This is a genomic window from Collinsella sp. AF15-51 (assembly GCF_003462845.1).
Taxonomy (GTDB): domain Bacteria; phylum Actinomycetota; class Coriobacteriia; order Coriobacteriales; family Coriobacteriaceae; genus Collinsella.
The window spans coordinates 18184-75179 of the sequence record NZ_QRYG01000009.1 but is presented as its reverse complement, the minus strand read 5'-3'; the positions used below and the strand labels follow the sequence as shown (position 1 = coordinate 75179).

The following is a 56996-nucleotide window of genomic DNA, read 5'->3' as shown; positions in this document are numbered from 1 at the left end:
GCGACCAGGTCATTAGCTCTGCACGCGAGCTGGGACTCGAGGCCATCAGCCACGCCATGAAGCCCGCCCCGTTTGCCTTGAAGGCGGGTCTTAAGCGCCTCGGCGCCACGGCAGACGAGGCGGTGCTGATCGGCGATCAGCTGTACACGGACGTGTGGAGCGGTAACTTTGCCGGCGTTGACACCATTCTGGTCAAGCCGCAGGCAACCCAGGACCTGTGGTACACGCAGATCTTCCGTATCTTTGAGCGCCGGGCCCTGCGCGACCTTCCCTGCGAGGAATAGGTTTCGCCATGTCCCAGCACATCAAACACGGCTGCGACCATATCTTCTTTATCGGCTTTTTGGGCGCGGGCAAGTCGACGCTTGCGCGCAATGTGGGCACTATGTTCAAGCGTCGATTCATCGATACCGATCGCTTGGTTGTGCGTCGATGCGGCAAGTCGGTGACCGAGATATTTGAGACCGAGGGCGAGGATCGTTTTCGCGAGCTCGAGACCTCGGCACTCCGTTCGCTTCAAAGCGAGCGCAGCCTGCTGGTATCGTGCGGAGGCGGCATCGTCGAGACGCCGGTGAACATTGAGCTGATGCACGAGATGGGTACATGCGTGTACCTCGAAGGCGACTTTGAGGACTCGTTGCGCCAGATTCGTCGCTCCGATACCCGGCCCGATTTCCGCTCGCCCGAGCACGCTGCGCGCTTGTTTGAGCATCGCCGTCCGCTGTATCGCCAGGCGGCCGATATTACCCTTGATATTCGCAACAAGTCCTTCGAGGACGTTTCCTACCTTTGTGCCGAGATGCTTTTGGAGCGTGGACTGCTATGATTCGCCGTCAACTTATCAATTTCCAAAACCGCAGTGTCGATGTCCGCGTCGGATTGGGGGCGTTCGAGGAGCTGTCGCGCATGTTTGCCTCGGCTGTGGGCAAGCCTAAGCGTGCGATGGTGGTTTGGAACGACGCCACATCCGAGCGTTTTGGCGAGGTTGTCGAGCATGCACTGGTTGACGCCGGTTTTGCCGTGTCGCCGCTCGTCCTCGAGGTTTCGCCTGCCGGTGCTACGCTGGTCGATGCCGATACCGTCTTTGGCGCGCTGTCGGCTAACGGCATTACCTGCGATGATCTCGTTGTCGCTGTCGGCGACACGGCGACCTGCTCAGTCGTTTGCTGGTGTGCCAATCAGTGGTGCGGTCGCACCGAGTGCGCCTTGCTGCCGACGACGTTTGACGCCATGCTCACGGTCGCGACGACCATGAGGCCGCTCGTTGCCTCGTCGGCGAATGCGCTTCCCGCTATCGCGTTCCGTCCCGAGCCGGGGTTGGTCGTGTGTGACCTTGATCTTGTTCGCGAGGCGGACCCCGATGACCTCAAACTTGGCTATGTGGTACTTGTTGGCACCATGCTTTCGAGCAGCAAGTCCCGCTGGAATCAGTTTACCGAGACCGTCCCCGAGATTCTCGCGGGCGAGGAGGTCGCGCTCGTCAATGCCGTTCAGTGGTCTCAGACTGCCCGTAAGGACGTACTGATGGCTACGAATCCCAGCGCCCGCCACGCTCTAGACTTTGGCAAGACGGGGGAGCGTACTCTGCGCGTCTGCCTGGGCAAAGCCGCGGTGCAGGTTCCTGCCTACCAGCTGCTGTCCGAGGGGATGCGCTTTGAGGCGCGCCTAGCACATGATGCCTGCGACTTTGATATCGATTACGTCTTTGAGGTCGATGACTGCCTGGAGGACTTTGGTATCGAGGAGCTTGCCTTCGATCTGGAGCCTGCCGCATATATCGAGGAGTTCCGCAGGCAGCAGTTTGTTCGCTCGAACCGCAGCATGTTGCCGCTGCCCGCGGCGCTCGGCGCCATTCGTCTAACGAGCGTTGAGGACGAGGTTCTCGACCGCCATGCTCACGCATACTTGGCTTCTCGCAAAGAACTTCTCTAGGATTTATTGACATACATCGTCTTTCGTATCATGTTGAGGGGCGGGTTTCCAATCGGTTGCGAATCGCGCGCGATTCCATCTTTCGATCGAGGCCCGTCCCGCTTTTATGAGGACAATAAGAAAGGAATCTGCATGTCTGAGTTTGCTGCCGGTCCTGCCGGTCGTATCGAGCGTGTCCGTGCCCTGATGGCTGAGCGCGGCTACGACGCTATCGTCGTGCGCGACGAGGCCAACCTTCGTTGGCTCACGGGCGTGAAGGGCGTCTTCGACTACACCTTCGAGTTCCCGCACGCTGCATTTATTACGGCCGACCAGTGCCTGTTCCATACCGACTCACGCTATCTCAACAGCTTTGAGGAGAACACGTCCGCCGGCAGCCCCTGGGTCTACGACATGGACGAGGGCACCATCCCCGGTTGGGTCGCCGGCAAGATCGCGGCTAACAAGTGCCGTGTCTGCGCTGTCGAGGACGACATGCAGATCAACTTCTACCAGGGTATCCAGCGTGGCCTTGAGGATCGTTCCGTCGCCTGCATGCTGCCGCTGATGCATGACGACATTCGCAAGATGCGCGCCATCAAGGACGCCGAGGAGATCGAGCTCATGCGCCATGCGCAGTCGATTACCGACGCCGCCTTCCAGCACATGCTCGGCTATATTAAGCCCGGTATGACCGAGAAGCAGGTTCGCAACGAGCTCGAGAACTTTATGTTCGCCAACGGCGCCGACAGCCTGGCCTTCGGCTCCATCGTGGCGAGCGGCCCCAACACCGCCAACCCGCATGCCGTCCCGAGCGACCGCGTGATCGAGAAGGGCGACTTCGTTCTCATGGATTATGGCGCGGGCTATTGCGACTACCGCTCCGACATGACTCGTACCGTCGTGATGGGCGAGCCCACGCAGGAGCAGCTCGACTTGTACGCGCTCGTGCGCCGTGCGCACGAGGAGTGCGTCGCCGCCATCCATCCGGGCGTCGAGGGCAACGACATTTTCAAGCTTTCCAAGAAGATCATTGGCGATGCCGGCTATGGCGATTACTATAACCATGGTCTGGGCCACGGCGTGGGCATTGACATCCACGAGCTGCCCAACTTCAACCGCAGCAAGAATATCATCGAGGTCGGCTCGGTTATCACCATGGAGCCCGGCGTCTACCTGCCCGGCGTGGGCGGTGTGCGCCTGGAGGACTACGGCGTGGTCACCGAGAACGGCTACGAGCCCTTCACCAAGACGCCGCATGACCTTCACGTCATCGATTGCTAGTCTACTTCGGTAGATAGTTTGGGGCGGGGCCTCCGGAGCAATTCGGACGCCCCGCGTTCTCTTTTTATGCGCTCGCTGCAGGCGCCGTCTGCAAGTGTATAATTTCGCTCGTATGTAATTTGGACGCTTGTGCGTTCTGCCCATAACAAGAAAGGTCGCTATGCCTACCATTTCTACCGCCGACTTCAAGAACGGCCTCGGTCTCCGCATTAAGGACAAGGTCTACACCATCGTCGAGTTCCAGCATGTCAAGCCGGGCAAGGGCGGCGCGTTTGTGCGCTACAAGACCCGCGACATCAAGAGCGGCCGCGTCGTCGAGAACACCTGCAACGCCGGCACCAAGTTCGAGAGCGTCATGCTCACCACCCGTGAGTTCCAGTACCTCTACAACGATGGCACCGACTACATCTTCATGGACAACGAATCCTATGAGCAGGTTCCCGTTCCCGAGGACATGGTGGGCGAGAACTCCAAGTGGCTGCGCGAGAACGACATCTGCCAGCTGCTCTTCGCCGACGATGAGCTCATGGGCGTGACCCCGCCGATGTTCATCGAGACCACCATCGTCCAGACCGACCCGGGCTTTAAGGGCGACACCGTCCAGGGTTCTACCAAGCCGGCCACGATCGACACCGGCGCTGTCATCCAGGTCCCCATGTACCTCAACGAGGGCGAGGTCATCAAGGTTGACACCCGCGACGGCAAGTTCGTCTCCCGCGTCTAGCAACCAACTCTTCTAGGAGGACTCATGCCCCAGGAAATCAAGATTGACGGCATCGGCATTTCGCCCGATGTCCTGACCGCCATCGTCTCGCGCGCCGTGTCGGATGTCGAGGGCATCGCCTCCGTTGGCGTCAAGGACCTTGCCACCAACCTTGTCTCCATGATGCTCTCGTCCAAGGCCCCGGCCTCCGAGCCGGCGGTCGAGGCCGAGGTCGTCGGCGACAAGCTCGCGCTCACCGTGCGCGTCGTGGTGTTCTTTGGCTATCCGTTCAAGAAACTCGCCGAGGCCGTTCGCGCTGCCGTGGTCGCTGCCATCGATGCCCAGGTGGGCGTTGACGTCGAGCGCGTTGACGTTTGCATCGACGGCCTCGTTTTCCCCAAGGAGTAACCTTTGAGCCTTAAGGTTTATCGCGGGCGTACGCTTGCCCGCAGTCAAGCGCTGCAGCTGCTGTTTCAGGCCGAGGCCACGGACAGCCCGCTCGAGCGCGTCCTCGAGGGCGATTTCCTGATCTCGAAGGGCCCCCTCGACCCCTATGCGCTGGAGCTGTGCCGCGGTGCTTACGAGCATATCGACCGCATCGACTGCGCTCTGCGCGCCGTCGCCAAGAACTGGGATCTTATGCGCATGCCCGGCGCCGACCGCAATCTGTTGCGTATCGCCGTCTACGAGATGCGCTTCCTTACCGACGAAGAGGTCTCGGACGCTATCGTGATCAACGAGGCCGTCGAACTTGCCAAGGCCTATGGCACCGACCAGTCCGCGTCGTTCGTCAACGGCGTGCTGGGCAAGACCGCTCGCAGCGAGGAGCTGCCGGGTGAGGACTTGTACCAAGAGCTGCTCGCCGAGGATCGCGCTCGCGAGGAGGCCCAGGCTGCCGAGGCTGCCGCTAAAGTTGCGGTTGCCCAGGCTGAGGCTGGTGTTCTGGCCGAGGGCGCGGACGCCGCCGAGACTGATGTCGACTCCGTCGAGGAGTAGCCATGCCAGAGGGTTCTGTCCGCAACTTTGACGAGATTTCGGACCGTCTGGACCAGATCATCGCTACCGTTCGCTCCAAGGATACGTCCTTGGAGCGTTCACTCGATCTGTTTGACGAAGCGATTGAGCTGGGCTCCCGCGCGGTCGATATGGTCGACAAGTTTGAGCTGACGCCGCGTGAGGCCGATAAGCTCGAGCAGGAATACGATGAGGATGCGGCAAACGAATCCCAGGATAGCTAGGCCGCATCTCCGGATACGAATGGTTGATGGCATTCATGAAACGCGTGCGTCTTGATGACGAACTGATTTCACAGGGCATCTGCGCCGATCGCGCGGATGCCCTTCGCACTCTTATGGCCGGATTGGTCTCGAGTGGCGGCGAGCGCTTGACTTCGCCGGGCCTTAAGGTGATTCCGGGTCTGCCACTGCACGTGAAGGGGCGCATTCCCTATGTTGGCCGCGGCGGTCTTAAGCTCGAAGGCGCGCTTGATGCGTTTGGCATCAATCCGACGGGCCTTAGCTGTCTGGATGTGGGCTGCTCTACCGGCGGCTTTACCGATTGCCTGCTCAAGCGCGGAGCTGCGACCGTTGTCTCGGTGGACGTGGGTCGCGCCCAGTTTGATTGGTCGTTGCGTCAGGATGATCGCGTGACGCTGCATGAGCGCACAAACGTGACGCAGCTGCCTGAGTTTGGCTATGCCGGTGCCATCGACCTGGCTGTATGTGATGTCTCGTTTACCGGCATCGCGAATATCATCGACGCCGTGCTGGCGTGCCTGAAGCCTTCGGGTTCGTTCTGCACGCTCGTAAAGCCCCAGTTTGAGGCGCCGGCTGCGCTGGTGGGCGAGCGCGGTATCGTGACCGACCCCGCCGTCCGCCGCGATACGCTCGTGGCGGCGATTGAGCTTTTTGCCGCCAAGGGCCTGTTCCCGCTTGACGTGTGCGTGTCGCCCATCCATGGCGCTAAGGGCAACGTTGAGTTTTTCCTGTACGGCATAAGGTTTGCCCCTGGTGAACGCACCGACGATGAGCTGCAATCCCAGGTATCGGCTTTGAGCGAGAAAGCTGCAACGCTATGAAGGTCTTTCTGGTTCCCAATTACTACAAGCAAGAGGCGGTCGAGAGCGGCCTGATGCTCGAGCTTTGGCTTTCGCGCCAGGGCTACGAGGTCGCATGGGCTGCCGACCAGCGATCGAAGATTCAAAGCACGCCTGATATTGATGGCTCAGATCTGGTCATTACGCTCGGCGGCGACGGTACGTTGCTGCGCGCTGCCCGCATCCTCAACCATCGCGAGATTCCTATCCTCGGTCTTTCCTATGGTCACCTGGGCTTTTTAACTGCTGCGAGCCCCGAGGAGCGCGACATTCTGCAGGTTGTGAGCGATGCTCTGTCCGGCGAGCTCCACGTGAGCCGCCGCGCCACCATCGCCGCGGATATTGTGTCCGTGCGCGAAGACGGCGCGAAGGATGTCGTGCGCACGTTTGCCCTCAACGATATGGCACTTACGCGCGGCCCCCTGTCCGATATGGTCGAATTTGACATCACGGTGTCCGGCCATCATATCGACCGCCTTCGCGGCGACGGTGTCGTTGTTTCGACGGCGACCGGCTCCACCGGCTACGCGCTTTCCGCCGGCGGCCCCATTGTCAGCCCCGATTACACGGGTATGGTCTGTGTGCCCATCGCTCCGCATACCATTCAGGCTCGCGCTTTTTTGACCTCGCCGAGTGATGTCGTCGAGATCTTTATGTCCGATGACCGTCCGAGTGTTCCGGCGATCGCTATCGATGGACAGTTTATTACCTGCGATGGCACCGTTGAGAGCGTGGCCGTGCGCCGTGGTCCCGGCGACGTGCTGCTGCTCGATTACGGTCCCGAGAGCTTCTATAACTCGGTGAGCCGCGTGTTCTATGGAGTGCGCCATGATCGATGAGCTGCAGGTTTCCAACATCGCGCTCATTCGCGAGGCGACGTTGGTTCCGAGTGCGGGCCTAACGGTTTTGACCGGCGAGACCGGCGCCGGCAAGACCGCGCTGCTCTCGGCGCTCAAGCTCATTTTGGGCGAGCGTGCAGATTCGTCGACCGTGCGCGAGGGAGAGGCGCTGGCGAGCGTCGAGGCACGCTTGTTCGACGGCCCGCACGACACGGAGGGCTTTACCGTGCAGCGCAGCCTTTCTGCCGAGGGTCGCAGCCGCGTCAAGATTGACGGCCGCATCGCCAGCGTGCGCGAGCTTTCCGAGCGCGTCGGCGTGATGATGGATCTGTGCGGCCAGCATGAACATCAGCGTCTGCTCGATCCGGCGCATCATGTTGCCATGGTTGATGCCTGGGCTGGTCGCTCTGCGCTCGAGGCGCTCGACCGTTACCGTGCCTGCTTCAAGGCGTCGCGTGCGGCTGCCAAGGAGGTCCGTCGCGTAGAGGAGGCGTCGCGTGCGCAGGGGAGTCGCGTCGAGGAGGCGCGCTTCGCCCTGGAGCGTATCGCCGAGGTCGACCCCAAGCCGGGTGAGTATGAGGAACTCGAGGAACTGCTGCCGCGCTCCGAACATGCCGAGGTACTGGTTGCCACAGCTAACGATGCCCATGCATCGCTTGCCGCCGAAGGTGGAGCGCTCGATGCCGTGAACAGCGCCGTGGCAGAGCTTTCCCGTATGGCTACCGTCGATCGCAAACTGGGCGACATTGCCGATGCGCTTTCGGATGCCTGCATCTCCCTTGAGGATAGCGCGAACGAGCTTCGTGCCTATCGCGATGGCGTCGCCTTCGACCCGCGCGAGCTCGCTCGCATGCGTGAGCGGTATTCCGATCTCAAGGGCCTGTTGCGTCAGTGGGGTCCCACCATGGACGATGTTTTTGCCATGCGCGATCGCTCGCAAGAGCTGCTGTCCCTGGTCGATGATGGCGATGAACAGATCAAAAAGGCGCGTGAGGCACTCGGGAGCGCCGAGCGCGAGCTGTTCGCTGCCGCCAAGGCACTCAAGCGTGCGCGTAATACCGCTGCTCCGCGTTTTTGTCACGAGGTTGGCCGCCAAATGGCGCGCCTGGAGATGGGCGGCGCCGAGCTCGTTTGGGAGTCGCGTGATCTTCCGCGCGCCGAGTGGACGCCGGCGGGTCCTTCAAGCTACGAGCTTTTGTGTCGCAGCGGTGTCGGCTTGACGCCGCGTCCCCTGCGCCGCATTGCCTCGGGCGGCGAGCTCAGCCGCGTCATGCTGGCGAGCAAGGTGGTCTTGGGTAATGCTGACGGCGTCGACACACTGGTATTTGACGAGGTCGATGCCGGTGTCGGCGGCTCCACGGCTCGTGCTCTTGCTGGTGTGCTGGCCGATCTTGCCGCTACGCATCAAGTGATTGTCGTAACCCACTTGGCGCAAGTCGCCGTCATGGCCGACAAGCATTATGTTGTCAGCAAGGAGCCGGGCGATGTTCCCCAGACGCATTTGGACGAGGTAACCGGCGAAGCGCGTACCGCCGAGATTGCCCGCATGTTGAGCGGCGATCAGTCCGAGGCAAGCTTGGCCCACGCAAAGCAGATGCTCGAAGAAGTTCGAGACTAGGTCGTATCAGCGGTGTTGGTGGGACAAAATAGACTGAAATTTTTTGTCCCACTACGCGTTTTACTCAACGACCTTGTCCGGCTGGATGAGCTCCTCGTAGTAGCTGATATGTTCGCGAGCGTCTTCAATCTCGGGCAGCAGGAAGTTGTAGATAACTTCGATGATCATCGTGGCGCTGATCTTGGAGAACGCAAAGTCGCCCGTCGTCAGCAGCGCTTCGTGGTTGACGGTATTAAAAGTGTAGTCTGCCAGGCGCGCGAGCGGGGATTTGCTGTCGCTGCTGATGACGACTACGGTTGCGCCGCAGTCGCGAGCCGCTTTTGCCATGCGATTCAGTCGGCGCGACTTGCCGGAGTTTGAGATGAGCACGATGACGTCACCCGGGCGCAACGTGAGCGCAAAGCCGATTGATGTCTCGCTAATGGTGCTCGCCATGCAGCGCAGGCCCAGCTGCGAAAACTTAAACGTCGCATCGAGCGCGACCGCGTTCGTATTGCCCACAGCCGCAAACTCAATAACCCCTGCATGCTTAAGGGCATGCACAACAGCCGCCAACGTATCGTGGTCGATCCCGTCGATGGTCGCATTAAGCTCGCTCACCTTGGCAGCCAGGATGTTCTTAAGGCTCTGCTCCATATTGTCGAGCGAGACTTCGTCAGTCAGGCCCTCGTTGCGCTGGCTTTCCAAATCCCTCGCCAACGAAAACTGAAAGCTGCGGAAGCTGCCAAAGCCAAGCTTGCGGCAGAAGCGCGAAACGGTCGCCTCGGACGTGGCGGCGGCGCGCGAGAGCTGAGCCGCCGTGAGGCGTGGCGCCTCGGACTGGTGCTCCAATATATAGTCGACAATGCGCTGCTCGGACTCGCTGTATCCCTGATGGGTACTAATGAGGGAAAGTGCGCTCTTGCTACTATCGGTCATGGATGGCTCCTGGTTGGCATGAAAATCGGAATCGTTTTGTAATGTCATAGTATAGGGGGATTTTCAATAACAAGATACACCTTGCCGTTTCAAGTGTTGATGGTAAACTTTCACCTACCGTTTACGGTTATGAAAGAACCTTTCACCGGAGAATTGCGCCTTGTCTCTTCTCACGCGGACGGTAGGTTGGTATCTTTCAGTTGTGGAAAAGCGCGCAAGGACGCGCGTGTAGGGGAGCGCCTGCGGGCGCAAAACTTAAAAAGGAGGGACACATGGCTAAGTTTGACATCATCGCCGCCACCGGTTGCCCGACCGGCATCGCGCACACCTTCATGGCGAAGGAGGCGCTGGAGAAGGCAGCTGCCGAGCGAGGTCTGACCATTAAGGTCGAGACCCATGGCCAGGTCGGTGTCGAGAACGAGCTCACCAAGAGCGAGATCGCCGGTGCCAAGGCCGTCGTCGTCGCAGCCGATAAGGATGTCCAGGCTGAGCGTTTCGCCGGCAAGCCCATGGTTTCCGTCGGTGTTTCCAAGGCCCTGTCCGTTGAGGCCGCCGGTAAGCTGATTGACCGCGCGCTCGCCGCCAAGGGCGACAGCACGGTTGCAGTCGCTGCCGATGTCGAGGACGAGACCGAGGAGAAGGAGTCCATCGGCCACGTCATCTACAAGCACCTTATGAACGGTGTCAGCCATATGCTGGTCTTCGTCGTTGCCGGTGGTGTCCTGACCGCCGTCTCGTTCCTGTGGGGCATTACGTCCTTCGATTCGACGGCGTCTGACTACAACAGCTTTGCTGCGATGCTGAAGATCATCGGCGGCATCGCCATGAACCTCATGGTTCCGGTGCTTTCCGCCTACATCGCCGAATCCATCGGCAAGCGCCCGGCGCTCGTCCCCGGTTTTGTTGCCGGTATGATCGCCATCCAGGGCCTGCCTGTTAACGCCGAGACCGGCATGATCGACGCCGGTGGCGCCGGCGTGGGCTTCGGCTTCCTGGGCGGCATCGTCGGCGGCTTCCTCGCCGGCTATGTCATCCTGCTGCTCGAGAAGGTCTTTGCCGGTCTGCCCAAGAACCTAGACGGCCTCAAGGCCATCTTCCTGTACCCGCTGTTCTCGACGGCTATCGTCGGCCTGGTCATGCTCGGCATTTCGGGCCCCATGGCTGCCATCAACACCGCCATGATGGACTTCCTCAAGGGCCTGTCCGCCTCTGGCGCCGTTGTCCTGGGTCTTGCCATCGGCTGCATGTGCGCCTTTGACATGGGTGGCCCGGTCAACAAGGCTGCTTACGTCACCGGTACTGCTATGCTCACCGAGGCACTGGCTGCCGGCGTTGGCACCGATACCTACAACTTCGGCACCAACTTCATGGCTGCCGTCTCTGCCGCCTGCATCGTTCCGCCGCTGATCACTACCTTCGCTGTCGTTGTCGGCAAGAAGTACTTCAGCCAGGAGGATCACGACGCCGGTATCGTCAACCTCATTCTTGGTTGCACCCACATCACCGAGGGCGCCATTCCGTTCATGACCAAGAACATCTGGCCGGTCATGCCCATCATGATGCTCGGTTCCTCCATCGCCTCGATCCTGACCATTATGTTCAACGTCCACGATCCGGCGCCCCACGGTGGCTTCCTGGTCCTGCCCGTTGTCGAGAACGGTCCGCTGTGGGTCCTCGCGATCCTCATTGGCGCTGTTGTCGGTGGCATCCTGTTCGTGGCCTTCAAGAAGTACGACTTCGAGAAGAATCAGAAGGCCGCTCCTGTAGCCAAGCCGGTTGAGGCTTCCAAGGCCGCTGCCGTTGAGGCCCCTAAGGCCGAGGCTGTCGACTTCGTGAAGGTCGAGAATGTCTTTGTCGCCGAGGACTTCGCTTCTCGTGACGAGGCTCTGAGCTTCGTTTCCAACCAGGCTGTCAAGGCCGGTATCGCCAGCGACGCCGACGCCGTGATGAACGCCTTCCTGGCCCGCGAGGCCGAGGGCACCACGGGCATGATGGAGGGTTTCGCCATCCCGCATGCCAAGTCCGACGCCATTACCGAGGCTGCCGTCATCGTCGTTAAGGACGAGTCCGGCGTGACCGGTTGGGATACCATGGACGGCGCTCCCGTCAACGTGGCCATCGCTCTGCTCATCCCTGGTGCACAGGCTGGCACCACGCACCTCAAGATCCTGTCCAAGGTTGCCGAGGCGCTCATGGACGAGGACTTCCGTGGCACCGTCAAGGGTTCCACCGACGCCGCCGAGATCGCCAAGACGATCAATGCCCGCCTGGTCTAATCCCACAGTACGCGAATAACATCGCCCCCTGTAACAAAGGCGAGGACTCCACCAGGAGCCCCCGCCTTTTTCTATGCCCTCCCATAAGTTACGGTGAAATGGGGACTGTTTAAACGATTCAACCCCAAATTCAGTCCCTATTTCACCGCAACTTACAAAAGGGCATAGAGTGGGCTGCCTATCGAGTCTTTGTCGCGAACAAGTCATCAGCCAGAATTCCGTTCGCACGATATTACTTTGGACCGACCGAGTTTCCGCAGCTTGCTCGCCCCGGACCCCGCGCGCGGGGGCCATGAGATTTATCGCGAGTTCCGCACGAGCCGAAGAGCACTTAATGTGCTCTTCGTGCGAGCAGGACTGTAGAGCAGGAAATCTCATGGGTCCGCGCGCGGGGTACGGGGCGAGCAAGCGGACAGAACAGACAACTGTCCAACAATTCGTGCGAAACACAATGAAAAACCGTTTGATGTGAGTTAATATAAACAACGTCGTGAATCTGACTCCTGCCACATGCATGACAGGGGTTAAACACAAAAAAGGAGTCAACTATGGTTTCTGAGAAGGCTACCCTCGTTAATCCTCAGGGTCTGCACATGCGTCCGGCTGGTCTGTTCGCCTCCACCATGGGCAAGTACGCCTGTGACGTGACGGTCGTCACCCCCGAGAAGGAGGTCAACGGCAAGTCCCCGATGGCCCTCATGGCTGCTGGTATCCCCTGCGGCACCGAGGTCGAGGTCAAGTGCGACGGCACTGACGAGGCCGAGGCTCTGGCTGCTGCCATCGAGCTCATCAAGAGCGGTCTTGGCGAGTAGAACTCAAACGGGTCGCATGTTGAACAACTAAGTTCATATTTGGGGGCGCAGTGACCTGTTTTAAGGTAGCTGCGCTCTTTTGTCGTGGATATGGCAAAACGCTTTATCACATGACACGGAGAGAGGAATGGGAATGTATCAGGGAGTCAACGCTTCCGAGGGCATCGGTATCGGCACCGTCATGGTCGCCGTCGATCCCGACTTGACGTTTGAGCCGCACGAGGTTGCTGATTCGGCAGCAGAGAAGGAGCGCTATCAGACCGCTCTTTCGGTCTTTTGCGAGAAGACTCAGGCTCAGGCCGACCACATGAAGGAGACGGTGGGCGAGGCCGAGGCCGAGATCATGAGCGGACACATTGTCCTGGCTCAGGATCCCGGCATGACCGACGCCATCAACGCCGCCATTGACGGCGGCACCTGCGCCGAGCAGGCGCTCATGGACACCTCGACCATGTTCGAGAACATGTTCCTGTCCATGGACGACGAGATGTTCCGTCTGCGCGCGGCCGACATCGCCGACATCCGCACCGGCATTCTGGCCGAGCTGCTGGGCAAGGAGGTCGTCGACCTCTCCGTCCTGCCCGAGAACACCGTCGTTGTCGTGCACGACCTCACGCCGTCCATGACCGCCACGATCGATAAGGCCCACGTTGCCGGTATCGTCACCGAGACCGGTGGCCGCACGTCGCACTCCGCGATCATCGCGCGCGCCCTCGAGATCCCGGCTGTCCTTTCGGTTTCCAACAGCTGCACCGCGCTGCGCAACGGTATGACCGTTGTCGTTGACGGCGGCAAGGGTATCGTCGAGGCCGATCCCGATGAGGAGACGCTCGCCGCTTACACTGCCAAGGCCGAGGCTTTCGCTGCCGAGAAGGCGGCTCTCGAGGCCTTCCGCGGCAAGCCGTCCGTGACTGCCGACGGCATTAAGAAGATCATCGCCTGCAACATCGGCAACCCCGATGACGTGCCCAACGCGCTTGATCACGATGCCGAGGCTATCGGCCTGTTCCGTTCCGAGTTCCTGTTCATGGACTCTGCTGAGCTTCCTTCCGAGGAGGAGCAGTTCAACGCCTACCGTAAGGTCGCCAGCGCGCTCAAGGGCGCTCCGGTCATCATCCGCACGCTCGATGTGGGTGGCGACAAGGAGATTCCGTACCTGCACATGGTCAAGGAAGAGAACCCCTTCATGGGCTTCCGTGCCGTGCGTTACTGCCTGGCCAACCCCGATCAGTACAAGGTCCAGCTCCGCGCCCTGCTGCGCGCCAGCGCCTTTGGTGACGTCAAGATCATGATCCCACTCGTCACCTGCGTCGAGGAAGTCTTGGCTGTCAAGGAGCTCGTCGAGCAGTGCAAGGCCGAGCTGACCGAAGAGGGTCGCAAGTTCAACGAGAACATCGAGGTTGGCATCATGGTCGAGACGCCTGCCGCCTCGCTGCTCGCTGACCGCCTGGCCGAGGTCGCCGACTTCTTCTCCATCGGCACCAACGACCTGATCGGCTACACCATGTGCGCCGACCGTGGCAACGACACCATCTCCAACCTGTACCAGGTTTACTATCCCGCCGTGCTCCGCTCGCTCAAGAACATCATCGAGAGCGGCGTGAAGGCCGGCATCATGGTCGGTATGTGCGGCGAGGCCGCTGCCGATCCGTTGCTCGAGCCGCTGCTGATCAGCTGGGGCCTGGAGGAGTTCTCGATGAGCGCTCCGTCCATCCTGCGCGCCCGCAAGACCATCAGCCAGTGGACCAAGGCCGAGTGCGACGAGCTCGCCGAGAAGGCGCTCGCCTGCAACACCGCTGCCGAGGTCAAGGCACTGCTCGAGTCCGCAGCTCGCTAATTTGGTATCAGAGGTAACCGCGTGGTTGGAATGGGCCGGCCACGCGGCCCTCACATATACAGGGGGTACTGTAAATGTTCTACACGCTAACCGCTAACCCGGCTGTCGACATGACGGTTTCGAGCTCTCCGCTCGAGCCCGACGAGAACGTCCGCACCGGCTCGGCCAGCTACACGGCTAACGGCAAGGGCCTCGACGTGTCCTTCGCCTTTAAGAAGATGGGCGTCGACACCGTCGCGCTCGGTTTCTTCGCTGGCTTCACGGGCAAGTTCATCGTCGAGGAGGTCATGAACCTGGGTTGCCTCTGCCGCCCGGTCTGGACCGACGGTATCACGCGCATTAACACCTACGTCAACGATGGCCAGCACGAGTACGGCATCCTCAACCCCGGTGCTCCGATCACGCCGCAGCACCAGGAGGAGCTCTACAACATCCTGGACACCGCGGGCGACCTTGAGTGCCTGATCGTCTCCGGCTCCGTGCCTCCCAAAGCTACGCCCGACTTCCTGGCTCAGGTCATGGAGCACGCTCAGGCCCGTGGCGCCGACGTCGTCCTGGACCTGTCCTCCGACAAGCTCAAGGAGCTCGCTCACAAGAAGCCGCTGCTCATTAAGCCGAACCATCACGAGATGAAGGCTATCTTCGGCGTGCCGGTCGACACCGACGACGAGGTCCGCGTTGCCATGAAGCTGGCTCACGAGGCCGGCGTCCAGAACGTGCTGCTCACCCGTGGTAGCCGCGGTGACGCTTACTTCTCCAACGGCGAGGACATCTGGTATGCCAAGCGTGAGTTCAACATCAAGCTTGTCTCTTCCGTCTGCGCCGGCGACTGCACCCTCGCTGCGTTCCTGCACAAGTGGTACAGGGATCGCGACAACGTCGAGGAGGCCATGAAGCTCGCTATGGCCACCGGCGCCAACGTCGCTGAGTCCGTCGGCATCGGCGACTTCGGTCACGTCGACGAGTACAGCAAGCGCGTTGCTGTCCGCAAGCTGGATCGCAAGTAAGCGAAACGCGACATATTCTTGCGCATGCGGCGCTCCGGTTTCGGCCGGGGCGCCTTTTTTGTTCCGCCATGGTGGAGAGGTGTCCTGCCGTACTTCATCGCTTCCACACCGTTCACCGAGTTGTTGTAGCCTTTTACCGAAGCGTGGAATATACTTTCATTAACACGTTGCTTCGTGAAAGGATCATTCATGATTTACACGCTTACTGCAAATCCCGCCATTGACTACAACATCTCCTGCGACGGTCTTGCTGCCAACACCGTCACGCGTACCCGCAATGCCGTCTACACGCCCAACGGTAAGGGTCTCAACGTTTCGTTTACGCTCGACCACTACGGCGTCGACACCACGATCCTGGGCTTCTTCGCCGGCTTCTCGGGCGAGTTCATCGTTAAGGGCGCCGAGGCCCTGGGCGTTCCCGTCAAGCCCGTGTGGACCGACGGCATCACGCGTGTCAACGTGTTCCTCAATGCCGGTCCCGACACCGAGTACAACATGGTCAACGCCGGTGCCGCCATCAACGAGGCCAACGAGCAGGAGATGTTTGAGCTGATCGATTCGCTCGAGGACATGACCTGCCTGGTCATTAGCGGCTCGCTGCCCCCCAACACCTCTGAGGGCTTCCTGGCCGAGGTGCTTCGCCGCGTTAAGGCAAAGGGCGCCGAGTTCGTGCTCGATATTTCGAGCCATCAGTTGGCCGACCTCATTGCTATGGAGCCGCTCCTCATTAAGCCTAACGACGACGAGCTGCTCGACATCTTTGGCATTAAGGTGAGCGGCGGCGACGATGAGTCCGTCAAGGCTGCCATGGCCGAGCTGCATGCCAAGGGCGCCAAGAACGTGCTGTTGACCCTGGGTGGCGCCGGCGCGTACTTCTCCAACGGCGAGCACATCTGGTTTGCCAACCGTACCTTTGAGGTCAAGCTGCTGTCGACCGTTTGCGCCGGTGACTCTTCGCTGGCCGCCTTCCTGTCCGTGTGGCACGACGCTCCCGAGCGCGTCGAGGACGCCCTGCGCCTCTCGATGGCCACCGGCGCCAACGTGGTCGAGTGCCCGGGTCTGGGCGATTTTGCCAAGGTCGATGAGTATCAGAAGGGTATTGCAATTCGTCAGGTTTGCTAGTTCCGGCACCTTGCCTGAATAGTTCAATTATTTCGCATCCGTCTTAGACCAGGACGGATGCGTTTTTGTTTATCGGACTTGCGTGTGCAGTGGAGGCTGTTTCTTGCTAGACTTCTTGCAGACGCAATCGATAGCCAATTTGATAGTCGCAGGAGGCCATAGGCATGTGCAATGTTTCGCTCAACGGTACGCAGCCGACCGATGCCTCTATCCGTGTCCTGCGTGCGCTTGAGGCAGCAGGTCTTGAGGCTTGGTACGTGGGCGGTTGGGTACGTGATGCCCTGATGGGACGCCCCAGCCACGATGTTGACATGTGCTGCAGCGGCCTGTGGCAGGAGTCCAAAGAGGCGCTCGAAGCGGCTGATATTGCCGTGGTTGAGTCGGGCATAAAATTTGGCGGCATCACGGCTATTTGCGATGATGAGCGCATTGAGGTCACCACCTACCGCCTAGACGGCTTTTACACCGACGGCCGCCATCCCCAGAGTGTGGAGCGTGCGGCGTCGCTTGAGGACGATCTGGCGCGTCGTGACTTTACCGTTAACGCTATGGCCTGGCATCCCGAGCGTGGTCTTGTCGACCGCTACGATGGTCAGGGCGACCTAGACCGCAAGCTCATCCGCGCCGTTGGAGATCCCAAGCGTCGTTTTAACGAGGACGCGCTTCGCATGCTGCGCGCGGTGCGTTTTGCCTGCCGTCTGGATTTTATGATCGAGCCTAAGACTAAACAGGCGCTTGCCGAGTGCGCGCCGCTGCTCGATGCTGTGGCGCGCGAGCGCGTGGGCATTGAGCTCGAGGGTATCCTTTCGACCGGCCATGGGGGAGACGCGATGCTGCGCTACCCCGAGCTTGTTTGCGCCGCCGTGCCCGAGCTCGCGTCCGCTCGCGGGTTTGATCAACGCAGCGTCTATCATGCGTTTAACGTCTACGAGCATATCGCCCGCGTGCTGACGGTGGCAGGGGAGCTGGCGCTGTGCGACGGCGTCGCGCCCTCGTCGAGCCTTATGTGGGCTACGTTTTTGCACGACGTTTCCAAACCCGAGTGCTTTACGGTCGATCACGACGGCAGCGGCCACTTCTACGGTCATCCCGAGCTCGGCGCCAAGAAGGCGCGTGTCATCATGGATCGCCTGGCGCTCTCGCACGATTTGGTGCGCGATGTGTGCCTGCTGATCAAATACCATGACAAGCCGCTGCGCCCCGAGCGCTCCTGCCTGCTCAATATGATGCGCGCGCTTTCGGGCGAGGGTGTCGATACGCCGCGTCTGATGGACGAGCTCATGGACCTTAAGCGTGCCGACACGCTCGGCAAGGCGCCCTCGTGCTTCTATTACGTCGAGACGATCGAGGAGATGCGTACGCTCGCCCACGATCTGCTGCAGGCGGGGGAGCCCTATACACTCAAGATGCTTGCCATCAATGGTGGCGATCTGATCCGCGCCGGCGTCAAGCCGGGGCCGGAGCTGGGGCAGCTTCTCAACGCTGCCCTCGACGCCGTGATCGAGGACAACATCCCCAACAACCGCGAAGCCCTCCTGGCTCATCTCAACTTGAACTAGCTAACCAGTTGACCTGCGCGTTCCATAACCTGCCGACAATTTTTTCGGCAATTTGGAATTTCTTCTTGCGCTGATGTTTTTTGTCCCGTAATATATTTCCTCGCAGCACGGCAGTGCAGATGTCATGTGGCCCGTTCGTCTAGCGGTTTAGGACGCCGCCCTCTCAAGGCGGAGATCACCAGTTCGAATCTGGTACGGGCTACCACTTCTTTTCTGCTGAGGCTTATGGCCCGTTCGTCTAGCGGTTTAGGACGCCGCCCTCTCAAGGCGGAGATCACCAGTTCGAATCTGGTACGGGCTACCATGAATCTGAGACCCGGACTTCCCACGGAAGCCCGGGTTTTTTATTTCCGAGCAAACCATCTGCAATTCCCATTTGGCCCATAGCTTTACGTTCTGCTTGTGGCCCTTGCGGGTACAATATGCAAGATATTTGGACGGTCAGAAGGAGCCTCATGACGGAGTCCTTTCAGCATACATCTAAGCCCCGGGTCGAGGTTGAGGCCTCGGGCGGCGATGACAACAAGGGTGCACGCCGCGGTGCCATTTTTATCGGCGTCGTGCTGGTTGGCTATATCGTTTATCTGATTGTGACCGGTCAGATGGGACAGTTCTGGGCTGCCATGTCGAGCGTTCAGGCGCCGTGGCTCGTTGCTGCATGCTTTTGCATGTTCCTGTACCTGTTCTTTGGCATCGTCGCCTATGCGATCGCCGTCTGGCTCGATCCCAATTCGCCCGTCGGCATTCGCGACCTGATCTCGGTCGAGGCGAGCGGTATCTTCTTTGGCAACCTGACGCCCATGATGATGGGCTCTACGCCCGCCCAGATCTACCGCCTGACCAAGGCAGGCCAAAATGTCGGCGAGGCCGGTGCCACGCAGTTCACGCGCTTTATCGTGTATCAGTTTGGCCTCGTTGCCTGGGGCGCTATCCTATTGCTTGCTCGCATGCCGTTTTTTGCCGAGCGCTATGGCGACATGACGCTGCTGTGCGTCTTTAGTTTTGGCGGCCACTGCTGCATCTTGCTTGGTATCTTCGCCGTCGCGCTCATGCCTAAGACCGTCACGCGCGTCGCCCATTGCATCATCAATTGGCTCGAGCGCATAGGTGTCTCGGCCACTAAGATCGAGGGATGGCGCACGTTTGTCGACGGCGAGATCTACTCCTTCTCCGAGAAGTTCAAGCTTTCGGCCGGACATTTTTCTTCCATGCTGCTCACCGTGTTTATCACCATGCTGCAGCTCGCGTTTTTCTATCTGGTTCCATATTTCCTGATGCTTGCTTTTGGCCACCACGAGGTCGACTTTTTTTCGGTCATGGCCGCGAGCGCCTTTGTCCAGCTGCTGAGCTCTGCGGTTCCCTTGCCCGGTGGAACTGGTGGCGCTGAGGGCGGCTTTGCATTGTTCTTGGGTCATTTCTTTGGGTCGGCTTCGACCGCCGGCTATCTGCTGTGGCGCCTCATTACATTTATTGCGCCGATCATTTTGGCTGCGCCCCTGCTGGGCCTTAAGAGCGCCCACAACGAGAGCATCCATGCGCGCTGGGATCGCGTGATGCGCAAGCTCGGCCGCGAGCCTCAGACGCCCTCTGCGCCCACTAAGCCGCACCCCACGAATGCTGTTACCGTTGATCCCAGGAAGCACGCTCAGAAGGCTTCTGGGACCGCTAAGCCGGCTCATAAAGCCTATGTGCGCCAGACGGGCGACGGTATCCGCGTATCTCCGTCGGCGCTCAATAAGAAGAAGCACCCTAAGTCGCGGTAGGGCAGTCGTGCGTTCTTCATGATGCGGGGCATATTTGAGCTGTATGGGGGATAATCCTCTTACGTAGATTATCTCTCATCTGTTGATGAATGCTCGCATATCGAAGGGACACACCCATGGCCACCAGTAAACCGCGTATTGATCGCCGTATCGTTCGCAGCCGCAATGCCATCCTTTCCGCTTTTGAGCGCTTGCTCATGGAAAAGCCGCTGGCAGACATTACGGTGAGTGCCATCGCGCGCGAGGCCAATGTCGACCGTAAAACCTTCTACGTGCACTTTGGTACGGTTGATGGCTTGCTCGATGCCATTGCCGTCGATGTGGTGGAGATGATTGTCGACTCGGTCGAGAAAACGCTTGCTTCCATGGACGGTGACACCAACGAGCGCGCCCTGGGCGCGGCGGCGACCTTCTTTAAAACCGTTAACGAGGCGCTGTGCAACAACCTGGTGCTCAATCGTCAGCTGATCGAGAACATTCCGCTCGATGATTTTATGGCTCGTCTTCGTGCGCCGCTCGAGCACGAGATTGCCGAGCGCGATCTGCTGCCCCACGGTCTCAAGGACGAGATGTTCGACTACTATCTGGCGTTTTTGCTGTCGGGTATTATCGGAATCTATCGCACATGGGCGCTGTCTGACGACTCGGTTCCTATCGAGCGCGTCTCGGAGGTCGCCAACGACCTGACTCTCAATGGCCTGTCGAGTCTGGAATCTCGCTTGGATTAGGCGCAGGCTCGAGTTCGCGAGGCGCTTGTCGGGGTGCAGCCCGATCGATCAGGCGACGAGCATCCCGCCGAAGCAGTCGACGACCGGGCTCAGGTAGACCTTCTCGCCGCCCGGGAGCCTGAACTCGGTGATGTCGGTGAGCCACAGCAGGTTGGGCTCGTCGGCGTGGAAATTCCTGTTTACGAGGTTCTCCGGCGCCTTGTAGACCTCGCCGGCGTAGGAGCTGTAGCCTGAGGATCATTAAAAGAAAGTCCAGTTTATCCTTCCCACTCCAATTGGGAATCCTCCGATGCGCCTTCGCACGCTCACATGACCTCGATACCATGCGAGCGTGCGAACTCGACGAGCTCTGCGTTGCGGGCGTTTATGGTGCCGAAGGCGGCGGGGCACACAATAAGGCGCGCGCAGTGGACGAGGAGCTCTTTGGCGCGGGCTATGGTTTTATCCCCGATCGGCTCGAAGGCGCGCTCGGCCACGCATTCCGCTGCCAGGTCGCGCGCGAGCTCGCAGTCGATGTCCCCTTCGTGCAGAACGCCCGCGTAGAACGCCTTGCCCTGCCGGACGAGCTGGCGAAACACAGCCGACCCCGTACCTGCGCCGGCGATGACGAACGTGTGCGCATCGCCGTGCGGGCGCCCAATTTCCACGCTGCCGAAGCGCTCGTTGAAGGTGCCATGCTGAAGGCCGTAGAGCTCGCCAATCGTCTCGCGCGTGAATATGTCCTCGGGTGCGCCGGCGCGGAAGACCCGGCCGTCCTTCACGCAAATCACCTTGTCGGCGCTTTTCTGCGCGAGCTCGAGTTCGTGGATGGACATGATGACAGCCACATTCCGCGATTTCGCAAGGTGGCGAAGTATTCGCAGCAGGTCGATCTGGTAGCGGATATCGAGATACGACGTGGGCTCGTCGAGCACGAGCACACGCGGATCCTGCGCGATGGCGCGTGCGAGCATGACGCGCTGGCGTTGCCCGTCGCTTATCTGCATGAAGTCGCGCTCGGCGAGCTCTTCCACATGTGCGGTTTTCATGGCCTCGTCGACCCGACTATTGTCGTCGGGCGAGAGTGTGCCCATTCGCCCGGTGTAGGGATGCCTTCCCGCCTCTACGATATCGCGGCAGGTGAGGAGCTCGGTCCGGGGGCGATCTGTCAGCATAACGGCAAGGTTCCTTGCGAACTCCGCCGTCTTCCATCGGGAAATCTCCCGCCCGTCGAGCTCGACCGCGCCGGCAAGCGGTGCCAGATGGCGTGTGATGGTTTTCAAGATGGTCGACTTGCCCGAGCCGTTCGGCCCGATGAGCGCCACGACGTCGCCCGCGCGAACCTCCAGATCGACGCCTTCGACTACGACCTTCTTGTCGTAGCCCGCCGACAGGTCGCTTATGTGGAAAAGCGGCGCTCCGTCAGCCTGCGTTTCGACCGTAGTTTCGAGGTTCGGCTCCGCTCGGAGGAGGCGTTCCGCGCGCAGTTCCGCACGAGCCGAAAGTGCCTTCTGGCGCTTTCGTGCGAGCTCAGGACTGTCTAAGCATGGAATGTCCCCTCCGAGCGTTTTGGGCCGCGGCACGAATTCCCCCATCTACCTCACCCGCTTCTTCAACATGAGCGCGATAACCACCGGAGCGCCGAAGATGGCGGTGACGGCGCTGATGGAAAGCTCGACGGGAGAGAACAGCGTGCGCGCGATCAAATCGCAGCCCGCGCAGAAGATGGCGCCTCCCAAGAAGCACGCAGGAATCACGCGGATGGGCTTCGACGACTTTAGCGCCGACTTCACGAGATGCGGAACCGCGATGCCTACGAACGACACCGGACCAGCGAACGCGGTCACGCAGGCGGAGAGCATGCTCGCTAGAAGGACGAGCACCACGCGGAAGCGTTCGACGTTCACGCCGACGCTTTTCGCGTAGGCTTCTCCCAGCTGGAAGGCGGAAAGGGGCTTCGATATCGCGAATACGCATGCGCTCACGGTGATCACCACGACCGCGATGATCGCGATGTCGTCCCAGCTCGAACCCGAGAAGCTACCCAAAGACCAGTTGTGCAGGTTCACGATGGACTGGTCGTCGGCGAAGGCGATGAGGAAGTTCGTCGCCGCCGAGCAGATGTATCCCACCATGACGCCCGCCACGATGAGCATGACCATGGAACTTATGCGCCGTGCGATGAGGAGCACGAAGCCGATGGTGATAAGCGAGCCCAGAAACGCTGCGGCCACCATGGCCGGCGAGGACATGGCCTGGTTCGCGCCTAGAAGTACGATCATCGTAAGCGCGACGACGAACTTTGCGCCCGAGGAGACGCCCAAGATGAACGGGTCGGCGATGGGGTTGTTGAAAAACGTCTGCAGCAGGAACCCGGAAAGCGAAAGTGCCCCGCCGAGAAGCACGGCTGAAAGCACGCGCGGCAGGCGAATCTCCCAGATGACCTGGCTTTCCATGGAATTGGCCGCGCCGCCCGAAAGGATGCCGGGGATGTGGTCTGCGGGCACGAGCACGCTCCCGATGCACAGGTTGGCCCCGACGAGCACGATGAGGGCAACAGCGAGCAGCGCCGTCACGACGCGACACCGCGCGGCGCGCCCCGATTCGTCGTATGCCATGGAAAGCCGGCTTCTCATGGCGCTAACCGAGCTTCCTCAGATAATGGAAGTCGCTCGCGTCATCGCCGGTGAACGCCCCGTGCAGCTCGTCGATAATGTCGGCGGTAGAAGTCATCTGCTGGTACATGTCGGCGCTTGTGACCCAGACGTTGCCGTTCTTCACGGCTTTGAACTGCGACAATAGCGCGTTTTTGCCTACGAAGTCGTTCAAGGTGGCAACCGATTCGTCGATGGTGCCGTTGTAGACGATGATGTCGGCATCCTTCGCCGTCGCGTAGAAGCGCTCCATTTCGAGCGTTACTGACGAACCTGACGTCGACGCCGTCTGCGCGTCATCGAGCGCATAGCTGCCGCCTGCAAGCTCGATCATCTGCGCCACGTAGTCGCCCGCCCGCCGCGTGACGGCGGCCCCGTTCGAGTTAATGTAGAAATACGCCACGGTTTTACCTGACGACGCGAGCCCCGACGTTTGCTCGACGCGGGCCTTCTGCTCGTTGAACAGGTGCGCGGCCTCGTCTTCCTTGTCGAACAGGACGCCGAAAAGCTTAATCCACTCGACGCGCCCGAGTGCTTCGGGCTCGCTCGACGACTGTTCGGTGAGCACGACGAGCCCGAGCTTCTGCAGTTTTTCCTTCACATCGGGCGTGTGGTTGATCATGGTGTTCTCGATGGCGAGCGTGCAGCCCGAGGCCGATATTCGCTCGTAGTCGGGCGCGCTGTACTTGCCGCCGTAGGCGATCGCCCCACTTTCGAGCGCGCTTTTGAAGCCTGCGACCGAGCAATCGTCGGCCTTCGTGCCCGACATGATGATATTGGAGTTCGCATCGAGCGCGTCGACCAGGCACATCGTCGCCGACGACACGAGGTACACCTTGTCGGCGGGGCGCCTTATGACCGCGATGTCGGAGCTCAACCCATCGGGTACCTTCGCATCTTGCGGCACCACGAGGAAACGCTCCCCATTCGAAACGCAGATAAGCCGCAGACCGCCTTCGAACTCGTCGACAGTGAAGTGCTCGGCGTATTCAAGCTGAAGCGCCCCCGTCGGCTCCCAGCCGCAGCCCAAATCGGCGTTGTGGAAGTCGGCCGCGGCGCTTGAAGCCGTTCCTGCAGGGGAGCTGCCGCTTGCATCGTCGCCCGATTTCTCCTTCATGGTGGATGAGTCTAAGTGGATCGTGTAGTCGATGGTGTGCGGCGTCGACATGGCGACGGTCTCGGCCGACACGGCGATGTCCTCGTCGAGCGTGACGGGTATCTCGAACGTGGAGTTGCCGCCGTCGTTTACGGGCGCGTAGTCCACGCCGTCGACGGTCATCTTGTCGTAGTTTGAACTCGACCAGGTGATGGTCGCGGTGTAGGTGTCGCCATCCTTCACAATTGTGGTGGGTGAGGCGATGCTTGCGCGCCCTGACCCGCCGGAAAGCGAGACACTCACAGTGTATTCCTGAGAGCCCGCCGTGCCACCGGTCGCGTTCGGGCTCGCACTGCACCCCGCGAAGGAAAGCGCGAGCAGGGCGACGAGAACGCAGGCGATCGCGCGCGCCGCGATGCTGTGGAGCTTCCTGTTTTCCCCCTTGGGAAGAATCGACCGCATGGCGTTACTTCAGTGCGTCGGCGCGCAGATCGACGCCGGCGGATTCGAACACAAGCGTGCGGTCGTACCACTGCTCTTTTCTAATACTCCACGCGGCACAGGCGGTGTCCTCGTCGAGCGCATCAACGGGCACGTCGTAGGTGTACTTGCCTTCCGCGTTTTCCACATAGGGGATGAAGTCGGCCTCGCTCGCGGCGGCAGCCTCGTCGCCCGTGCCCATGAAGAGCTTGCCGTAGCCCGTGCCGGAAAGCGTCATCACGCAGTGCATGGAGCCGTTTTCCACGATGAGCTGGGCGTCCACAATCCTGAACATGTTCGAGCTGGAATCTACGGTGATCGGATAGGTGCCGTCGGCCACCTTGTCGGCGGTGATGGGGGCAGCGCTTGCGCCCTCGGTCGCATCGGCCGCCTGCTCGGTCTTTTTCTGGGAATCGGTATTGCTTGCCTTTGCGCTGTCGCTTGAATTTCCGGCGCAGCCGGCGAGCGAGAACGCGAGAAGCGCCGCCGACAGGGCGAAGACGAGGGTTTTCTTCAACATGGAGGGGTTCCTTTCAATCGCTTCTACCGCCCGCGCCGTGCGGTGGGCGGGCGGGATGCGAATGCAACGGGCATGCGCCGTCGGTCGGGGAAGGCGCATGCCCGTTGCACGGGGACGCGACCGGCGCCCCCGTGCGCGGCGAGTTTACAGCTTGGCGATGGCGTCGTCCACGTGCGAGACGTAGATGTCGTCGACCGCGGCGTTCTGTCCCAGACCCTGGAGCAGGCACGTTACTTCGAAGCCGGCGGCCACGAACTTCGCAGCCCAGCTGTCGGGGTCGGTCTCGTCTGCCATGTCGTTGTTCGCGTGGTCGCCCGCGACCACCATGAACGGCGCGAGCACGGCCTTCTTGTACCCTGCGGCGCTCGCGGCGGCGATAACATCCTCGCAGGTCGGTTCAGCCTCGACGGTGCCGACGAAGAACTGCGTCAAGCCCTCGTTCTTGAACACTTCCTGCATCTTGGCATAGTCGGCGTTGGAATCGGCTTCGGTGCCGTGGCCCATGAGGCACAGCGCCGTCTTGCCGTCGTCGAAGGACGCCATGTTCTCCTTAATGGCTGCGGCCACCTTCTTGTAGTCGTCGTCGGAGGTGAGCAGCGGGTCGCCGAGCGAGATCTTGTCGAACTTGTCGGCGTACTTGTCGAGCTCGTCTTTCACGTCGGCGTATTCCAGGCCAGCCATGAGATGCGTCGGCTGCACGACGATTTCCTTCACGCCGTCTTCCACGCAGCGGTCGAGCGCCTCGGTCATGTTGTCGATCGTGATGCCGTCGCGCTTCTTCAGCTTGTCGATGATGATCTGCGCGGTGAAGGCGCGGCGGATGTCGTAGTCCTGCCAGTACTTCTCGCGGATAGCGTCTTCGATGGCGCCGATGGTGATGTGGCGCGAGTCGTTGTAGCTCGTGCCGAAGCTCGTGACGAGAATGACCGGCTTCACGGCCATCTCCTTTTCGCTCGATTTCTCGGAACTCGCGGAGGTGCTGGAGCAGCCCGCGAGCGCGACTCCGGCGAGCGCGACGGCTCCGGTTGCTGCGGCGCCCATGAAGCCGCGGCGTGACATCTGGTCGGACATGGTTTTCCCTTTCCTCGGTTTGCCGGTCCCCCGGCGACAGTTGCTTATCGGCACAAGCGAAAGAAAAGCGCGCTCGTCCGCAAAGGGATAGCGCGCCTGTTTCTTGCATTCGAAAGGGAAGCGCACTCCTCGGGGTTCACAAGGAGCTAACGCCACGGCGATGCCGTGAGGAAAAGGCGAAGCAGTCTGGCTTGGGGCGCGAGGCGGTTCGCCCGCGCGTCCTACACAGTAATGTCCCTTGCCCAGGATTCCCACCTGGTTCCCTCCGCAAGCCAGCGCGGACTGTGTGGGCGCCGCGCCGGTCGTTTCCTTTTATTCGATTGTCATATGCTCGTTGCCGAAACTACCACTATGATAGTGGGCGTTTGTGGGCGTGTCAAAGCCAGGGCGGGCGGCATTGCGCCTCCTGCCTACGTATTTGCGCCGATTGCCGCTGCGGGCGCCGTGTCTTGCCCGCTGTGCGAAGGGCGGCGTAAACGGTTGCGATGAGAAACGGGAAGGGAAGGCTCGGATGATTCATATCGTTGGCGCAGGTTCGGGCGCCGCCGACCTTATCACGCTGCGCGGGGCGCGTCTTCTGCGCGCGGCCGACGTGGTCGTTTGGGCGGGGAGCCTTGTGAACCCCGAGCTGCTCGCCGAGTGCAAGGAATCCTGCGTCGTCTACGACAGCGCGCACATGACCTTGGAGGAAGTGCTCGACGTGATGTGCGCGGCGGATGCGCGGGGCGAGGAAGTGGTGCGCCTGCACACGGGCGACCCGTGCCTGTACGGCGCCATCCAGGAGCAGATGGACGCGCTCGACGCGCGCGGCGTGGACTACGAGGTGGTGCCCGGCGTGTCGAGCTTTTGCGGTGCCGCGGCGGCGCTTCGCCAGGAATACACGCTGCCGGGAATCAGCCAGTCGGTCGTGATCACGCGGCTTTCCGGGCGCACCCCCATGCCCGCGGGCGAGGGCATGCGCACCATGGCGGAAAGCGGCTCGACTATGGTCATCTTCCTGAGCTCGGGTATGCTCGCCGAGCTTTCCGCCGAGCTTTTGGCCGCAGGCCGCAGCTCCGACGAGCCGGCGGCGCTCGTGTACAAGGCGACCTGGCCTGAGGAGCGCGTGGTGCGATGCACAGTGGGCACGCTCGCCGATGCGGGCGCGCGAGAGGGCATCGACCGCACGGCGCTCGTGGTGGTGGGCCACGTGCTCGGAGCTCGCGGCGGGCTTGCGCACAACGGCGCGCAAGCGGAGTCGTACGAGCGCAGCAAGCTATACGACCCTTCGTTTGCCACGGGGTATCGGAAGGCGAGCAGCTAGCGTGGCCTTCGAGCACTACATATATACCGGGACGACCCGCCTGCGCTGCGGCTACACCACGGGGAGCTGCGCCGCGCTCGCGGCGAAGGCGGCCTGCGAGATGCTCTTGTCACGAAAGCCCGTCGGCCGCGTGTCGATCGTCACCCCCGGCGGGCTGCCCGTCGAGGCGAACGTGGTCGACGCATGCATCGGCGAGGGGTGCGCCCAGTGCGCCGTGCGAAAGGACGCAGGCGACGATGCCGATGTGACCGACGGCGTGCTCGTGTACGCGCGCGTGGAACATGCGGGGTCGGGCACGGGCACTGCGGGCAGCAAGGGCGTGCCCGCGCGCGAATCGGAAGTTTCCGTCGATGGCGGCGTGGGCGTGGGGCGCGTGACGTTGCCCGGGCTCGAGCAGCCGGTGGGGGCGGCCGCCATCAACGCGACGCCGCGCGCGATGATCACTTCGGCGGTGCGCGAGGTGTGCGCCGCGCACGGCTTTTCTGGAAATATTGCTGTGACGATTTCGGTACCCGAGGGTGTTGCCCTTGCCGAAAAGACCTTCAACCCGCACCTGGGGATAGAGGACGGCATCTCCATCCTGGGCACGACGGGCATCGTCGAGCCGCGCAGCCTCGCTGCCTTGCGCGACAGCATCGAGCTCGAGATCCGGCAGCATGCGGCTATGGGGCGGCGCGGAGTCGTGCTCACGCCCGGCAACTACGGCGCGCAGTTCATCTCGGGGCATTTCCATCTAAACGGTGCGCCGGTGGTCTTCATTTCCAACTTTGTGGGCGATGCGATTGATTGCTGCGTTCGCGAGGGATTTACCAATGTCCTTCTTGTGGGACACATCGGCAAGCTGGTGAAGGTCGCGGGCGGCATCATGGACACCCATTCGCGTACCGCCGACTGCCGTGCGGAGATTCTGACCGCCCACGCGGCCTTGGCCGGCGCGGGCACGAAGACCGTGCGCGATATCATGTCGTCGGTCACGACCACGGCGGCGCTCGAGGTAATCGAGGCCGCCGGCGTGGGGGACGCTGCGCGCGCCTCGCTCGCTGTGGCAATCGAGGACAGGTTGCGCCGCCGCGCGGCGGGCGGATGCGACATCGCCGCGGTCGTGTTCGACGCCGAGCGCCGCGAGCTTTTCCGCACGTCGGGCGCCGATGCAGTTATCGGGGAATTGGGGGCGACGTATGAGTAAAGGCGTGCTGTACGGGGTGGGCACGGGGCCTGGCGACCCCGAGCTGCTCACGATCAAGGCCGTCCGCACAATCGAATCGTGTCCGGTCATCGCCGCACCGCAGACGGCGGACGGGGCCATGGTCGCGCTCGACATCGTACGCGGCGCCGTCGACCTTACAGGCAAGACGGTGGTCCCCGTGCGATTCTCGATGACGCGCGACGTCGAGCGCCGCGCGGCCGAGCATGCCTCGCTTGTTCGCGAGCTTGTCGCGCACCTGGATGCGGTCCGCGACGTCGCGCTGCTGAACCTGGGGGACCCGAGCATCTACGCCACCTTCCAGCGCATAGCGCCCGACGTGCGCGCCCGCGGGTTCGAGGCGCGCGCCATTCCCGGCGTGCCGAGCTTCTGTGCGGTCGCCGCGGCGCTCGAGCGCGACCTCACGCCCGAGATGTCGTCGCCTCTGCACATCGTGCCCGGCGGCTACGACGACGTGCGCCGCGCAATCGGCTGGCCGGGGACGAAGGTGGTCATGAAGGCGCGCCGCTCGCTTGCGGACACGAAGCACATCCTTCGCGAGGAGGGCGCCTTCGACGGTGCCGAGCTCGTAGAGGACTGTGGGCTTCCGGGCGAGCGCGTGTACCGCTCGGTCGACGATGTGCCCGATCGGGGCAGCTACTTCTCGACGATGGTGGTGCGCTAGATGAGGGTTTCCTGCATAGCGTTCACTGAGAGGGGGTATGCTTTGGCGGAGCGCACCGCTCGTGCGCTTTCCGATTGCGCGCAGACAGGTGAAGATGACCCTGGCTGGGACGTTTCCGTTTCGCGCGGGTTCGGCGAGGGGAAGGCCGACCTGCGCGCATGGACGGCGCTCGCGTGGGAAGCGTCGGAAGCGCTTCTGTTCGTGGGCGCGGCGGGCATCGCCGTGCGGGCGATCGCGCCGCATGTCGCCTCGAAGGCAAACGATTCCGCGGTTGTGGTGATCGACGAGGCAGGGCGCTTTGCCGTCTCGCTTTTGTCGGGGCATTTGGGCGGTGCGAACGAGCTTGCGCAAACTGTGGCACGCGCGGCAGGGGCCATCCCCGTCATCACCACGGCGACCGACGTCCGCGGCGTGTGGGCGGTGGATACGTGGGCGCGCTGTGCGGGGCTCGCCGTTTCGAATCCCGAGGCTATCAAGCGAGTGTCGGCGCGGCTGCTTTCGGGCGGGCGCGTGGCGCTCTATTCCGCCATGCCGATTTCGGGACAGCCGCCTGAGGGGGTTGACATTGTGTCCGACCGCGCTCGGGCCGATATCGTCGTGTCGCCGTTCGCTGGCGCGAATGCAGGTGCGTCCGTTCGCACGGCGGAGACAACGGACGAGGTCGTGCCCGCCGGTGAGACGGGGAAGCCGGCGGGCGTGCGGGCGCAGGCGCCTGCGCCCGAGCCGCTTCACCTTGTCGTGCCCTGCATCGTTGCGGGCATAGGGTGCCGTCGCGGTGCGTGCGCCGAAGCGATCGGGGAGGCGTTTCTTCTCGCGTGCGGGCAGGCGGGCATCTCGCCTTCGGCCGTTCGCGAGGCGGCGACGATCGACGTGAAGGCGCGCGAGGAGGGCCTGCTCGCCTTCTGCCGCGCGCGCAATATCCCGCTCGCGACGTATTCCGCAGAGGAGTTGTCGCAGGTCGAAGGCAGCGTTTCGCCATCTGATTTCGTGTGCGCGACGGTGGGGGTCGACAATGTGTGCGAGCGCGCGGCGCTCGCGGACGGGGGTAAACTTATCTTCCCGAAGCTCGCTCACGGCGGCGTGACCGTCGCGTTTTCCAAGGTAACTTTCGAACTTTCGTTTAAGGAGCGGTGATGGGAAAGCTCTTCGTGGTGGGGATCGGCCCGGGCGGCCCCGACGGCATGACGATTGCGGCTCGGCGCGCGCTCGAGGCGGCCGACATCGTTGTGGGGTACACGAAATACGTGGAGCTCGCGCTCGCCGCCGTGCCTGACGCGGCGCATCTCGCGACGCCGATGATGCACGAGGTCGAACGGTGCCGCCTGGCGCTTTCACGCGCGCAGAGCGGAGAAGCCGTGGCGCTCGTGTGCAGCGGTGACGCGGGCGTGTATGGCATGGCGAGCCCCGTGCTGGAGCTTGCGGAGGACTACCCCGATGTTGACGTGGAAGTTATCGCCGGGGCCACCGCGGCTCAGAGCGGGTCGGCGGTGCTCGGCGCCCCGCTTGCCCACGACTTCGCGGTCGTGTCGCTCTCCGACCTGCTCACGCCGTGGGATGTCATCGAGCGCAGGCTCGCCGCCGTGGCGAGCGCCGACTTCTGCATCTGTTTGTACAACCCGCGCAGCAGAAAGCGCGCCGACAGGCTCTCGCGCGCGGCGAAGATTATGCTCGAATGGAAGGCCCCCGACACGCTCTGCGGCTGGGTACGCAACATCGGGCGCGAGGGGCAGCAGTCGGGCATGTGCAGGCTCTCCGAGCTGGAGGAGTTCGACGCCGACATGTTCACCACCGTGTTCGTCGGCAACGCGGACACGAAGCGCGTAGGCGGCCGTATGGTCACGCCGCGCGGGTATCGGGAGATTCCATGCGAAAGGTAACGATCATCGGGGCGGGGCCCGGAAACCCCGACTTGCTCTCGCGTGCGGCGCTCGACGCGATCGACATCGCCGACGTGGTCATCGGCGCTCATCGCGCGCTTGTCGGCATCGACGTGCCGCCCGACGTGGTGAAATGCGAGCTCGTGAAGACGGCGGACATCGTCGCCGCGCTCATTGATGCGGCGTCGTGGCAGCGCGCCGTGGTCGTGATGACGGGCGATGTGGGGCTGTTCAGCGGCGCGCGCCGCCTGATGGAGGCTCTCTCCGGCGACGCGCAGGTGGACGTGCACGTCATTCCCGGCATAAGCTCAGCGTCGTATCTCGCCGCGCGCCTCGCGCGTCCATGGCAGGATTGGCGCTTCGCGAGCGCTCACGGCGTGGCGTGCGACATCGTGGCCGAGGCCGAGCGCGCAGGTGAGCTCTTCCTCGCCACGTCGGGCGGGGAAGACCCCTCGCGGCTTTCGGGCGAGCTTGTGCAGGCGGGCTTCGCGGACGCGCGCGTGACGGTGGCCGAGCGCCTGTCGTACCCCGACGAGCGCATCACCTGCGCGACCGCAAGTGAAATCGCAGGTCAGACGTTCGACGACTTGAACGTGATGCTTATCGAGTTCGCAGGCTGCGCCGGGTCGCCTGCGGGCTCTAGCGCAGCCTCCGAGGCGCCGGCCGGCGCGTCTGCGCCCGCGGCGGCTTCTTTCGCGGCGGACTCTGCGGGCGCATTCCGCGCCGCGAGCTCCCGCTGGCCGTACGCTTCCTCGGGCATTCCCGACGAGCTCTTCATCCGCGGCGAAGTTCCCATGACCAAGCAGGAGGTGCGCGCCGTCGCGCTCGCGAAACTGCGCCTTACCGCGACCGACACCGTGTGGGACGTCGGCGCCGGCACGGGGAGCGTGTCGATCGAGGCGGCGCTCGTCGCGCGAGCGGGGTCGGTATGGGCGGTCGAGCGCAACGCGGCCGGCGTGCGGCTCATTCGAGAGAACGCGGATGCATTCGGGTGCGGCAACGTGCATGCGGTCCCCGGTGTCGCCCCCGAAGCGCTCGCGAAACTGCCTGTCCCCGACGCCGTGTTCGTCGGCGGGAGCGCGGGCGAGCTTCCCTCCATCGTGGAGGCGGCGCTCGAGAAGAACTCGCAGGTTCGCCTGTGCGTGCCATGCGTCACCGTTGAGACGCTCACCGAGGCGTGCGCGCTCCTCTCGGGTTCGCGCTTTAAGGGGTTCGAGGCGTGCCAGGTGTCGGCCGCCCGTGCCGAGGCTGTAGGCTCGCACCATCTTATGAAGGCGCAAAACCCCGTGTTCCTCGTCAGCGCGCGTGGTGCGGGCGCGGATGCCGAGGAGCTTGCCGAAGTCGGCGCGCTTGCTGAGTCGCCTGTCGGGGAGGACCTCTCTGTCGAGGGGAACCCATCCGTCGAGGTAGTCTCGCTTGCTAACTGCGGCGCCGCAGGTGGGGAAGGCGGCGCCCGGTGAGCACGTCCATCCCGCGCTTCATGGTCGCTGCGCCCTCGAGCGGGAGCGGCAAGACGGTCGTCACGTGCGCGCTCCTGCGCGCGCTCGCGCGTCGCGGCCTTGCATGCGCGGCTTTCAAATGCGGCCCCGACTACATTGACCCGCTCTTTCACCGCCGCGTCGTGGGTGCGCGCTCGGGCAACTTAGACGGCTTCTTCACCGACGCCCCGACGCTGCGCGCCCTGCTCGCACGCGGCGCCGCGGGCGCGGATGTCGCGGTGCTCGAGGGGGTTATGGGCTTCTACGACGGCATGGCGCCCGGCGTGGCCGACGCGAGCAGCTACCAGGTTGCGCGCGACACGGAAACGCCGGTCGTTTTAGTGGTGAACGGGCGCGGGGCGTCTTTATCGCTCGCCGCCGTAATCCGCGGCATCGCCGAGTTCCTGCCTTGTGCGAACGTGCGCGGCGTCGTGCTGAACAAGACGAGCGCCGCTGCCTGCGCCTACGCGGCGCCTGCGATCGAGAAGCACACGGGCGTCGCGGTTTTGGGGAATATCCCCGCCGACGAGGCGTTCTCGCTCGAAAGCCGGCATCTGGGGCTTGTGACCGCCGACGAGGTCGAGCAGCTCTCCGCGCGCATCGACAAGATGGCCGAGCTGGTGGAAAAGAGCGTCGACGTCGACCGCTTGCTCGAAATGGCGGCGACGGCACCCGATATCCGCGAGGAACCTTACCGGTTGGAGCCGATCGCGGGAGCGCGGCCCATCGTCGCCGTTGCGCGTGACGAGGCGTTCTCGTTCTACTACGAGGAGAACCTGCGCGCGCTCGAGGATCTGGGTTGCGAGCTGGCCTTTTTCAGCCCCCTGTGTGATAGCGAGTTGCCCCGGGGGACAAGCGCCCTCTATCTGGGGGGCGGCTACCCGGAGCTCCATGCGCGGCGGCTCTCCGAGAACGCGTCGATGCGCGAGGCGGTGCGGCGCGCGGTGGAATCCGGCATGCCGACGGTCGCCGAATGCGGTGGGTTTCTTTACCTGCAGCGCGAAATCGCCGATAGCGAGGGGCGGCGCTGGCCTGTTGCGGGCGCCCTTGAGGGCGCAAGCGAGAACAGGGGAAGGCTGTCCCATTTCGGGTACGTGGAGCTCACTTCCCAACGCGACGGGCTCTACGGTCCGCCCGGCACACGCATCCGCGCGCACGAGTTCCACTACTGGCAGTCCACCTGCCCGGGCGGCGACTTCTGGGCGCAGAAGCCCCGGCGCGACAAGGGCTGGCCGTGCATGACGACCACCCCGTCCCTGGTGGCGGGCTTCCCGCATGTGTACTATCCTGCGAACCCCGACGTTGCGCGCGCGTTCGCGTCTGCCGCAGCGTCGTTCGCAGAGAGGAGGCGGCATGGCTGAAGCAACCGAAACCGCGCTCGCCTGCATCCGCGAGGAAGTCGAGCGCGCGTTCTCGTCGGCGCCGGGCGCCGTGCTCGAAGCCGCGCTTTCCCGGATCGCGCCCGCAGACGAGTGCGCCCGTGCCGCCGCGTACGCCGCGTGGGACTCCATCGCGCACCCCTTGGGGGGATTGGGCGACTTTGAAGACGCCGTCGCGTGTATCGCCGCAGCTCAGGGGAGCGCCGAGGTGGCCGAGTTTCCCCGTGCGCTCGCGGTATTCTTCTCCGACAACGGGGTCGTTGCCGAAGGCGTGTCGCAAAGCGGGCAAGATGTGACGCGAGCCGTCGCGCGCAACATGTGCGAGGGGGCCGCGAGCGCCTGCCGCATGGCGGCGTTCGCGGGTGCCGAGGTCGTGCCCGTCGACGTGGGTATGGCCCGGGGCATAGAAGACGCGCGCATGGTGCGCGCGAACGTGCGGCGGGGGAGCGGCAACATCGCTCACGGCTCCGCTATGTCTCGCGATGGGGCCGTGCGCGCGATTGAGGTCGGAATCGCCGTCGCGTGCGGGCTTGCCCGCGCCGGCGTGCGCCTTCTCGCCGCGGGCGAGATGGGCATCGGCAACACGACCACCTCGGCGGCGGTGGCCGCAGTGCTCATCCGGGCGGACGCGCGGAGCCTCGTCGGGCGCGGCGCGGGGCTCTCGGACGCCTCGCTCGCGCGCAAGCGCGACGTGGTCGAGCGCGCTATCGACGCGAACTCGCCCGATCCCGCCGACCCGATCGACGTGCTCTCGAAGGTTGGCGGCTTCGACATCGCCGCGATGTGCGGCTTCTACCTGGGGGCCGCGGTCTCGAAGGCGCCGGCGCTCCTCGACGGGGTCATATCCTGCACGGCGGCCCTGTGCGCGGCGCGCCTGTGCCCCAACGCCTTGGGCTACCTCGTGGGCACCCACGCATCAAGCGAACCCGCAAGCCAGGAGCTCCTTCGCGAGCTCGGCATAAAGGCACCCCTCGACGCAGGCATGCACTTGGGCGAGGGCGCGGGCGCCATGGCGTATCTGCCCCTTCTGGATTCGGCGCTGCGCGTGTACCGGGGTGGGAAGACGTTCACGGCGACTGGCATGGCTGCTTACGAGCATTTCGAGGCCGGGAAATGACGGTGACGCTCGTCATCGGCGCCGCCGCGAGCGGCAAGAGCGCCTACGCCGAGTCCCTGTGCCTCGGGCACGACGGCCCCCGCGTGTACCTGGCAACGATGGAGCCCTTCGGGGAAGAGGGCGCCCGCCGCATCGCGCGCCATCGGGCGCTGCGCGAGGGCAAGGGGTTTTCCACCCTCGAGCGCACGCGTGACGTGAGCGCCGCAGTGCCCGGGCTTCCGCGCGGCTGCACGCTTCTTTTGGAGGACGTGGGCAACCTGGTTGCGAACGAGCTTTTCGCGGAAGGCGGCTTGTCCCCACGTGACCCCGACGCTGCGGCGCGCGAGGTGCTCGGAGGCATCGAACGGCTCGCTCAGGCCGCTGCGTATACGGTGGTGGTCACCGTCGACGTGTTCGCCGATGGGATGCGCTACGATGAGGGGACCGAGGCATGGAGGCGCGCGCTCGCGCGCGTGAACGCGGGCGTGGCGGCGCTGGCCGACCGCGCAGTCGAAGTGGTATGCGGGATTCCCGTGTGGATGAAAGGTGAAGGACCTACAAGGTGAAGATGGTAGAGGCAATCGGCGCGGCGTTCGGAACGTTCTCGCGCATCCCCGTCCCGAAATCGGCCTGGACCGATTTCGGGTCAACCCATGCACTTGCCGCGTTTCCCCTGGTGGGCCTTGCGGAGGGCTTCCTCATGACGGTGTGGGGGCATGTGGCGAACCTGCTCGGCGTGCCTGCGACCATCGTCGCGGCCGTGCTCTTGGCGCTGCCTGTGGCGGTGACGGGAGGCATCCACCTAGACGGGCTCTGCGACTCCTCCGATGCGCTTGCAAGTTGGGCCCCGCGCGAGCGAAAGCTCGAGATCATGCACGACCCGCGGGCGGGCGCCTTCGGGGTCATCGGTGTTGTTGTGTACCTTATTCTGCAGTTTTCCCTGTTCACCGCGCTGCCGCTTACGGCGGGGGCGTTCCTCGCGCTTCTGTGCTCGCTCGTGTTCTCCCGCGCGCTTTCGGGACTCGCCGTTGAATGCTGGCCTGCCGCGCGGGCGGACGGCATGGCCGCGGGGCTCTCGCCTGCGAAGAAGCGCGCGGCGATCGTCGTGCCGCTTTGCGCTTTCGCTGCGGCTTCGGCTGCAGGGATGGTCGCGTGCGTTCAGGCCGTCGGCGCCCTTATGGCGGTGGCGGGGCTTTTGGCGCTCGCGTGGTACCGCCATGTTGCCCTGTCCCGCTTCGGCGGGGTGACGGGGGATTTGGCCGGATGGTTTCTGCAATGGGCCGAGCTCGCGATGCTTGCCATGCTGGTGGTGGGGGGCATGCTCCTATGATGCTCGTGGTAGGTGGCGCGCATTCGGGGAAGAGGACCTTCGTGCGCGAAAAGCTCGGGTTCGCGGCGGACGATTTCGTCGACGCGGCGCAGCTTGCGGAGGGCGGCGTGCCCGCGGCTTTTGCCGGCCGCGTCGCATACCATGCTGAGGAACTCGTACGTGCGCTCGACGCTGACCGGGCGCTCGAGCGGCTGATCGGCTTCGACGCAGTGATTCTGCCCTTGGTCGGCTCGGGGGTCGTCCCCATGCGTGCGGAAGACGCCCAATGGCGCGAGCGCGCGGGGCGCCTGGGATGCGCGCTCGCTGCGCGCGCCGACGTCGTCGTGCGCATGACGTGCGGGATTCCCCAGGTCATCAAAGGAAACCTTGCCGATGCGCCTCGAGGGACGCAGGGCGCGGGCGCGCCTTTGGAAGTCGTCTTCGTGCGCCATGGTGCCACGGCGGGCACGGAAGACCATCGCTACAGCGGGGCGGGCACCGACGAGCCCCTGTCGAGCGCGGGCGAGCGCGCTTTGCGCGACCTCGCGTGCGATCGTGACACGTTCCGTGTTATCACGAGCGGCATGGCCCGCGCCGACCAGACGGCGCGCATCCTCTTCCCGAACGCGGAGCTTATGGCGTGCCCCGGTCTGCGCGAGATGGATTTCGGCGACTTCGAGGGGCGAAGCGCCGCCGAGCTTAAAGAGGATGTGCGCTACCGCGCCTGGGTAGACTCCTGGTGCGAGACGCGCTGCCCGCATGGCGAGGGCAAGAGCGATTTCACCCGCCGCGTCGTCGCGGCGTTTCGGGAGGCATGCAAATCGGAGCGCGCCCAGGGGAGTGGACGCGCCGTCTTCGTCGTTCACGCGGGTACCGTGAAAGCGCTGCTCTCCGAGCTAGCTGTCCCGAAAATGGGATACTTCGACGTGCATACCGAGCCGGGCGGCGCATGGGCCGCCACCTGGGATGGGCGCTGCCTTCGCGACGTTCGCCCCGCTTCGGGGGGCGATGCCCGGTGATGACGATTCTTGCCGTCGCCGCCGGGTTCGCGGCCGACCTTGCCTTCGGCGACCCGCGCTGGCTTCCCCATCCCGTCGTCGCCATGGGGCGCGCGATCACGTGGGCCGAAGGCCGCCTGCGGCGCGCGTGCCCGCAAACGTCCGCGGGCACGCGCGCCGCAGGGCTTGTGCTCGCCGTGGCGCTTCCGCTTACGTGTGGGCTTTTGACCTGGGGAATCCTGCATGTTTGCGGCATGGTTCACTCCGGCTTGCGCTTCGTGGCCGAGGCATGGGCGAGCTATCAGATTCTCGCGGCATGCGAGCTGCGCCGCCAGAGCCTGGCCGTTGCCCGCGCGTTCTCGAAGGGCGGCCTTGTCGCGGCGCGCGAAGCCGTCGGGCTCATCGTGGGACGCGACACGTCTGTTCTCGACGAGCACGGCGTCGCGCGCGCCGCCGTGGAAACGGTGGCGGAGAACGCGAGCGACGGTGTCATCGCGCCGCTTTTCTACCTTATGATCGGGGGTGCGCCCTTGGGCATGGCGTACAAGGCGGTGAACACGCTCGACAGCATGGTGGGCTACAAAAACGAGCGCTACAACGACTTCGGCTGCGCCTCGGCGCGCCTCGACGATGCGGTGAACTGGATTCCCTCGCGCTTATCGGCCCTGCTCATGATCGCCGTGTGCCCGATCGTCGGGCTCGACGCGCGCGGGGCGGCGCGCATCTGGCGCCGCGACAGGCGTCGCCATGCGAGCCCGAACGCGGCGCAGACCGAGTCGGCGTGCGCGGGCGCGCTCGGGCTGTGCCTGGCAGGACCCGCGGTGTATTTCGGCAAGCTCGTTGAGAAACCGACGATAGGCGACGCGTCCCGTGAAATCGAGTGGGGCGACATCGCCCGGGCGACAAGGCTCATGCTCGCCGCGTCCGTATGCGCGCTCGTCGTCTTCGGCGCCGCGCGCGCGGCGGTCGTGCTCGCCGTGGGGGCGATGGCATGAGGAAAGACCACGCCGCGTCCCGGGCTGCCGGGGGAATCCTGCGCGCCCGTACGCATGGGGGCAGCGCGCAATCGCTCGGCATCGCTTGCGAAGGGGGCGCCTCCGACCTCATTGACTTCTCAGTGAACGTGAATCCGGCAGGCCCCTCGCCGCGCGCCGTCGCCGCAGCTTGCAAGGCGCTTTCTCGAATCGACGCCTACCCCGATAGGGAAAGCCTCGCCCTCGTTCGCGCCCTGGCGCGTGCCCAGGGCATTCCCGAAGATACTATCGTCTGCGGCGCGGGCGCGTCCGACATCATCTGGCGGCTCGCCGCGGCGGTGCGCCCGAAACGCATCATCGTGTGCGCGCCGACGTTCTCTGAATATGCTGAGGCGGCATCGTACTACGGCGCATGCGTGCAGGAGTTCCCGCTCTCTGAAGCGGACGACTTCGACGTGCCCGCCTCCTTCGCCCGCGCGATCGAGGGGCCGGGAGACGTGGCGTACCTCTGCAATCCGAACAACCCGACGGGGCGCCTCGTCGACCCCAGCGTGATCGAGGCCGCGGCTTGCCGCTGCGAGCAGGTGGGCGCGCTGCTTGTCGTGGACGAGTGCTTCCTCGGATTTGCGCCCGACGCCCGCGAAAGGAGCGTGGCCGCACGCGCCGCGTGTTCGCGCCATGTGGCCGTGCTCTCCGCGTTCACCAAGCTCTACGGAATGGCGGGGTTGCGGTTGGGATATCTGATCAGCGGAAACGCCCAACTCATCGAGGGGATTCGCCGGGCGGGGCAGGCGTGGCCCGTCTCCTCGGTCGCCGAGGCCGCGGGCATCGCCGCCCTGGAAGACATTGAATACGTCTCGCGCACGCGCGATGTATTGGCGGGCGAGCGAGCGTGGCTTTCCCACGAGCTCTCCTCGCTCGGGCTTTCCGTCGTGCCGTCGGATGCGAACTTCCTTTTAGTCCGCACGCCGGCGAAAGACATCCCCGAGCGCCTGTATAAACAGGGGGTTTTGGTCCGCACGTGCGACTCGTTTTCGGTACTGTCCCGTTTCTGGTGCCGCGTCGCGGTGCGCACGCGCAAGGAGAATGCCCGGCTTGCGATGGCGTTCAGCCGCGTGCTTCGGGCGGAAGGTGCATCGGGCGTAGGCGAACCCGACGAACGGGGCGGCGCTTCTTTCAGCGGCGCTATGGCGGGCGCGGATGGCCGAGGCTCGGCGAAGGAGGTCGATACCCGTGGGTAGGGCGAAGCCCATCATGATCCAGGGCACCATGTCGAACGCGGGGAAGAGCCTGCTTGCGGCGGGGCTGTGCCGCGTGCTTTCGCAGGACGGCCTGCGCGTGACTCCCTTCAAGAGCCAGAACATGGCACTCAACAGCGGTGTCACGGCCGACGGGCTCGAGATGGGGCGCGCCCAGATCATGCAGGCCGAGGCGTGCGGCATCGCGCCCGACGTGCGCATGAACCCCATCCTGCTCAAGCCCGAAAGCAGCCACCGAAGCCAGCTCATCGTGGCCGGCAAGGCGCAGGGAGCCTTCGCTGCGAGGGACTACTTCGCGCGAAAGAAGGCGCTCATGCCGCAGATTTTGGAGGCGTTCGATTCGCTCGCGGAGGAAAACGACGTCATCGTCATCGAGGGCGCCGGCAGCCCCGCCGAAATCAACCTTGCCGAAAACGACATCGTCAACATGGGGCTCGCGCGCGCCGTGTCCTCCCCCGTGCTGCTTGCGGGCGACATCGACCCGGGCGGGGTATTTGCCCAGCTCTACGGCACGGTCGCGCTCCTTGCGCCCGAGGACCGCGCGCTTTTGCGGGGGCTTGTGGTGAACAAGTTCCGCGGCGATGTGGAAATCCTGCGCCCGGGTTTGGCCCCGCTCGAGAAGATGTGCGGAGTTCCCGTCGTGGGTGTCGTGCCGTATCTTACGCTCGACCTGGACGACGAGGACTCGCTCGCGCCGCGCCTATCTGCCCGCGAGGCGCGCGGCGTCATCGACGTTGCCGTCGTGCGTCTTCCGCATCTGTCGAACTTTACCGACTTCGACCCGCTTTCGCGCGTGCCCGGCGTGGGCGTGCGCTACGTTTCCTCGACGACCGATCTGGGCCGACCCGACCTGGTGGTGCTTCCCGGCTCGAAGACTACGCTCGACGACGCGCGCTGGCTTGCGGCTAGCGGCATCGGAGCCTGTGTACGCGCGCTTTCGGGCGCGGGCACGCCGGTGCTCGGCATATGCGGAGGCTACCAGCTTTTGGGAGACGAGCTTTCCGACCCGCACGGCAGGGAAGGCGCTGGCACCGCGCGCGGGCTCGGGCTCATCCCTGCAAGTACGGTGTTCAAGGAGGAAAAGCGCCTCGCCCAGTCGACACTGCGCATCACGGGCGCCCAAGGCGCGTTCTCGGTGTGGAACGGCATGACGGCGCGCGGGTACGAGATTCACGACGGCGAAACGACCGTCTCCTGCGCCCCTGCGGGCACGATTGGCGGCAAACCAGAAGGCGCGGCCTGCGGAAACGTGTTCGGAACCTATCTCCACGGCCTGTTCGACGAACCGGGGGTGGCGCTCGCCCTCGCGCGCTCGCTTGCGCGCATGCGCGGCCTGCCCGAGAGCGTCGTGGGTGTTGCGGGCGCGGCGTCCGCGGCCGATCACCGTGCGCGCGAGTTCGACCGCCTGGCCGACGTCGTGCGCGAGGCGCTCGACATGGAGTATGTCTACCGCATTATCGAGGAGGGCGTATGATCCACGTGTATCATGGCGACGGCAAAGGCAAGACCACGGCGGCGATGGGCCTCGCCCTTCGCATGCTCGCTGCAGGCCGCCGCGTCGTCGTCGTGCAGTTCCTGAAAGACGGCGAAAGCGGGGAGGTGCGCCTGCTCGCCGAGCATTTTGGCGTGCCCGTGTTCGCGGGGAAGGCGTCAGACAAGTTTACCTGGTCGATGACGTCGGAAGAACTTGCCGCGACGTGCGAGCTGCACGATGGGAACCTCGCTTCCGCGCTCGCCGAGCTCGAGGGCGCGCAAGAGGGACTGCTCGTGCTCGACGAGGCGCTCGACGCGCTTTCGAAGGGGCTTGTCGACGAGGCGCTCGTGGACCGCGCGCTCGATATGTCCGCGCGCGGCGTCGAAGTAGCGCTCACCGGGCGCGCGCCTTCCCGCAAGATCGTGGAGAAGGCCGACTACATAACCGAGATGCGGTGCGAGAAACATCCCTACGAGCAGGGGATATGTGCAAGGGAAGGAGTGGAGTACTAGATGGATTCCAAGGAGATGGCGCCCGGCGACATCGAGCGGCGCAGCTTCGAGATCATCACCAAAGAGCTCGGCGGCCGCACGTTCCCGCCGCTCGAAGAGCCCGTCGTGAAGCGCGTCATCCACACCACTGCCGACTTCTCGTACGCCGATTCGCTCGTGTTCACCCATGACGCCGCGCACTGTGCGCTCGACGCACTGCGCGCAGGGGCCACGGTGCTCACCGACACGAACATGGCGCTCGCAGGCATAAGCAAGCCCGCGCTCGCGAAGCTCGGCTGCAAGGCCGTGTGCTACATGGCCGACCCTGATGTCGCCGCGGCTGCGCGCGCCGCGGGCACGACTCGCGCCGTTGCGAGCATGGACAAAGCTTGCCGCATCGAGGGTCCGCTCATCGTGGCCGTCGGCAACGCTCCTACAGCACTTCTGCGCCTCGCCGAGCTCATGGACGCGGGGAAGATCGCGCCCGCGCTCGTCGTTGGGGTGCCGGTCGGGTTTGTGAACGTGGTCGAGGCGAAAGAGGAGCTACTCGCGCGACGCGTGCCGGCCATCGTCGCGAGGGGTCGCAAGGGCGGCTCGACCGTGGCGGCGGCCATTATGAACGCGCTGCTCTACCAGATCACGCGCACGGGTGGCGCGAAGTGACGGCCCCTGCATCCGTGCCGGCGCTGCGCATCTTCGCCGGCACCACCGAGGGCCGCCTTCTGTGTGAATGGGCGAGCGGGGCGGGCATCCCCGCCCGTGCCTACGCGGCAACCGAGTACGGAGGCGAGCTTTTGGGTGAGCTTCCGGGCATCGAGGTGCATGCGGGCAGGCTCGACGATGCCGACATGGAGCGCGAGCTTTCCGGCGCGCGTATCGTCGTCGACGCCACGCACCCCTTCGCTACGCTCGCAAGCGACAACATCCGGGTCGCTTCGCTCGCCGTGGGTGCACGATGCCTGCGCCTTGCGCGCCCGGTCGAGGCGCTGCCCAAAGGCGTCGTGCCGGTCGCGTCGATCGCCTGCGCGGCGCGCTTTCTCTCCGAGAACCCGGGTCGCGTTCTTCTCACGACGGGGAGCAAGGAGCTTGCTCCCTACACGCGCGTCGCCGATTTCGCGGAGCGCTTCTTCGTGCGTGTGCTCCCGCTGCCCGGTGCTATAACGAAGTGCATCGACGCGGGGTTTTCGCCGTCGCACGTCATCGGCATGCAGGGGCCCTTCACCCGCGAGCTCAACGAGGCGATGCTTCGGCAGGTGGGCGCCCAGTGGCTTGTGACCAAGGACTCGGGAACCGTAGGCGGCACGGCCGAGAAGCTCGCCGCAGCGCGCGCCGTGGGAGCGCGCTGTATCGTGGTCACCCGTCCCGCCGAGGGAGGCGGGGCCCTTTCGCTTCGGGAAGTGGAAGATGCGCTCTTACGGGAGTTCGCGCGCTAGGCGCTCGCCGCGCCTAGCGCGCCCTCCCGCCCGCGAGGAGGAGCGTCCCGAGCAAGCTCGACCCGTACAAGCCCGTCATCCATCAATAGCTCGAGGACGACGCCCAGAACTGGCGCAAACAGCCCTTCAATAAGTTGCGGTGAAATAGTGTCTGTTTTTGCTGCTAGATAGCATATTCAGTCCCTAATTCACCGCAACTTGTTGGTGGTGGCTTACTGGTAGCTGGTGGTGGCTTACTGGTAGCGTAGGCACTCCACCGGGTTGAGCTTTGCCGCGCGGCGAGCGGGGTAGAAGCCAAAGATTACGCCGATGCCGACGGAGACGCCGAAGGCCAGCAGCACCGTGGCGATTGAAAAGCTCGGTGTGATCTCCCCACTGGCACCGAGCTCGTTGAGAACCCCTGATCCTGCGGCAAACATCGCGAGGCCCCAGGCCAGCAGATAGCCAATCAGGACACCCAGCAGGCCACCGGTGACGCACAGCGCCGAGGACTCGGCCAAAAACTGCGCGGTGATATCGCGGCGACTGGCGCCCAAGGCACGGCGAATACCGATCTCGCGGATGCGCTCAGTCACGTTGGTAAGCATCATATTCATAATGCCGATTCCGCCGACAAGCAGTGAGATACTGGCGACAGCGCCCATGATGAGCGAGAAGGCGCCCATAAACGAGTTGAGTGCATCGATGGCGCTTTTCATGGAGGTCGCCGATACGCTGTCGTACTCATCATCCTCCGAGATGCCCTTCATCGCGCGCACCTTAGACTCGATGGTCTTGCAGAGCTCGTCCATGTCTGTGCCCTCGGCGGCAAGTGCCGTCACGCTGGGAAATGAAGGATTCTCGTCGCCAAACAGGCCGGAGATGGTTTCGCGTGGCATATACAGCGTGAGCGAGCCCATGGAGTCGCTGCCGCCATCAATCACGCCTACAATCTGCACCTCGCCGTTGGACACCTTGATGGTTTTCCCCAGTGCGTCCTGTTCGTTGCCGTAAAGCTGATCGGCGCCGCCACGGCTGATGAGCGCCACGCGCGAGCCTGATTGAGACTCTGCCTGTGAATAGACACGTCCCGCAACGAGCTTGCTGGCGCCCACGGCATCAAGCATGTCGCTATCGACGCCGTGGGCCATGACGGTATAGCTTTTATCCCCGACCTTGTACTCGGAATAGGCGCTATCGACGATGCCGATCTGCTCAATCTGCGGCACCAGTTTGCGAAGCTTTTCCACATCCGAATCGGTGAGTTCTTGGGACGAATAGATCTCTACCATGCGGGCCGCATTGAGGCCCAGGCTGTTGACCAGGCTGTTTTGGATACCGCCGATGAGCGAAGTCATGGCGATGACCGAGGCGATGCCAATGACGATGCCAAGGATGGTGAGCAGGCTGCGTCCCTTGTTGGCCTCGAGCGAGTGAAGGGCTTCTTGGACAAGATCGCGGGTGCTCATGCCTTCGCTCCTTTCGGCTGATTGGTGGTTGCAGAAATCGCGGGCAGGTTTTTGACGGCCCCGCGTAACGTATTCGGTGTATGCGCGACATATGCGCCGTCATGGATTCGCCCGTCACGGATGGTTACGGCTCGATCGGCCTCGGCGGCGATGCCGGGGTCATGCGTAATGAGTACGATGGTCTTGCCGCGTTTCTGGAGCTTGTGGAAGGTTTCCATGACGAGCGCCCCGGTTGTCGAGTCTAGATTTCCCGTTGGCTCGTCGGCCAAAATGATGGGCGGGTCGTTGACGAGGGCGCGCGCGATGGCGACGCGCTGCATCTGTCCGCCCGAGAGTTCCGATATGCGGTGGTCCCAATGGTCGACCGGCAGTGTGACGGCTTGCAGCGCGTGCACGGCGCGCATCTCGCGCTGGCTACGCGGCACATTGGTGTAGGACAGCGGCAGCATGACGTTTTCGATCACCGTCAGACGCGGCAGCAAGTTAAAACTCTGAAAGACAAAGCCGATGCTCAGCGCGCGCACCTCGGTGAGCTCATCATCGTCGAGCTCGGCGACGTTGAGCCCTTGCAGGAAATAATCACCCGCCGTCGGCTTGTCCAGGCAGCCCAGGATGTTCATGAGCGTCGACTTGCCCGAGCCCGAGGGGCCGGTGATGGCGACGAACTCACCGGGGTTCACCGCCAGGCTCACGTTGTGCAGGATGTGGGCGCAACCGGCCTCGCTCTCAAAGATGCGGTGCACGTTGCGGATGTCGATGACGGGACGCATTACTTGCCCTCGTCGGCAGACATATTGTCGCCGCCGTCTGCCGTCATGCCTGCGCCGGTATCCGTCACGATGGTGTCGCCGTCGCGTAACTTGGTAACCGGGACGTCTGGGTTGATCTCGTTGCCCTGGTCGTCGCGCTTGACCTGCGTCTTACCGACTACAGCCTCGTTGTCGTTTTGCGTCACGACGGTCACCTTCACGCGGCGCGTCTTCTTGCCTTCCGAATCGGTGGCCAGATTGACGTAATAGTGCTCGCCATCTTCGGTCATCAGCGCCATGGTCGGCACCATAACCACGTCGTCGAGCTTCTCGGTCACTACCGAGACCTCGGCAGTCATACCCGGCTTAAGGCGACTGTCGGGTGCTTCGATGAGGATGTCGACGTTAAAGGTCACGCTGCCGCCGCTACCGGAGCCGGAGTCAGAGTTTGCCACCGAGGCGATAGCCGTGACGGTGCCCTGGCTCACGATATCGGGAAACGCGGGATAGGTCACGTTGGCGCTTTGGCCCACGGCAATTTTGGCGATATCCTTTTCGCCCACCTGAACCGTCACCTTCATCTTGGACAGGTCGGCGATTTGCATGCACTGCTTGCCGCCGCTCGTGTCGCCTTCGCACATGATCGTGCCTCCGGTCACCGTGGCACCGACTTTGGCGTTGAGCTCGACGATGTTGCCCGAACTGGGGGCCTTTACGGTGCGCTCGGCCGCCTTTGCAGTTGCCTGCTCCAGCGTTGCCTGGGCCGAGGCGAGGTTGCGCTGGGCGGTCGAGACGGCATTTGCGTTGGCGTTTGCGTCCGATGGGCCGGTCGATCCGTCACTGTCCGTTGTCGGTGCGGCCTGTGCGGCCGCGAGTGCCACCTTTGCATTGTTCAGGTCTTCCTGGGCGGCCGCGACCGCGCGCTGCGCCTCGGAAACAGCGCTATCGAGCGCGTCGTTCTTAATGGTCATGAGCACGTCGCCCTCGTTGACGCTCTGTCCGGCCTGCACGTTGATCTTTTCAACCGTACCGTCGACAGAAGGGGAGACGACCGATGCCGAGATGGGCTTAAGCTGCCCCTTGGCTTCGACTGTGGTGGTAAACGTGCCTTCGGTGACCATGTCGGTCACCGGTCCGTTGGTGCCTGCGGGTTGCGCGTTGATGACCAGCGTTGCGATGATGACAATGAGCGCGATGGCAACAACGACGCCGGCGGCAATACCGCGTCGAATCAGCTTTTTGCGTCGACGTTCGGCACGTTTTGCCTTGAGCTTGGCATATGCCTCTTCATCGGAAATCTCGGCCGTATCGTTCGTGCGTCCGTTCTGCTTGTCGGCATGTACGTTTGTAATCAGAGGAAGCGTTTCGGCGGCATCTTCGGGCGTGTGCTCGGTATCATTCGGGCCCGGGGTGATCGTGGGGACATTCGGCATAGCGTCTCCTTTATAGAAAGTTCCTCAATAAGTATATGCGCCCGTCGCGTAAGGCGGGCGCATATGGCGGATTCTTTCGGAACTGTTAGATTGGTCGCAGCGGCTCCACGTTGTGGGAATGCGCGCGTTGCACTACGAGTGGACAACCACGCACAGGCCGACTTTGATGCAGTCGTGAAGTGCCTTTGCATCGGCCAGGCGCAGGTTGATGCAACCGTGGCTGCCGCACCACTTGTAGGAGTTGGGGTCGTCGAAACTCTTGTCGTTTTGCCACGTTGCATCGTGGAAGCCGACCATGTTTCCCTCAAACGGCATCCAATAGCTTACCGGGCTCTCGTATTTGGGCTTACCGGTCTCGCGGTCCTTGGTACCGATAAGCTTGCTGGCGCCATCGTTGCTGTTGATCTGCCATACTCCCTCGGGGGTGGCGTCCTCGCCCGGCTTTCCAGAGATAAAGTTGGCCTCCCACACGATATTGCCGCTCTCGTCGTAGTAGCGCGCGTGCTGCTCGGACAGATCGACGTCGATATACGCCTTCCAGTCGGGCTCTCCCTTTGCGGTAAAGGTGTCGGCCTTCTGGGAGTACTTGATCTCGATTTCGCCGGTCTGCTTGTTGTTAATGGCGTCCTCGACCTGCTTGGCGAGCGAGCTGCTGTCGATGGACCAACCAAAGTCGCCGCCTTCGACGGCGCACTGCTTGCCATCGGCGCGCGTCCACCAGCGAGTGGAGCCCACGGTGTTAAAGCCGTTGGCGAGCTCGGCTGCCCAGCTGCTGATCTGCGACGTATCGAGCGTAGGTTTGGCCGGATCGGCAAAGCTGATCCACTGCAACACGGAGCTGCCATCAACTTTGCCGGCATCCTCGCCGTTGAGCTTGAGGGTCACGTTGACGCCCAGGAAGTTGTTGGCGGCATCGCATGCGGCCTGAATCTGATCATCGGTCAGCGTTCCGTTGAGCGGCTCATAGGCATCGTTGCCGAGCTTGGAAAGATCTACGGTCTCGGCCAGCGAGGCAAGCTCGAGCTCGGCATACTTAATGACATGCTCGCGGTTGAGTTTTTCGTTGGAGCGCGCCTTCTCGACGGTAAACTTGCCGGCCTGCTCGTCATAGGAGCTATTGGCCTCGAACGCGCCCGAACGCCTCTCGTTAAACTCATCGATGGCGGTGCCCAGATCCTTCTCAAACTGCTTTTGGTCAAAGGTATCGGAGAGCATGGACAGGTCGACGTCTTGATCAAGATCTACTTCGTTGGAGGTAGCGGTTGTTTTGGTCTTGCCGCTTAAGGATTCTACAAGGCGGACCGGCCATACAAAGGCTTCGTTGTGGTTGATGATCTCTTTTGCGGCAGCTTCGCCGTCGACGATGGGCTCATCGGACTCGGGCTGATAGGTCCAGCTAAAGTCATCGCCCGCCACGGTGAGCTTATAGTGCTTCCACGCCGAGTTGACCTTGGTGGCGGCAGACGAAGCGTTGGAGAACGAGACGTCGACGCCGGCGATGGTGGTGTTGGGGTAGGCTACCTGCGAAAACGCTACGACGCCTACGATATAGACAATGACGATAAGACCCAGGAGGACAAAGAGCGTCGTCTTTTTGCCCGACTTATTGTTCCCGGTGGGTTTGCGCGCGGGGCCGCGATCGCCTCGACCGTGCGTGGGGGGCTGCTTGGGCGTATTGCCGTTTGCCTGGCGCTGCTGGTTCGGGCGTTGCGAAGCGTTTGCCGCACCACGCTGCTGACCGTGGCTCGGCGCGATAGGACGCGGCGACTGAACGCCGCCGGTGTGCCTGCTCGGCTGCTGCGGATCGGGAATCAGTTGAGTTCGATCGTTTTGCGACATCGTGTGCATATCCTTCGAATTTCGCCTTGCGGCTCATCGTGTTTTTACTGGGCTTGCATTATAGCGATTACCTAGTTGATTGTGGTATGGAAACGGTGGCATTCAAAAGAGGTGGGACATTTGTCCCACCTTCGAGTCGTTCTTTGTCGCTATCCGCACACACCGCATTTTGCACAGGCCGAAAGTGCGGCCGGAGCCTGCGCGATGCCGCCCTTTGCCGTCTCGCGCAGCGTGGCCGGCAACGCGTGGCCCACCGAGAGCATGACGTGTGCCATCTGGTCAAACGGCACCAGGCTCTTAATGCCGGCGAGGGCGAGTTGTGCGGAGCTAAAGGCGGCTGCCACGCCGATGGCGTTGCGGTTTTGGCAGGGCACCTCCACGAGGCCACCGACGGGGTCACAAACGAGGCCCAGCAGATTACTCAGCGCGATGGAACTGGCGTCGAGCGCCTGCTCGGGTGTGCCGCCGAGCATCTGCACTAGCGCGGCGGCGGCCATGGCGGCCGCACTTCCGACCTCGGCCTGACAGCCGCCCTCGGCGCCGGCGACGCAGGCGCTCGTGGTGAGGTTGAGGCCGATGGCGGCTGCGCAGTAGAGCGCGTCCATGACCTGCTCGTCGTCGAGCTGAAGGTGATCGGCGAGCGCCAGCACGCAGCCGGGCACGACACCCGCGGAGCCTGCCGTGGGAGCGGCGACGATCACTCCCATCGTGGCGGAGCGTTCGAGCACGGCCATCGCGCGGGCCACGGCGTCGGTTTGAACGGTGCCCATCAGGCTCGTGCTCAAATCGTTGCGGCCGGTGGCATCGACGAGTTTAGCCTCGCCGCCGATAAGCCCGCCGAGCGATTGCTGCGGATTGACGATGGGGGTCGTGGTCTCCTCGCGCATGACGTCGAGCACGCGGCGCATGGCGGCGACGGCGTGGGCCTCGCCGGTCAGACGTGCCTCGCGCACGGCCATGACGGCGCCGATGTTGAGCCCCAGTTCCTCGCACGCATCGAGCAGCTGCTCGCCGTCGTCGAAGATTTCCTTTGCCGAGACGCCGGGGGAGAGCGACGAGGCAGAACCGGGGAGTTCGATAAAGGTCGCGTAATCGACATTGTCGAGCTTGCGGAGCATGGGGACGACGGTGTCGTCGGGGGCGCCGTCGGTCTCAAAGACGGAGTAGGCCTGGCCGCCCACTTCGGTGCGGTAGGTGCGGCAGAAGGCGATGTTCACATGGGCGTAGGCGAGCAGGTTGGTGAGCGCTGCGAGCACGCCGGGGACGTCCTGGTGCGCCACGAAGAGCGTGGAATACATGCCCGAGATGTCGACGCCGACGCCGTTAATGCGGCTGATGCGCATCTTGCCGCCGCCTAAGCTCTCGCCGCGGACCTGCGCCGTGGCGCCCGTGGCGTCGACCATATCGATGTCGACGGTGTTGGGGTGGATGGAGGCGTCGTCGCCCTTGATGTCAAAGTGATATTCGAGGCCCTGCCCACGTGCGAGGTCAAAGGCCTGCTTGATGTTCTCGTCATCGGTGTCGAGGCCCAGAATGCCCGCGACGAGAGCGCGGTCGGTGCCGTGGCCGCGGTAGGTGTGGGCGAAGGAATTCCACAGGCCAAAGGTGACTTTGGTGATGCGGCCTTCCAGCAGGCTGGCGGCAACTTGTGCGCACCGCAGGGCGCCAGCGGTGTGCGAAGAACTGGGGCCGACCATGACGGGGCCCAAGATCTCGAATGCCGAGGTCGTAGCTAGTGTTTGCGGCTTGCCTGCCATATGCGCTCCTGTTCTATCCCGTCGTCCCGAGGGGCGGGGCATAAGGTCGCCTGCTCGGACAGTCCTGCTCGCACGGAGAGCACATTAAGTGCTCTCCGGCTCGTGCGGAACTCGCGATCGACCTTATGCCCCGCCCCTCGGGACTAAGGATACATGGTTGGAGCTGCTAGATGGCAAAATTCATTAGCTAGTGACGTGTCTTACCTTGCATATCGAAACATCTTCACCACCGTTTAAATAAAAAAGAGGTACCGGTTGGAGCCGGTACCTCTTTTGGTGCGTTGTTATTTGGCTGAGGCTTTTTGGGTTAACTTACAGACCGCAGGCTGCTTTGAGTTCGTTGACTCGATCGGTCTTCTCCCAGGTGAAGTCGGCGTCTTCGCGGCCGAAGTGACCGTAGGCTGCCGTCTTTTCGTAGATGGGGCGACGCAGGTCTAGGTCGCGGATGATTGCGCCCGGGCGCAGGTCGAAGGTTTTCTCAACGGCCTCAACGATCTTGTCCTCGGCAACATGCGCGGTACCGAAGGTGTCGACCATGATTGAGAGGGGCTTGGAAACGCCGATGGCGTAGGCAAGCTCGACTTCACAGCGGTCGGCCAGACCGGCGGCGACCACGTTCTTAGCGACCCAGCGCGCGGCATACGCGGCGGAACGGTCGACCTTGGTGCAGTCCTTGCCGCTAAAGGCGCCACCGCCGTGACGGCCGTAGCCGCCGTAGGTGTCGACGATGATCTTGCGGCCGGTGAGGCCCGTGTCGCCCATGGGGCCGCCCACGACAAAGCGACCGGTGGGGTTCACGTAGATCTCCGCGTTGTCCCACGGCATGTTCTCGGCGGCCATGACCGGGGTGATGACGTGCTCGATGAGGTCGGCCTTGATCTTGCCCATGTCCTCGATCTCGGCGGCGTGCTGCGTGGAGATGACGATGGTCGTGACCTCGACGGGCTTGCCTTCCTCGTAGCGCACGGTGACCTGGGTCTTGCCGTCGGGACGCAGATAGGCGAGGGTGCCGTCGTGACGCACGGCGGCCAGGCGCTCGGCCAGGCGGCTCGCCAGGTAGTGCGGCATGGGCATGAGGGTCTTGGTTTCGTTGGAGGCATAACCGAACATCATGCCCTGGTCGCCGGCGCCGATCAGGTCGATCGGGTCGGTGGTAGCGCCGGTCTGGGTCTCGAAGGACTCGTCAACGCCCTGGGCGATATCGGGCGACTGCTCGTGGATGAGGCTCATAACGCCGCAAGTGTCGCAGTCAAAACCGAACTTGGCACGGTTGTAGCCGATGCGGCGGATAACACCGCGGGCGATTTCCTGTACGTCGACGTAGGCCTGGGTGCGAATCTCGCCGGCGACGATGACAGTGCCGGTGGTCACGAGGGTCTCACAGGCGCAACGGACGTTCTCAACGTTGGCAGGCACGCCGTTGGGGGCGATGTAGCCCTGCTCCTGGAGCTCTATTTCTTTGGCGAGGATTGCGTCGAGGACGGCGTCGCTGATCTGATCAGCGATCTTATCGGGATGACCTTCGGTCACCGACTCTGACGTAAAAACAAAGGACCCGTGTTGGGGTGGAATGGAACGAAGTTCTTCTGACATGATTGTCCTTTCAAAAACGTGTCCCAGCGACCGTTACCATTCCGCCGGGCTCTCTATGCAAGGGCACATCATAGCGCGTAAATCAAACATTCACACCCTTTCCGCACCTACTCATTGGGGACAGACTTAATTACTCATTGGGGACAGACTGAAATGACCAGTCTTAAACCAAGAATGTCCCCAATGACTACAACGACTGGTCATTTAAGTCTGTCCCCAATGAGTAGTCCCCAATGACTGGGTCGGTGCCCTTTGTGCGGAGGTTGCTTTGATGCTTTATAATGGTGCGGTTAGACATCCATCCTGCAATCGAGGAGATTTCCATGGCATCAGACGTTCGCGTCCGCTTTGCACCCTCACCGACGGGCAAGCTGCACATCGGCGGCGCCCGCACCGCTATCTATAACTGGGCTTTCGCCCGTGCAAACGGCGGCACGTTCATCCTGCGCATTGACGACACCGACCCCACCCGCTCTACCGACGAGAACACGCAGATTATCCTGCGCGCCATGCGTTGGCTGGGCCTGGACTGGGACGAGGGTCCCGAGGTGGGCGGCGATTTTGGCCCCTACGCCCAGACCGAGCGCCTGGACCTGTACAAGCAGGCCGCCCAGAAGCTTTGGGACGAGGGCAAGGCCTATCCCTGCTTCTGCACCAAGGAGCAGCTCGACGCCGATCGCAAGGCCGCGCAGGAGCGCAAGGACCCCTTCCAGGGCTATCAGCGCCGTTGCCGCGACCTTGATCCCGAGGAGGCCCGCCGTCGCATCGAGGCCGGCGAGTCCTACGTCCTGCGCATCAAGGTGCCCGAGGACCGCGGCGACGTCGTCATCCACGACGCCGTTCACGGCGAGGTGACCTTCGACGCCAAGGAGCTCGACGACTTTGTCATCTTCCGCTCCGATGGCACGCCCACGTACAACTTTGCGACCGTCGTCGACGACGCCATGATGAAGATCACCCATGTCATCCGCGGCGACGACCACCTCTCCAACACCCCGCGTCAGGTCATGGTCTACGAGGCACTCGGCGCGCCCGTGCCCACGTTCGCCCACATCTCCATGATTCTGGGCGCCGACGGCAAGAAGCTCTCCAAGCGCCACGGCGCCACCTCAGTGGAGGAGTACCGCGACGCCGGCTACCTGTCCGACGCTTTCGTCAACTATCTGGCGCTGCTCGGCTGGTCGCTTGACGGCGAGACCACGATCATTCCGCGCGATGTCCTGGCCAGCAAGTTCTCACTCGACCGCATCTCCAAGAACCCGGCGACCTTCGACCCCAAGAAGCTCGACTGGGTCAATGCCGAATACATCAACGGCATGTCCGATGCCCAGTTTGCCGACGAGATCATGGTCCCCGAGCTGCACGAGGCGGGTCTCATCGAGGGCAACGTCGAGTACGGCGAGGACTGGATTGACGCACTCGCTGCCATCGTCAAGCCGCGCACCAAGATGCCGGCCGACGCCGTGACCGTCGCCGCTCCCATCTTTGCTACGGCCGAGACGCTCGAGTATGACGAGAAATCCGTTAACAAGGGCCTGGCCAAGGAGGGTATGGGTTCAATTCTGGACGCCGCCAAGGCCGCGCTCGAGGGCGTGGACGAGTGGACAGCCGCGAACATCGACGCCGCGCTTGAGCCGCTTCCCGAGCAGATGGACCTCAAGAAGCGCGTGGTGTTCCAGGCCGTGCGCGTCGCCGTTTGTGGCAACATGGTGAGCCCTCCGCTGGGCGAGACCATGGCGCTCGTCGGCCGTGACGACTGTCTGGCGCGTATCGACCGCGCCCGCACGATGGCGCTGTAGTCGCTGCACAAACGTTTGTATCCGAGCCCCGTTCACCCCGAGCGGGGCTCTTGTTTCTGTACCGATGAGTGGGTTGCTGGGACATAATAATCAGTAGTGTTTGTCCCAGCTCTTTCAGGTCTGTTCGTTAGAGGTGGTGTATGGCTCAACAACTGTCGCTGTTTGGTTCACCGGAACCGGAGGAGTCTCCGGCGGCACCGGCATCCGCTGCTGCCTCGGCCAAGCCCGAGCCTGCACCTGAGCCCATTGCCGCCTACGCGAGCGTGGTTCTCGACATTCCTACCCGAGCGCTGTCCGAGCCATTCGCCTACTGCATTCCCCAGTCCCTTGCCAACGAGGCGCAGATCGGATCCACGGTCCTGGTTCACTTTGGTAACCGTGCCGCCGCGGGCTATGTCGTCGACATTGCGCCTGAGCTGGGCGACCTGCAGGGTAACAACGCCCTCGACCCCGCGCGCATTAAAGCCGTCGAGGCTATCCTCAGCAAACCGCTCTTTACCGCCGAGGCTGCACGCATTGCGCGCTGGATGAGCCGCGAGTATGTCGCGACGCTTTCCGAGTGCCTGCGCCTGTTTTTGCCACCGGGCGGCAGCCCGCGTGTGGTCAAGGGCGACGACGGCGTGTGGACGGTTGAACGTCCAGCCGTCAAACCCATCCAAAACCGCTGGGTGATGCTTACGCCCGAAGGCTTTGACTACACGCCACCCAAGACCGCGGTCCGCCAGCGCCAACTCATCGAGGCGCTCCAGTGTGGTCCTGTCACGACGCGCGACCTCAACCTTCTCTATAACAGTATGTCGGCGACCATCAAGTCGCTCGAAAAACGCGGCGTCGTGGTGGTGGAAGAGCGCCGCGCCTGGCGTGGCTGCAGCGAGCAGACCACGCTGTCCTCGGCAAGCGGCAAGGCGCCGGTCTCCCTTACCAACGGCCAGCAACAGGCACTCGCGCAGATTGAGCGCGCCCGTCTGGACGCTCATGGCGACGTGGTGCTGGTCGACGGCGTCACCGGCTCCGGCAAAACCGAGGTTTACCTCTCCGCCATCGAGCGCGTGCTCGCAGCCGGTCGCTCTGCCTGCGTGCTGGTGCCCGAGATCTCACTGACGGCCCAGACCGTCGGCCGCTTCCGCTCGCGCTTTGGTGAGACGGTCGCGGTTTTCCACTCGCGTCTTTCGGCTGGCGAGCGCCTGGACCAGTGGGACATGGTTGCCAGTGGCGCCGCGCGTGTGGTCGTGGGAGCTCGTTCGGCGCTTTTTTGCCCGCTCAGCGACCTTGGTCTCATCATCATCGACGAGGAGCACGAGACTAGTTACAAGCAGGGCTCCAGTCCGCGCTACCATGCGCGCGAGGTGGCAGCCGAGATGGCGCGCCGCTATCGCTGCCCGCTCGTGCTGGGGTCGGCCACGCCTTCTGCCGAGGCCCTCGACCGCTGCCGCCGCGGCATGTATAACGGTGCCACCTGGACGCGTGTCGAGATGCCCGAGCGCCCCGGACACGCCGTGCTGCCTACGGTCCGCATTGCCGACCTGCGTCGCGAGTTCGCACACGGCAGCCGCTCCATGTTCTCAAAACCGCTGATGGAAGGCCTGGAGCGTGTGGTCGAGCGCCGCGAGAAGGCCGTGTTGCTGCATAACCGTCGTGGCTTTGCGCCATTCCTGATGTGCCGCGAGTGCGGCTGCGTTCCCACCTGCAACCACTGCTCCACCGCGCTTACGTATCACGAGCGCACGCACACGCTGCAGTGTCACACATGCGGTTCGTCTTGGCGCGTGCAGCCGTATCCCGCGCCCACGAGCCGTTGCCCCAAATGTGGCAGTCGCTACCTGGCAAAAATGGGGCTGGGCACTCAGCAGATCGAGGACGCGCTGCACCAGATGCTGCCCGAGGACGTCGCCATTATTCGCATGGATGCCGATTCCACGCGCGGCAAGGATGCGCACAAAAAGTTGCTCGAGCAGTTCGATGCCGCCGATTGCGCGGTGCTGCTGGGCACCCAGATGATTGCCAAGGGCCTCGACTTTCCCGAGGTCACGCTTGTGGGCGTGGTCAATGCAGACTTTGCGTTAAAGCTGCCCGATTTTAGAGCAGGGGAGCGCGCCTACGATTTACTGGAGCAGGTCGCCGGCCGTGCCGGTCGCGGCGATCGTCCCGGTGAGGTGATCATCCAGACCTACCTGCCCGAGGATCCGGTCATTCGCGCCGTCGCTAAGCACGACCGTTCGATCTTTACCGACTACGACCTGGACCAGCGCCGCGACGCCCTGTATCCACCGTTCGTGCGTCTGGTCAACATTTTGGTGTGGTCGGCGAACCGAGACGACGCGCAAGACTACATCGGCCGCATCGCCAAGCTCCTCAAGCGTCGCTGGCATGCCGCCGCGCCCGATTTTTTGCGGGCAGGGAGTGCCGCGCCGCAGGTGCTGGGCCCGGCTTCGTGTGTAATCGAGAGAGCCAAGGACCGTTACCGCTTCCATCTGCTTGTGAAGTCGCCCGTGGGGTACCATGTCTCTGATGATATCGACGCCTGCCTCAAAGAGGTGGGCTCCGTGCGCGGCGTGAGCGTGAGCGTTGACGTCGACGCCTATGATTTGATGTAACAACCTGAAAGGATGGCCATGGAAGCCAACGGAATCGTACTGTCGCCCGACCCTCGTTTGCGCCAGGAGTGCGCCGTCATCGAGGAGATCAACCCGGCGATCGAGGCGCTTGCCGAGAAGATGAAGAAGATGATGTTCGAGAACGGCGGCTGCGGCCTGGCTGCTCCGCAGATCGGCGAGCTCATCCAGCTCGTCACCATCGACTGCGACTACACCGACAAGAACGACTATGACCCGTACGTGCTCATCAACCCCGTGATCGTGGAGCAGAGCGACCATCTGGTGCCGTTTAGCGAGGGCTGCCTGTCCATCCCTGGCATTAGCTGCGAGATCGAGCGTCCCGACCATGTCGTCGTCGAGGCGTACGACTTGGACGCAAACCTGATTCGCTACGAGGCTACGGGCGACCTGTTCTGCGTGTGCCTGCAGCACGAGATCGATCACCTGCATGGCAACACTTTGTTCGAGCGACTGAAGCCCATGCAAAGGCTCAAGGCCGTCAAGGAGTACCAGGACGCCCTGGCCCGCGGCGCTCGACCGGGCGAGACGGAGTAGGTTTGTCCGTCCCCGGGG

51 protein-coding genes, 2 tRNA genes and 1 pseudogene (1 of these 54 running past the window's edge) are annotated in these 56996 nt (G+C 63.1%); 41 read left to right on the top strand and 13 right to left on the bottom strand.

Features of this window, described 5'->3' with window-relative positions; genetic code table 11:
* The 11 genes from DWW51_RS05935 to DWW51_RS05885 form a co-directional block, all read left to right on the top strand.
* A protein-coding gene (locus DWW51_RS05935; RefSeq protein ID WP_117773839.1) for a YqeG family HAD IIIA-type phosphatase crosses the window boundary here: on the top strand, positions 1-284 show its 3' portion. It extends 214 nt beyond the left edge of the window; 284 of the gene's 498 nt are visible here — the last part of the coding sequence; its start codon lies beyond the left edge, outside the window; its stop codon occupies positions 282-284.
* An 8-nt stretch (positions 285-292) separates the two neighbouring features.
* Positions 293-826: a shikimate kinase gene (locus DWW51_RS05930; protein ID WP_099431675.1), complete on the top strand. Its 534-nt coding sequence runs from the start codon at positions 293-295 to the stop codon at positions 824-826.
* Positions 823-1932: a hypothetical protein gene (locus DWW51_RS05925; protein WP_117773838.1), complete on the top strand. Its 1110-nt coding sequence runs from the start codon at positions 823-825 to the stop codon at positions 1930-1932. Before DWW51_RS05930 ends, DWW51_RS05925 begins: the two co-directional genes overlap by 4 nt.
* Positions 1933-2064: 132 nt before the next feature.
* Positions 2065-3195 carry a Xaa-Pro peptidase family protein gene (locus DWW51_RS05920; protein ID WP_117773837.1) on the top strand — a complete coding sequence of 377 codons (1131 nt, stop codon included), beginning with the start codon at positions 2065-2067 and terminating at the stop codon, positions 3193-3195.
* A gap of 160 nt (positions 3196-3355) precedes the next feature.
* Positions 3356-3919: an elongation factor P gene (efp, locus tag DWW51_RS05915; protein ID WP_006233983.1), complete on the top strand. Its 564-nt coding sequence runs from the start codon at positions 3356-3358 to the stop codon at positions 3917-3919.
* A gap of 24 nt (positions 3920-3943) precedes the next feature.
* Complete coding sequence (locus DWW51_RS05910; RefSeq protein ID WP_117773836.1) at positions 3944-4306, top strand: Asp23/Gls24 family envelope stress response protein; 363 nt, start codon at positions 3944-3946, stop codon at positions 4304-4306.
* 3 nt (positions 4307-4309) lie between these two features.
* Positions 4310-4894 carry a transcription antitermination factor NusB gene (nusB, locus tag DWW51_RS05905; protein WP_117773835.1) on the top strand — a complete coding sequence of 195 codons (585 nt, stop codon included), beginning with the start codon at positions 4310-4312 and terminating at the stop codon, positions 4892-4894.
* 2 nt (positions 4895-4896) lie between these two features.
* Positions 4897-5136: an exodeoxyribonuclease VII small subunit gene (locus DWW51_RS05900; protein WP_006233978.1), complete on the top strand. Its 240-nt coding sequence runs from the start codon at positions 4897-4899 to the stop codon at positions 5134-5136.
* 35 nt (positions 5137-5171) lie between these two features.
* Positions 5172-5975 carry a TlyA family RNA methyltransferase gene (locus DWW51_RS05895; protein ID WP_117773854.1) on the top strand — a complete coding sequence of 268 codons (804 nt, stop codon included), beginning with the start codon at positions 5172-5174 and terminating at the stop codon, positions 5973-5975.
* A complete protein-coding gene (locus tag DWW51_RS05890) occupies positions 5972-6832 on the top strand; it encodes an NAD(+)/NADH kinase (RefSeq protein WP_117635157.1) in 861 nt (286 codons plus the stop codon). Before DWW51_RS05895 ends, DWW51_RS05890 begins: the two co-directional genes overlap by 4 nt.
* Complete coding sequence (locus DWW51_RS05885; protein ID WP_117773834.1) at positions 6822-8450, top strand: DNA repair protein RecN; 1629 nt, start codon at positions 6822-6824, stop codon at positions 8448-8450. The genes DWW51_RS05890 and DWW51_RS05885 overlap by 11 nt, the downstream gene beginning before the upstream one ends.
* Before the next feature lie 60 nt (positions 8451-8510).
* Here DWW51_RS05885 and DWW51_RS05880 read toward each other — a convergent pair whose 3' ends face one another.
* Entirely contained in the window at positions 8511-9368 is an 858-nt protein-coding gene (locus DWW51_RS05880; RefSeq protein ID WP_117806188.1) for a MurR/RpiR family transcriptional regulator, read from the bottom strand.
* Between the two features lie 272 nt (positions 9369-9640).
* Here DWW51_RS05880 and DWW51_RS05875 point away from each other — a divergent pair, with 272 nt between their 5' ends.
* The 10 genes from DWW51_RS05875 to DWW51_RS05830 all read left to right on the top strand — a co-directional run bounded on the left by DWW51_RS05875 (position 9641) and on the right by DWW51_RS05830 (position 20472).
* A complete protein-coding gene (locus DWW51_RS05875) occupies positions 9641-11644 on the top strand; it encodes a fructose-specific PTS transporter subunit EIIC (RefSeq protein ID WP_117773832.1) in 2004 nt (667 codons plus the stop codon).
* 548 nt (positions 11645-12192) lie between these two features.
* The gene (locus tag DWW51_RS05870; protein ID WP_117773831.1) at positions 12193-12456 is read left to right on the top strand and encodes an HPr family phosphocarrier protein; all 264 of its coding nucleotides are present in this window, start codon (positions 12193-12195) and stop codon (positions 12454-12456) included.
* A 133-nt stretch (positions 12457-12589) separates the two neighbouring features.
* A complete protein-coding gene (gene ptsP, locus DWW51_RS05865; protein ID WP_099431685.1) occupies positions 12590-14293 on the top strand; it encodes a phosphoenolpyruvate--protein phosphotransferase in 1704 nt (567 codons plus the stop codon).
* Between the two features lie 74 nt (positions 14294-14367).
* Positions 14368-15300, top strand: a complete 933-nt coding sequence (locus DWW51_RS05860; protein ID WP_055250439.1) for a 1-phosphofructokinase family hexose kinase — start codon at positions 14368-14370, stop codon at positions 15298-15300.
* 189 nt (positions 15301-15489) lie between these two features.
* On the top strand, positions 15490-16422 hold the full coding sequence (locus tag DWW51_RS05855; protein WP_117773830.1) for a 1-phosphofructokinase family hexose kinase: 933 nt from the start codon (positions 15490-15492) through the stop codon (positions 16420-16422).
* Between the two features lie 164 nt (positions 16423-16586).
* Positions 16587-17981: a CCA tRNA nucleotidyltransferase gene (locus tag DWW51_RS05850; RefSeq protein WP_117773829.1), complete on the top strand. Its 1395-nt coding sequence runs from the start codon at positions 16587-16589 to the stop codon at positions 17979-17981.
* A gap of 128 nt (positions 17982-18109) precedes the next feature.
* A tRNA-Glu gene (locus tag DWW51_RS05845) sits at positions 18110-18186 on the top strand.
* A 22-nt stretch (positions 18187-18208) separates the two neighbouring features.
* Positions 18209-18285 (top strand) — tRNA-Glu (locus DWW51_RS05840).
* A 151-nt stretch (positions 18286-18436) separates the two neighbouring features.
* Complete coding sequence (locus DWW51_RS05835; RefSeq protein WP_117773828.1) at positions 18437-19744, top strand: lysylphosphatidylglycerol synthase transmembrane domain-containing protein; 1308 nt, start codon at positions 18437-18439, stop codon at positions 19742-19744.
* Between the two features lie 116 nt (positions 19745-19860).
* Positions 19861-20472 (top strand): TetR/AcrR family transcriptional regulator, encoded by a 612-nt coding sequence (locus tag DWW51_RS05830; protein WP_158565433.1) that lies wholly within the window; start codon positions 19861-19863, stop codon positions 20470-20472.
* 51 nt (positions 20473-20523) lie between these two features.
* Here DWW51_RS05830 and DWW51_RS10375 read toward each other — a convergent pair.
* The 6 genes and pseudogenes from DWW51_RS10375 to DWW51_RS05805 form a co-directional block, all read right to left on the bottom strand.
* Positions 20524-20700, bottom strand: a pseudogene (locus tag DWW51_RS10375) (IS3 family transposase); the annotation flags it as partial.
* 77 nt (positions 20701-20777) lie between these two features.
* On the bottom strand, positions 20778-22046 hold the full coding sequence (locus DWW51_RS05825; protein WP_117773826.1) for an ABC transporter ATP-binding protein: 1269 nt from the start codon (positions 22044-22046) through the stop codon (positions 20778-20780).
* Entirely contained in the window at positions 22047-23069 is a 1023-nt protein-coding gene (locus DWW51_RS05820) for an iron ABC transporter permease (RefSeq protein ID WP_117773825.1), read from the bottom strand. It abuts the gene before it with no gap.
* 22 nt (positions 23070-23091) lie between these two features.
* The gene (locus DWW51_RS05815) at positions 23092-24663 is read right to left on the bottom strand and encodes an ABC transporter substrate-binding protein (protein WP_147344037.1); all 1572 of its coding nucleotides are present in this window, start codon (positions 24661-24663) and stop codon (positions 23092-23094) included.
* A gap of 4 nt (positions 24664-24667) precedes the next feature.
* The gene (locus DWW51_RS05810; RefSeq protein ID WP_117773823.1) at positions 24668-25201 is read right to left on the bottom strand and encodes a hypothetical protein; all 534 of its coding nucleotides are present in this window, start codon (positions 25199-25201) and stop codon (positions 24668-24670) included.
* Between the two features lie 144 nt (positions 25202-25345).
* Complete coding sequence (locus DWW51_RS05805) at positions 25346-26272, bottom strand: sirohydrochlorin cobaltochelatase (RefSeq protein ID WP_055250420.1); 927 nt, start codon at positions 26270-26272, stop codon at positions 25346-25348.
* A gap of 511 nt (positions 26273-26783) precedes the next feature.
* Between DWW51_RS05805 and cobM the strand changes: the two genes are divergently transcribed.
* The 17 genes from cobM to cobK are packed head-to-tail and all read left to right on the top strand — an operon-like array spanning position 26784 to position 43211.
* Entirely contained in the window at positions 26784-27575 is a 792-nt protein-coding gene (gene cobM, locus DWW51_RS05800) for a precorrin-4 C(11)-methyltransferase (RefSeq protein ID WP_117773822.1), read from the top strand.
* A gap of 1 nt (position 27576) precedes the next feature.
* Positions 27577-28761, top strand: a complete 1185-nt coding sequence (gene cbiD, locus DWW51_RS05795; protein WP_231501588.1) for a cobalt-precorrin-5B (C(1))-methyltransferase CbiD — start codon at positions 27577-27579, stop codon at positions 28759-28761.
* Entirely contained in the window at positions 28754-29443 is a 690-nt protein-coding gene (cobI, locus tag DWW51_RS05790) for a precorrin-2 C(20)-methyltransferase (RefSeq protein WP_117773821.1), read from the top strand. The genes cbiD and cobI overlap by 8 nt, the downstream gene beginning before the upstream one ends.
* Positions 29444-29485: 42 nt before the next feature.
* Positions 29486-30577 (top strand): cobalt-precorrin 5A hydrolase, encoded by a 1092-nt coding sequence (locus DWW51_RS05785; RefSeq protein WP_231501587.1) that lies wholly within the window; start codon positions 29486-29488, stop codon positions 30575-30577.
* On the top strand, positions 30577-31320 hold the full coding sequence (gene cobJ / locus DWW51_RS05780; RefSeq protein WP_117773819.1) for a precorrin-3B C(17)-methyltransferase: 744 nt from the start codon (positions 30577-30579) through the stop codon (positions 31318-31320). Before DWW51_RS05785 ends, cobJ begins: the two co-directional genes overlap by 1 nt.
* On the top strand, positions 31308-32780 hold the full coding sequence (cbiE, locus tag DWW51_RS05775) for a precorrin-6y C5,15-methyltransferase (decarboxylating) subunit CbiE (RefSeq protein WP_117773818.1): 1473 nt from the start codon (positions 31308-31310) through the stop codon (positions 32778-32780). Before cobJ ends, cbiE begins: the two co-directional genes overlap by 13 nt.
* On the top strand, positions 32777-34159 hold the full coding sequence (locus tag DWW51_RS05770; RefSeq protein WP_231501586.1) for a cobyrinate a,c-diamide synthase: 1383 nt from the start codon (positions 32777-32779) through the stop codon (positions 34157-34159). The genes cbiE and DWW51_RS05770 overlap by 4 nt, the downstream gene beginning before the upstream one ends.
* A complete protein-coding gene (locus DWW51_RS05765) occupies positions 34152-35294 on the top strand; it encodes a nicotinate-nucleotide--dimethylbenzimidazole phosphoribosyltransferase (RefSeq protein ID WP_117773817.1) in 1143 nt (380 codons plus the stop codon). The genes DWW51_RS05770 and DWW51_RS05765 overlap by 8 nt, the downstream gene beginning before the upstream one ends.
* Positions 35291-35839, top strand: coding sequence for a bifunctional adenosylcobinamide kinase/adenosylcobinamide-phosphate guanylyltransferase (locus DWW51_RS05760; RefSeq protein WP_117773816.1), 549 nt, complete (start codon positions 35291-35293; stop codon positions 35837-35839). The genes DWW51_RS05765 and DWW51_RS05760 overlap by 4 nt, the downstream gene beginning before the upstream one ends.
* A gap of 2 nt (positions 35840-35841) precedes the next feature.
* Positions 35842-36603: an adenosylcobinamide-GDP ribazoletransferase gene (locus tag DWW51_RS05755; protein ID WP_231501591.1), complete on the top strand. Its 762-nt coding sequence runs from the start codon at positions 35842-35844 to the stop codon at positions 36601-36603.
* The gene (locus DWW51_RS05750; RefSeq protein WP_117773814.1) at positions 36600-37601 is read left to right on the top strand and encodes a histidine phosphatase family protein; all 1002 of its coding nucleotides are present in this window, start codon (positions 36600-36602) and stop codon (positions 37599-37601) included. The genes DWW51_RS05755 and DWW51_RS05750 overlap by 4 nt, the downstream gene beginning before the upstream one ends.
* The gene (gene cbiB, locus DWW51_RS05745) at positions 37601-38575 is read left to right on the top strand and encodes an adenosylcobinamide-phosphate synthase CbiB (protein WP_117773813.1); all 975 of its coding nucleotides are present in this window, start codon (positions 37601-37603) and stop codon (positions 38573-38575) included. Before DWW51_RS05750 ends, cbiB begins: the two co-directional genes overlap by 1 nt.
* On the top strand, positions 38572-39795 hold the full coding sequence (locus DWW51_RS05740; RefSeq protein ID WP_117773812.1) for a histidinol-phosphate transaminase: 1224 nt from the start codon (positions 38572-38574) through the stop codon (positions 39793-39795). Before cbiB ends, DWW51_RS05740 begins: the two co-directional genes overlap by 4 nt.
* A complete protein-coding gene (locus tag DWW51_RS05735; protein ID WP_231501585.1) occupies positions 39788-41287 on the top strand; it encodes a cobyric acid synthase in 1500 nt (499 codons plus the stop codon). The genes DWW51_RS05740 and DWW51_RS05735 overlap by 8 nt, the downstream gene beginning before the upstream one ends.
* Positions 41284-41799, top strand: coding sequence for a cob(I)yrinic acid a,c-diamide adenosyltransferase (locus DWW51_RS10280; RefSeq protein ID WP_117639409.1), 516 nt, complete (start codon positions 41284-41286; stop codon positions 41797-41799). The genes DWW51_RS05735 and DWW51_RS10280 overlap by 4 nt, the downstream gene beginning before the upstream one ends.
* Positions 41800-42441, top strand: a complete 642-nt coding sequence (locus tag DWW51_RS10275) for a precorrin-8X methylmutase (RefSeq protein WP_117736330.1) — start codon at positions 41800-41802, stop codon at positions 42439-42441.
* A complete protein-coding gene (gene cobK / locus DWW51_RS05725) occupies positions 42438-43211 on the top strand; it encodes a precorrin-6A reductase (RefSeq protein ID WP_117736331.1) in 774 nt (257 codons plus the stop codon). The genes DWW51_RS10275 and cobK overlap by 4 nt, the downstream gene beginning before the upstream one ends.
* A gap of 233 nt (positions 43212-43444) precedes the next feature.
* On the opposite strand, the gene DWW51_RS05720 is transcribed toward cobK, so the two are convergent.
* The 6 genes from DWW51_RS05720 to metK form a co-directional block, all read right to left on the bottom strand.
* Positions 43445-44659, bottom strand: coding sequence for an ABC transporter permease (locus DWW51_RS05720; RefSeq protein ID WP_117773810.1), 1215 nt, complete (start codon positions 44657-44659; stop codon positions 43445-43447).
* A complete protein-coding gene (locus DWW51_RS05715; protein ID WP_055250391.1) occupies positions 44656-45429 on the bottom strand; it encodes an ABC transporter ATP-binding protein in 774 nt (257 codons plus the stop codon). Before DWW51_RS05715 ends, DWW51_RS05720 begins: the two co-directional genes overlap by 4 nt.
* The gene (locus DWW51_RS05710) at positions 45429-46841 is read right to left on the bottom strand and encodes an efflux RND transporter periplasmic adaptor subunit (protein WP_117773809.1); all 1413 of its coding nucleotides are present in this window, start codon (positions 46839-46841) and stop codon (positions 45429-45431) included. Before DWW51_RS05710 ends, DWW51_RS05715 begins: the two co-directional genes overlap by 1 nt.
* Positions 46842-46973: 132 nt before the next feature.
* Positions 46974-48680, bottom strand: a complete 1707-nt coding sequence (locus DWW51_RS05705; protein WP_197032186.1) for a L,D-transpeptidase — start codon at positions 48678-48680, stop codon at positions 46974-46976.
* Between the two features lie 149 nt (positions 48681-48829).
* Positions 48830-50437, bottom strand: coding sequence for an L-serine ammonia-lyase, iron-sulfur-dependent, subunit alpha (gene sdaAA / locus DWW51_RS05700; protein ID WP_117773807.1), 1608 nt, complete (start codon positions 50435-50437; stop codon positions 48830-48832).
* 312 nt (positions 50438-50749) lie between these two features.
* On the bottom strand, positions 50750-52030 hold the full coding sequence (gene metK, locus DWW51_RS05695) for a methionine adenosyltransferase (RefSeq protein ID WP_117773806.1): 1281 nt from the start codon (positions 52028-52030) through the stop codon (positions 50750-50752).
* Between the two features lie 323 nt (positions 52031-52353).
* On the opposite strand from metK, the gene gltX reads away from it, so the two are divergent.
* From gltX to def, 3 genes are all read left to right on the top strand, one after another.
* Positions 52354-53829, top strand: a complete 1476-nt coding sequence (gltX, locus tag DWW51_RS05690) for a glutamate--tRNA ligase (protein WP_117773805.1) — start codon at positions 52354-52356, stop codon at positions 53827-53829.
* 140 nt (positions 53830-53969) lie between these two features.
* Positions 53970-56423, top strand: coding sequence for a primosomal protein N' (gene priA / locus DWW51_RS05685; RefSeq protein ID WP_117773804.1), 2454 nt, complete (start codon positions 53970-53972; stop codon positions 56421-56423).
* 18 nt (positions 56424-56441) lie between these two features.
* Positions 56442-56978: a peptide deformylase gene (def, locus tag DWW51_RS05680; RefSeq protein ID WP_117773803.1), complete on the top strand. Its 537-nt coding sequence runs from the start codon at positions 56442-56444 to the stop codon at positions 56976-56978.
* Positions 56979-56996 lie beyond the last annotated feature (18 nt).

Excerpts from the sequence above, each read along its gene's own strand:
- DWW51_RS05820 (WP_117773825.1), bottom strand. The coding sequence starts at position 23,069 with ATGGCATACGACGAATCGGGGCGCGCCGCGCGGTGTCGCGTCGTGACG.
- DWW51_RS05870 (WP_117773831.1), top strand. The coding sequence starts at position 12,193 with ATGGTTTCTGAGAAGGCTACCCTCGTTAATCCTCAGGGTCTGCACATG.
- metK (WP_117773806.1), bottom strand. The coding sequence starts at position 52,030 with ATGTCAGAAGAACTTCGTTCCATTCCACCCCAACACGGGTCCTTTGTT.
- def (WP_117773803.1), top strand. The coding sequence starts at position 56,442 with ATGGAAGCCAACGGAATCGTACTGTCGCCCGACCCTCGTTTGCGCCAG.
- DWW51_RS05720 (WP_117773810.1), bottom strand. The coding sequence starts at position 44,659 with ATGAGCACCCGCGATCTTGTCCAAGAAGCCCTTCACTCGCTCGAGGCC.
- cbiE (WP_117773818.1), top strand. The coding sequence starts at position 31,308 with ATGCGAAAGGTAACGATCATCGGGGCGGGGCCCGGAAACCCCGACTTG.
- DWW51_RS05815 (WP_147344037.1), bottom strand. The coding sequence starts at position 24,663 with ATGCGGTCGATTCTTCCCAAGGGGGAAAACAGGAAGCTCCACAGCATC.
- cobM (WP_117773822.1), top strand. The coding sequence starts at position 26,784 with ATGATTCATATCGTTGGCGCAGGTTCGGGCGCCGCCGACCTTATCACG.
- priA (WP_117773804.1), top strand. The coding sequence starts at position 53,970 with ATGGCTCAACAACTGTCGCTGTTTGGTTCACCGGAACCGGAGGAGTCT.
- ptsP (WP_099431685.1), top strand. The coding sequence starts at position 12,590 with ATGTATCAGGGAGTCAACGCTTCCGAGGGCATCGGTATCGGCACCGTC.
- DWW51_RS05930 (WP_099431675.1), top strand. The coding sequence starts at position 293 with ATGTCCCAGCACATCAAACACGGCTGCGACCATATCTTCTTTATCGGC.
- cbiB (WP_117773813.1), top strand. The coding sequence starts at position 37,601 with ATGACGATTCTTGCCGTCGCCGCCGGGTTCGCGGCCGACCTTGCCTTC.
- DWW51_RS05755 (WP_231501591.1), top strand. The coding sequence starts at position 35,842 with ATGGTAGAGGCAATCGGCGCGGCGTTCGGAACGTTCTCGCGCATCCCC.
- DWW51_RS05715 (WP_055250391.1), bottom strand. The coding sequence starts at position 45,429 with ATGCGTCCCGTCATCGACATCCGCAACGTGCACCGCATCTTTGAGAGC.
- cobI (WP_117773821.1), top strand. The coding sequence starts at position 28,754 with ATGAGTAAAGGCGTGCTGTACGGGGTGGGCACGGGGCCTGGCGACCCC.
- DWW51_RS05860 (WP_055250439.1), top strand. The coding sequence starts at position 14,368 with ATGTTCTACACGCTAACCGCTAACCCGGCTGTCGACATGACGGTTTCG.
- DWW51_RS05830 (WP_158565433.1), top strand. The coding sequence starts at position 19,861 with ATGGCCACCAGTAAACCGCGTATTGATCGCCGTATCGTTCGCAGCCGC.
- cobJ (WP_117773819.1), top strand. The coding sequence starts at position 30,577 with ATGGGAAAGCTCTTCGTGGTGGGGATCGGCCCGGGCGGCCCCGACGGC.
- DWW51_RS05895 (WP_117773854.1), top strand. The coding sequence starts at position 5,172 with ATGAAACGCGTGCGTCTTGATGACGAACTGATTTCACAGGGCATCTGC.
- DWW51_RS10275 (WP_117736330.1), top strand. The coding sequence starts at position 41,800 with ATGGATTCCAAGGAGATGGCGCCCGGCGACATCGAGCGGCGCAGCTTC.
- DWW51_RS05740 (WP_117773812.1), top strand. The coding sequence starts at position 38,572 with ATGAGGAAAGACCACGCCGCGTCCCGGGCTGCCGGGGGAATCCTGCGC.
- DWW51_RS05760 (WP_117773816.1), top strand. The coding sequence starts at position 35,291 with ATGACGGTGACGCTCGTCATCGGCGCCGCCGCGAGCGGCAAGAGCGCC.
- DWW51_RS05750 (WP_117773814.1), top strand. The coding sequence starts at position 36,600 with ATGATGCTCGTGGTAGGTGGCGCGCATTCGGGGAAGAGGACCTTCGTG.
- DWW51_RS05835 (WP_117773828.1), top strand. The coding sequence starts at position 18,437 with ATGACGGAGTCCTTTCAGCATACATCTAAGCCCCGGGTCGAGGTTGAG.
- DWW51_RS05910 (WP_117773836.1), top strand. The coding sequence starts at position 3,944 with ATGCCCCAGGAAATCAAGATTGACGGCATCGGCATTTCGCCCGATGTC.
- DWW51_RS05880 (WP_117806188.1), bottom strand. The coding sequence starts at position 9,368 with ATGACCGATAGTAGCAAGAGCGCACTTTCCCTCATTAGTACCCATCAG.
- DWW51_RS05825 (WP_117773826.1), bottom strand. The coding sequence starts at position 22,046 with ATGGGGGAATTCGTGCCGCGGCCCAAAACGCTCGGAGGGGACATTCCA.
- DWW51_RS05810 (WP_117773823.1), bottom strand. The coding sequence starts at position 25,201 with ATGTTGAAGAAAACCCTCGTCTTCGCCCTGTCGGCGGCGCTTCTCGCG.
- efp (WP_006233983.1), top strand. The coding sequence starts at position 3,356 with ATGCCTACCATTTCTACCGCCGACTTCAAGAACGGCCTCGGTCTCCGC.
- DWW51_RS05920 (WP_117773837.1), top strand. The coding sequence starts at position 2,065 with ATGTCTGAGTTTGCTGCCGGTCCTGCCGGTCGTATCGAGCGTGTCCGT.
- DWW51_RS05765 (WP_117773817.1), top strand. The coding sequence starts at position 34,152 with ATGGCTGAAGCAACCGAAACCGCGCTCGCCTGCATCCGCGAGGAAGTC.
- gltX (WP_117773805.1), top strand. The coding sequence starts at position 52,354 with ATGGCATCAGACGTTCGCGTCCGCTTTGCACCCTCACCGACGGGCAAG.
- DWW51_RS05705 (WP_197032186.1), bottom strand. The coding sequence starts at position 48,680 with ATGTCGCAAAACGATCGAACTCAACTGATTCCCGATCCGCAGCAGCCG.
- DWW51_RS05925 (WP_117773838.1), top strand. The coding sequence starts at position 823 with ATGATTCGCCGTCAACTTATCAATTTCCAAAACCGCAGTGTCGATGTC.
- sdaAA (WP_117773807.1), bottom strand. The coding sequence starts at position 50,437 with ATGGCAGGCAAGCCGCAAACACTAGCTACGACCTCGGCATTCGAGATC.
- DWW51_RS05850 (WP_117773829.1), top strand. The coding sequence starts at position 16,587 with ATGTGCAATGTTTCGCTCAACGGTACGCAGCCGACCGATGCCTCTATC.
- DWW51_RS05900 (WP_006233978.1), top strand. The coding sequence starts at position 4,897 with ATGCCAGAGGGTTCTGTCCGCAACTTTGACGAGATTTCGGACCGTCTG.
- DWW51_RS05805 (WP_055250420.1), bottom strand. The coding sequence starts at position 26,272 with ATGTCCGACCAGATGTCACGCCGCGGCTTCATGGGCGCCGCAGCAACC.
- DWW51_RS05885 (WP_117773834.1), top strand. The coding sequence starts at position 6,822 with ATGATCGATGAGCTGCAGGTTTCCAACATCGCGCTCATTCGCGAGGCG.
- DWW51_RS05890 (WP_117635157.1), top strand. The coding sequence starts at position 5,972 with ATGAAGGTCTTTCTGGTTCCCAATTACTACAAGCAAGAGGCGGTCGAG.
- DWW51_RS05875 (WP_117773832.1), top strand. The coding sequence starts at position 9,641 with ATGGCTAAGTTTGACATCATCGCCGCCACCGGTTGCCCGACCGGCATC.
- DWW51_RS05710 (WP_117773809.1), bottom strand. The coding sequence starts at position 46,841 with ATGCCGAATGTCCCCACGATCACCCCGGGCCCGAATGATACCGAGCAC.
- DWW51_RS10280 (WP_117639409.1), top strand. The coding sequence starts at position 41,284 with ATGATCCACGTGTATCATGGCGACGGCAAAGGCAAGACCACGGCGGCG.
- DWW51_RS05855 (WP_117773830.1), top strand. The coding sequence starts at position 15,490 with ATGATTTACACGCTTACTGCAAATCCCGCCATTGACTACAACATCTCC.